Below are 57,671 nucleotides of genomic sequence, written 5' to 3'. Positions count from 1 at the left end.
CAGGAGGGGGCTCTCGCTCAGGTACAGGAGTTGCTCCCGCAGTGCCGCGTCACTCAGGTCTCCCATGTCCGAACCGCCTATGCGGATGCTTCCGCGATGATCGGGGAAGAACCCGGCGACGGCCTTCAACGCGGTGCTCTTTCCACGGCCGTTGGGGCCGGTCAGCCTCACGGTCGCCTCTTGCCCGGCCCGGAGACCGAAACCTTCCAGGGTCGGCCGGATCGCAGCAGGGTAGGTGACGCCCAGGCCGCGCACGTCGATCTCGCCCGCACTCGAGCGGTGGCCCCCGCTTCCGGATCTGCCCAACCCGGGGTCCTCGCTCTGGTTCATCACGTCCCGGTACCTGCCCACCGCGGCGGAGACGTGCTGGATGGCGATCTGCAGGGCGGCTATGGAATCGACCGAAGCCAGGAAGTACCCGGCCAGGGCGACGGAAGAAAAGAGCTGCCCAAAAGTGAGAGTGCCGGCGACGCCTTGGTGGAGACAGACCCAGGCGACGAGGATCGTGGTCAGCCCGAGGTTGACGGTCTTGGCCACCGCGTTCGTGTTGCCGAGCCGCCCCAGGCACGTTTCCGCCTCGATCCTTCGCTCGAGGCGGTCGAGTACCCGGGACGCCGCGAAATCCCGGGCCGCGAATGCCACTACCTGCTCGTAATTGCGCAGGACATTGAACAGTTCGGCTTTGAGACCGGCATCGTGCTGCAGTGCCTCCTCCGCCGCCGTCCTGATCGGAGGGAACAGCAACCAGGAGCTGATGACGTTCACGACCGCCGATACGGAGAGCACACCGAGCACGAGGGGGTTGCTCCAGGCGAGATACCCGCCCACACTGACGACGATGCCCACGTCGATGGCCGACCGAACCGTCGTGGAAGCCACCATCGTCTGGATCTCGTGCACGTCGTCGATCCTGCTCACCAAGTCGCCGGTGCGTCGACTGTGGTGGAACAGGACCGGCAGTCGCAGCAACTTACGGATGTAGCGTTCGGAAAGCTGGCGTTGAAGCGACTGTCCCAGTGAGACGGCCATCCTGCCCCGCACATAGTGCGCGACCGCGGCGGCCATGACGGCGCAGGCGAAGACAGCGACCATCGCGTCGACCGAGTCCGTGGAGCCCTCGCTCAGCACCCGGTCCATCGCGATCTGCAGGAAGATCCCGGTCAGCAGCGCGGCGAGCGAAACCACGGCGGTGAGCAGCAGGATCCCGGCGAGGGCCGGCCAGCGGGCCTTCATGAGCGGCCACAGAACCCGTTGTGATCGCAGCCCCGAGAGGCGCGAGCGGAGCGACATCCCCGCGGTGGCCGGGCCGGTGACGAGGGCATGCCCGGAGAACACGTCCGCGAGGTCGCACGCGTCCATGACGACAGGCCGGGAGAACAGCGGATCGCTCACGATGAACTGTCCGCTCCGCGTGGCGTGTACCACGATGAAGTGCGGCCGGCTCACGTGAACACAGATGATGGCGGGGCCGGCCACACCGACCGCTTCTTCGAGCTGTCCGGCGTCGAGCCGCAGGAGTTCGGAGTCGACCCCGTAGTCGGCCAGAACCCGCTGGAGGCCGAGCAGCGTCGAACCTCTGTGGCCAAGTCCCACGGACTCCCGTAGAACGGCGGCGTCGACCAGTCGGCCATGGCGCCTCAGAACAGTCCGGACACAGGCCGGCCCACAGTCGGTGTCGCCGGTCTGGGGCGTGTGATAGCGCCGGAATTTCACTGCGTGTCTTTCTCGTACGGCAGCCCCGGCCCGCACGGTCTGCGGGCCGGGGCCTCGGATTCAGTGCTTCTTCTTGCACTCTCGGTTGTAGATGTCCATGTAGTTCTGCGGAGAGCCTCCGCAGGAGATGACCGCACTGCTGAAGCTGAGCGTCTTGATGTAGGCGCACTGCTTTGCGTCCATGCCCTCACCCGTGGCTTCTGCCGCCTCGGACATCTCGAGCGGGGGGAAACCCATGGAACGCAGCTTCGCGAGACTCATGCCTCATTTTTCCTCTCACATATGCGAACACCGGGTGCTCGCTCTTGAAATGTTTCAACCGCGCCGCGCGTGCAGGGAAGGCAGCCGGAAAGCCCATGAGCGCACATCAGCGATATCCGAGATATCGATCGATGTCACAGCTCGGCGTGCATGGAAGCAGCACGCTGATCACCGCTGCGGTCTCTTCGGCGGGGCCCATCGCTGCGCACACCTTTCGGCCCTTCGAGTCTCGCCTCGCCCTGGGCATGGAATCCATCCGCCAAGAGGAGGTGATCGGCCGACCGGTCGGTGGGGCGACATCCCCGCCTTGTGGTCCGGCACGTACGAAGGAGGGTGGCCCGACGGGGGGCTCTGCTTCGGCCCGGCCACGAACTCGGCACGGGGGGATGTCCATATCTGTGGGTTGTACGGCCGTATAGCCATGGCACGGCGATCTGGTGAACCGGAGACTGGAGGTGTTGCCGGAGGGACCGGCGGACCGAGGGACCAGGTGGTAGCGATGACAGACGACTTCTCTGTACCGGCCGGGGTGCGTGTGCCGGACTCGAAGCTCGCGCGGGAGGCGACCGAGCTCGTACGGGACAACACCAGTGAACTGATCTACCACCACTCACGCCGTGTGTACTTCTTCGGCAGCCTCCAGGGGTTCAACCGGGACCTCAGCTTCGACCCCGAGCTGCTCTACGTCGCGGCCATGTTCCACGACCTGGGCCTGAGCGAACCGTTCCACGGCAGTGGGCAACGCTTCGAGGTGGACAGTGCCGATGAAGCCCGGCGCTTCCTGCAGGCACGTCAGGTACCGGAGGACAGTATCCGACGGGTATGGACCGCCATCGCCCTGCACACCACCCCGGGCATCCCCGAATTCATGGAGCCGGAGGTGGCGTTGGTCACCGCAGGCGTGGAGTACGACGTCCTCGGCATCGGCTACCACGACCTCGACGAGGCGGACCGTGCAGCGGTCGTCGCCGCTCACCCGCGCCCAGGCTTCAAGCAGCGCATTCTGGAAGCCTTCACCGACGGGATCCGGCCCAAGCCGCAGACCACGTTCGGCAACGTCAAGGCCGACGTGCTCGCGCACTACGTGCCCGGCTTCGAGCGCGGGGACTTCGTGCGCACCATCCTGGACTCCCCATGGGCCGAGTAGCCACCCGCACACCGGCGAGCCGAGTGGTCGTGGTGGCCGCCTTCGACGGCGTGCAGTTGCTGGACGTCACCGGCCCCGTCGAGGTCTTCACCACGGCCAACGCCTTCGGCGCCCGCTACGACGTACGGATCGTCTCCCCGACCGGCACCGACGTGCGCACCTCCTCGGGCGTGCGCATCGGCGTCGACGCCACGCTGACGAGTCTGCCCGCGCGGCTCGACACGGTCGTCGTGCCCGGCCGGCGCGACTGGCAGCGTGCCGTCACCGACCAGAGGCTGCTCTCCCTGGTCACGGAACTCGTCAGCCGCACACGGCGGATCACCTCGGTGTGCGCCGGAGCCTTTGTCCTGGCGCAGACGGACGCACTGAACGGGCGGCGCGCCGCCACACACTGGCAGCTCGCCACGCAGCTGGCGACCGCCTATCCCCAGGTGAACGTCGAGACGGACCCGGTCTTCGTCAAGGACGGCAACGTCATCACCTCCGCCGGTGTCACCGCGGGCATCGACCTCGCCCTGTGCCTGGTCGAGGACGACCATGGTGCCGACGTCGCGCGGGATGTGGCACGCGAGCTGGTCGTCTTCATGGCCCGCCCCGGAGGGCAGTCCCAGTTCAGTGCCCGCCTGGCACCGCGTGAGGCGAAGCATCCGGTGGTGCGGCAGGTGATGGACAGCGTCGGAGCCGACCCGGCTACCCCTCACAGCCTGGAGTCCCTGGCGCGTGATGCCGGCGTCAGCGCCCGCCACCTCGGCAGGCTTTTCCGCAGGGAGACCGGGATGACGCCCGGCCGGTATCTGGAATCCGTACGGCTGGAGGCCGCCCAAGCCCTCCTCGAAGCGGGCAACGACTCCGTCGACACGGTGGCCCAGGAGTCCGGCCTCGGCTCCTCGGAAACCATGCGCCGCGTCTTCCAGCACACCTTGGGGATCACCCCGACCGCCTACCGTGCACGCTTTCGCACCACCGCAGACGTCACCCGCACGGGAGCAGGGGGCTGAGCGCTGTAGTCGACCAGGGCGGAGCATCGGTCTGCTCGGCGGGCTCTGCCGGTGTCATCTATCGCGACCAGTCACATACCGGTCCGTTGGCCGGTGTGCCGATGCGGCAGGGTGCAGTCGAGGATGTTCATGCGGTGGAGGGCGCCGGCGCGGGCGGCCGGGTGCTTCCGCCGGATGTTTGAGAGCCTTGCCCGAGTCGGGCTCGCCCCGCTCCTGCTCGGGCGGGGCGGGTGGCTTGCGCCAAGTGGCGAAGGTGAGTTGGGCGGCGTAGGCGTAGGTGTACAGCAGCCGCCCTGCGCCGTACGATCCGTGCGCGGCAAGGCTGCAGGTACCACTGGCGGCCGTACTGGGCGTGAACGGACGTCGTCAGGACGAGCCCGAGGGTGGTGTCGGCGGTGTGGTCGGGGTGGGCAGCGAGGACGGCGCCCAGAACGGCATGGTCGGTTCCGAACCACCAGGTAGGCGGCCATGGTGATCACCGCGGCGATGGCGTGGGAGTGCCGGGCCGGGGGCTGAGCCGACGGTCGGGAGTGAAGGCCCTGGGCGCGACCGTCGTCCCGTCGTCGCCTTCGGCGTGGGGCCTGCCGCAGCGCAGACACTGTGCGGGACTGGCTTTCGGGGGCATGACGACATCCGGCCCGATACCCCGGCCGCCCGAGCCCTGCTTCGCAGTATGGGAGCGGGAGGAGATCTGGCCGCATCGTCTGCACCGGGTCGCGGAGGGCAACGCTGAGTGGAGCGTTGGCGGGTGGTGGGGCGGGACATGGTCGTCTTCCCGGACGGATGGGCTTCGCCGACGGACGGCGGAATGCGCTGAGTGTTCGACCGAGTCCCTCCGGGGGGGGGAGGGCTCCGTGCCTGTCCCGCGGAAGGCGGAAACCCGTCGGCAGGGTGCGGGTAGATGCCGAGTTGATCGGCTGTCGATCCCCGGGCGGTTGGCTGCTGTCCGTCCGCCCGGCCGACGACATCGCAGGGCCGGCGGTCCTGCCCCACCCGACTGGTGCCAGCGCTTGTCACAGGCCTCCCGGCATCGCGACGTAAGGAACTCCGCATGCTCAGAAGCACAGCCGTCCGCCGCACGCTCGTCACCGCCCTGACGGCGGCAGCACTCGGCGCGACGGGTCTCCTCACCGCCGGCACCGCTTCGGCGGTCGACGGCAGCCAGATAGTGAACAGGGGATCCGGCAAGTGCCTCGACGTCCGTAACGGCGGCACTGCGGACGGCACCCCCGTCCAGCTCTACACCTGCAACGGCACCGGCTCACAGCGCTGGGTGATCCTCACCAGCGCCAACGGCGACCGGAACTTCCTCTACAACCGGCAGTCCAAGAAGTGTCTGGACGTCTCCAACTCCGGAACCGACAACGGCACGCCCGTGCAGATCTGGACCTGCAACGGAGGCCGTGCCCAGTCCTGGGGGATCACCACCCGCGGCCTGCTCAACAAGAACGCCGGCCGAGTACTGGACGTCCCCAACAGCAACTTCAGCGACGGACAGAGCCTCCAGATCTGGGACATAAACGACTCCGGCGCCCAGCAATGGGACGGCGGCGAGTACCAGCCCGAGCCCCCGGCCGGCTGCACGCCCGGAGGCTCCATGGCGGCCGGCTGCATCGAACGGTAACCACAGCGGTTCATCTTCCCGATCTGTCCCGATTGATCGTTTCTGGACGCAATCCCGCTCGTTGAACGGTGGGGCCGCGCCTCAGGCGGCGGCCGTCGTGACGAAAGGAGAAGCGTTGTGCGTCGGGTGAGTACGGCTCTGGCCGCGGTGGCAGTAGCGGTCGGTTGCGGGATGGGGATGACGACCACGGTCGCGCAGGCGGCCTCCACCTCGCCCCGGGAGGATCAACCGCCCTTCCCGTACGCGGATTGCCTCAAGGCCGCCCAGCAGCACAAGGAGACCCCGGCCCACTCCAAGTGGCACTGCGACGAGTTGGTGAAGAAGGGGTGGGTCCGGAAGCCGCCGGTCGAGGAGCCGCCTGCTGAAAAGCATGTCGAGAAGCCGCGCCCGGAGAAGCACATCGAGAAGCCGCACGCCAAGCACCACGTCGGGAAACATGCCGGGAAGCACGCTGGGAAGCACGCCGGGCGGCCGCATATCGGGAAACCGCACGCCGCTTCGTCCCCCGGGCGGCCGAAGCGCTGAGCGCTCCGCGGGAAGCGCGGTCCGGCCGGCTGGGGCCTGTACGGGCCGACCGCGCCGTTCCCCGCGCCTCTGCCGGGGTGCCCCATCAGCTTCCGGAGCGCGCCGCCCGCCTGTGCGGTGTGCCCCCGCCGGAGGCGCACGGGCAGGCCAGTCGCATCTGGGCAGTGAGTCGACGACACCGCCCTCCTCGAAATGAGACTTCGGCGAAGCTCGCGCAACACCCGCTCAGGTGCTACGCCACGGTTCGCTGCGGCGACAAACGCAAACAGGGGCCGCCGAAGCCTTGGCAGGCATCGGCGGCCCCGAGTGACGTCACGCCATTACACGTCGGTGCCCGCGCGGTTCACAGCGTCGACCAGGCTCTTGGGCCGCTGATCGGTCCAGTGCTCTTCGATGTAGGCGAGGCAGGACTGGCGGGATCCTTCCGGGTGGACGATGCTCCAGCCGACGGGGGTCTCGGCGAAAGCGGGCCACAGGGAGTGCTGTCCTTCCTCGTTGGCGAGGACGACGTAGGTGCCGTTTTCGTTGTCGAAGGGGTTGTTCATGGTTCAGCTCCTGGGGGTGGAAGAGTTCTGGGTGGTCTGGTCGAGCGCTGCACGCAGAATCGGACCGATGTGGCTCAGGGACTGCGGTCGCATCAGATGGTGGTGTTCGCCGACGATCGGGTGCGCGGTGACCGTGCCGGCCACGTACGGCTCCCAGTCCTTCGCGGAGACGGTCGGACCCGTGTCGGACGTTGCCGCGGTGAACAGCAGCAGATCACCGTCGAACCGCTCCGGTGTGAACTTCCGCTGCAGGCCGATGTTGTGGCTGTAGGCGTCGATCATGGCGGTCAGGGCATTGTCCTCCAGGATCTCCGGGGGGAGGAGGTTCGTCCGGCGCAGGAGGTCCGCCACGACGTCGCGGGTGAGGTCCTTCCCCTCGAGGTCTTCGGGGCGATAACCAGCCGCGTCGAGCAGGAGTCCGAAGATCTGCTGCTCGCCGCCCTCGGGCACTCCCTGCACGGACTGCTCGGCGCTGACATAGGTGTCGAGCATGACCAGCAGCGCCACCTCCTCCCCTTCCTCCCGGAGCCGGGTGGCCATGGCGTGCGCCACCATGCCGCCGAAGGACCAGCCGAGCAGGTGGTAGGGGCCGGACGGCTGGACGGTGCGCAGATGGTCCACGTAGTCGGCCGCCATCTCCTCCAGGGTCGCGGGGAGAGCCTGCGGGTCCATCAGTCTCCGTGCCTGCAAGGCGTACAGCGGGCGGTCCTGGCCGAGATGGCTCAGCAGTCCCGCGTAGGGCCAGCTGATCCCGCTGGCCGGATGTACGCAGAACAGCGGGGGGCGACTGCCGCGCTCGCGCAGGGGCAGCAGGGTGTCCAGTGCGGGGCGTGCTTCCTGGGTCTGGTTGAGTTCCTTGGAGAGTTGGGCCGGTGTGGGGGCCTGGAAGAGGGTGCGCAGTTGAAGTTCCGCTCCCAGGGTGGTGCGGATCCGGGAGATCAGCCGGGTGGCCAGCAGCGAGTGCCCGCCGAGGTCGAAGAAGTCGTCCTCGGCACCGACCGCGAGGACGCCCAGGACCTGTGCGTACAGGTCGCAGAGGACTTGTTCACCGGGGGTGAGCGGAGGCCGTGAGGTACCGGCCGCCGGTTCGGGGGCGGGCAACGCCCGTCGGTCGAGCTTTCCACTGACAGTCACGGGCAGTTCGGGAAGTACCACCACGGCCGCCGGGACCATGTGCTGAGGCAGCCGCTCGGCGGCGAAGTCGCGCGCCGAAGCCGCCAGGGCCGCCAACTGCTGTGTGGCCGAGGGGTGGTTGGTGAGGGCGGCCCCGGTGACGACCGTCGGCTGGTATGCCTCGACGTGCGTCCCGTCGGCCGGGCTGTCGGGATCGAGGAACACCACATCGAAGTGGTCGGCTTCGGCGGACCAGGTCGTGATGGTGCGGTAGCCGAGTTCTTCACCCAGCTGGTGCAGTGCCTCGGGATCGACGCTTCCCGGATGCTCGGGGCTGTTGAGTTCGCGCTGTGCGTCCGCCACCGGATGAGCGGCGTGGACCGCGCGCCATGCGGCTGCTTCACCGGCGATCCGCGCATTGGGGATGGCGGATATGCGCAGTCCGGAACGGCGCCGGGTTGCCAGGTACCCCTTCAGCTCCTCTGTGCTGCCCATCTCTCCGCCCCAGGGCAGGCATGTGATGGGCTCCTGGTCCGGGATGGCGGAGGCCGGGCTTGCGGGGCTCTTGTGGAGGATGGCGTCGTAGCGGTGCCGGGTGAGTTCGTTGTGGTTCCGGCCCCGCTTGAGACGGATGTCCACGGCAGCGACAGCGGGCAGCTGTGAGCGCAGGCTGGTGAAGAACTCCGGCGCGATGAGCAGTTCCTTCTCGAAGAGCAGATCGTGCTCGGCCGCCCGGCGCACTTCGGCCGGCTGCGCGGCGGCACCGGCCCGGTGGAGTTGTACCGCGGTGCGAAGGTAGCGGGCCAGCCGCAGATTGCGTACGTCGCCGACGAAGATCCGGCCGCCCGGGGCGAGGAGTTCGATCGCCGAGCCCAGTACCTCGGCCAGATAGTCGGCGTGCGGGAAGTACTGGATAACCGAGTTCACGACGATCGTGTCGAAGAAGCCTGTGGGCAGGCCACTGAAGTCGTCGGCAGCCCGGCAGTGCAGGTGTACCCGGTCGGCCAGCTCGGGCCGGCCGGCGATCTGCCGGCCGAGGCGCTCGATCACCGCGGCCGATATGTCCGTACCCCAGTAGGTCTCGCAGTGCGGTGCCAGGTGGGCGAAGAGCAGCCCGCTGCCGATGCCGATCTCCAGAATCCGCTGCGGCTCGAGTGCGCTGATGCGCTCAATGGTGCCCTGTCTCCACTCGCGCATGTGGTCCAGCGGGATGGACCCGCCGTCATAGCTGCTGTTCCATCCGGAGAAGTCCTCCCCCAGAGGGACGGCATCGGGTTCCTGGCCGTAGACCGAGTTGTAGATGTCCCGCCACTCGTCGACGTGTTCCGTGCTGTGCGGGTTGTCGGCGTCCGTTGTGGGTGCGGTGGGGGTGATGTAGCCGACGAGTCGGTGGTTGCCGGGCTGGTCTTCGCGTACGACGACCGCGGCCTGTGCGACGCCCGGGTGGGCGGCGAGGGTGGATTCGATCTCACCGGGTTCAATACGGAAGCCACGAATCTTGACCTGGTCGTCGGTACGGCCGAGGTACTCGAGCTGGCCGTCGTCGCGCCAGCGGGCCATGTCACCAGTGCGGTACATGCGCTCACCACGAGCACCGAAGGGATTGGCGACGAAACGCTGGGCGGTCAGGCCGGGACGGCCGAGGTACCCGCGCGCGAGCCCGGGTCCGGCGATGTAGAGCTCGCCTGCCGCCCCAGGGGGTACGGGCTGGAGACCCGAATCCAGGAGGTAGACGCGGGTGTTGGGGTTGGGACGGCCGATCGCGGGCGTACCGGAACCGGGGACGAGAAGGTCGGATATGGTCGCGGACACGGTGGCCTCGGTGGGCCCGTAGGCGTTGATCATCCTGTGGCCCGGTGCCCAGGCGTCGACCAGACCGGCCGGGCACGCCTCGGCACCGACGACCAGCGCGGTCCCTGCCGGGAGGCTGCCCGGTGTCACCGCTGCCAGTGAGCTCGGCGTCAACATGGCGTGGGTGATGCCGAACGCGCAACAGGTGTCCGCGAGCGGCTCCCCCGGCAGCAGCCGGTCACGGGAGGCCAGAACCAGGCTCGCACCGGACAGCAGCACCAGGAGTTCCCACACGGCGGCGTCGAAGCTGGTGGAGGCGAACTGCAGTACCCGGCTCCCGGGCCCCACTCCCCAGCGTTCGATCTCTGCGGTGGCGAGGTGGGGCAGTCCGGCATGGGTGACCACGACGCCCTTGGGGGTACCGGTCGAGCCGGAGGTGTAGATCACGTAGGCAGGGTGCGCGGACAGCAGGGGCGCCAACCGCTCCTCGTCCGTCACCACAGCATCGGACAGGTCGGCCAGCCGTTTGACAGTCAGCGGGTCGTCCAGCACCACCCGATGAACGTCGAACTCGGGGAGCCTGCCGCTCAGTTCGTCGACGGTCAGGAGGAGGGCGGGCCGGGCGTCATCGACCATGAAGGTGAGCCGCTCGGCCGGGTAGTCCACATCCAGCGGCAGATAGGCCGCCCCCGCCTTCAGCACGGCCAGGATCGCGATCACCAGCTCGGGCGTACGTGGCAGGGCCAGCGCCACCAAGCGGTCCGGCCCCACGCCGTGCTCCGTCAGCAACCTGGCCAGACGATTGGCAGCAGCATCCAGCTCGGCATACGTCAACGACTCCTCGCCGCACACCACCGCAACAGCCGAACCATCCCGCAGAACCTGCGCCTCGAACAACTCCGGCAGCATCGCCTGCGGCACGTCACGCACCACACCCGTACCGGCAGACAACACCCCCTTCCTTTCCTCGGCACTGAGCACATCAACCCCGCCCACAGAGCGGTCGGGATCGGCCACGGCCGCCTCGAGCAGCAACCGCAGGCGGTCCGTCAGTGCCTCGACGGTGGCCGCGTCGAAGATATCGGTGCTGAATTCGACGAAGCCCTCGATACCTGACGGCACACGGTCGTCGGTGTGCTGCTCGGTCAGGTGGAAGGAGAGGTCGACCTTGGCCGTACCGGTGAACACCGGCCTGACCGTGGTCTCCAGACCGGGCAGGGCCAGGTCTCCCTGGGGCACGTTCTGCCAGGCGAGTGCGACTTGGAACAGCGGTTGGTGGGAGAGGGTGCGAGCAGGGTTGAGGACATCGACCAGGCTCTCGAAGGGGATGTCCTGGTGTGCGTAGGCCTGAAGGCTCTTCTCCCGCACCCGTCCCACCAGTTCCCGGAAGCTGGGCCAGCCGGAGGTGTCCACGCGCAGGACCAGGGTGTTGACGAAGAACCCCACCAGGCTCTCCGCGGCCTGGTCCAGGCGGCCGGCGATACCGATGCCCACGGGGATGTCGGAGCCCGCTCCCATCCGGGAGAGCAGCGCCGCCAATGCGGCCTGGACAACCATGAATTCACTGGCCCGGCAGGAATGGGCCAGCTCCTTCAGAGCTGTGTGGAGGTCGGCATCCCAGTGGAAGGAGACCGCCTGCCCGCGGTAGGAGGCTTGCGCCGGGCGAGGGCGATCGGTCGGCAATTCGATACGTTCCGGCAGGTCCGCCAGGGCCTCCTTCCAGTAGGCCACCTGCTTCGTCCAGAGGCCGTCCGGATCCGCGGCATCCCCGAGCAGTCCGCGCTGCCACAGTGTGTAGTCCGCGTACTGCACCGGCAGCGGAGCCCAGTCGGGAGTCCGGCCGTCACGGCGGGCGGCGTACGCAGCGGACAGGTCACGCCACAGCGGGCGCATCGACCAGCCGTCGGCGGCTATGTGGTGGACCACCAGCATCAGGACGTGATCGTCGCCGTCCAGCGTGAACAGCGTTGCCCGTATCGGCGACTCGTCGGCGAGATCGAAGGGGTGAACCGCTGCGGCGGCCACCGCACTGTCGAGTTCCGCTTCGCTCAGATGCACCTCGGTCAGCGGCGGGACGGCATCCGCGCCCTCGAGAATGCGCTGGCAGGGTTCGCCACCCATCTCGGTGAAGACGGTGCGCAGGGCTTCGTGGCGTTCGACCACGTCCGCGAGCGCCGCACGGAGCGCGTCGACGTCCAGTTTGCCGGAGAGCCGGGCGGCCAGCGGAATGTTGTAGGTGGCCGACGGGCCTTCCAGCTTGTGCAGGAACCACAACCGCTGTTGCGCGAAAGACAGCGGCAACTGCGACGGGCGCTCCTGCGGCACCAGTGCGGGGCGTGCTTCGTGGGTCCGGTCGAGTTCCTTGGCGAGCTGGGCCGGTGTGGGGGCCTGGAAGAGGGTGCGCAGCTGTAGTTCCGCTCCCAGGGTGGTGCGGATCCGGGAGATCAGCCGGGTGGCCAGCAGCGAGTGCCCGCCCAGGGCGAAGAAGTCGTCCTCGGCACCGACCGCGGGGATGCCCAGGACCTGTGCGTAGAGATCGCACAGGACTTGTTCGGCGCGAGTGAGCGGAGGCCGTGAGGTACCGGCCGCCGGTTCGGGGGCGGGCAGGGCACGGCGGTCGAGCTTTCCGCTGCCGGTCACGGGCAGTTCGGGGAGCACGACAACCGCCGCCGGGACCATGTGCTGAGGCAGCCGCTCGGTGGCGAAGTCACGCACCGAAGCCGCCAGGTCGGTCGTGGGTGTGGTGGGGGTGATGTAGCCGACGAGTCGGTGGTTGCCGGGCTGGTCCTCGCGTACGACGACCGCGGACTGTGCGACGCCCGGGTGGGCGGCGAGGACGGATTCGATCTCACCGGGCTCGATACGGAAACCGCGGATCTTGACCTGGTCGTCGGTACGGCCGAGGTACTCGAGCTGACCGTCGTCCCGCCAGCGGGCCATGTCACCAGTGCGGTACATACGCTCACCACGAGCACCGAAGGGATTGGCAACGAAACGCTGGGCGGTCAGGCCCGGACGGCCGAGGTACCCGCGCGCGAGTCCGGGCGCGGCCACGTACAGCTCGCCCGCCACGCCAGGAGGTACGGGCTGGAGGCTCGTGTCGAGGAGGTAGACGCGGGTGTTGGGGTTGGGACGGCCGATCGCAGGGGTGCCGGAACCCGGGGTCAGGGGGTCGGTCATGGTTGCGCACACGGTCGTCTCGGTCGGCCCGTAGGCGTTGACCATCCGGCGGCCCGGTGCCCACGCGTCGACCAGCGCGGCCGAGCACGCCTCGCCGGCCACGATCAGGGTGGTGACGGTGGGGAGGCTGCCCGGCGTTGTCGCTGCGAGGGAGCTCGGCGGAAACGTGGCGTGTGTGACGCCGAATGCGGTGCAGGTGTCCGCGAGCGGCTCCCCCGGCAACAGCCGGTCACGAGAGGCCAGAACCAGCCGCGCTCCCGAGAGCAGTGTCATGCATATCTCGGACACTGCGGCGTCGAAGCTGGTGGAGGCGAACTGGAGCACCCGGCTGTCGGCCTTCACGCCGAAGCGCTCGATCTGTGCGCCGGCGAGGTGGGGCAGTCCGGCGTGGGTGACCACGACGCCCTTGGGGGTGCCGGTCGAACCGGAGGTGTAGATCACGTAGGCAGGGTGTGCGGACAGCAGGGGCGCCAACCGCTCCTCGTCCGTCACCACAGCATCGGACAGGTCGGCCAGCCGCTTTCCGGTCAGCGGGTCGTCCAACACCACCTGGCGAACATCGAAATCAGGGAGCTTGTCGGCGAGTTCGTCGACGGTCAGGAGGAGAGCGGGCCGGGCGTCACCGACCATGAAGGTGAGCCGCTCGGCCGGGTAATCCACATCCAGCGGCAGATAAGCCGCCCCCGCCTTCAGCACGGCCAGGACCGCGACCACCAGCTCGGGCGTACGTGGCAGGGCCAGCGCCACCAAGCGGTCCGGCCCCACGCCGTGCTCCGTCAGCAACCTGGCCAGACGATTGGCAGCAGCATCCAGCTCGGCATACGTCAACGACTCCTCACCACACACCACCGCAACAGCCGAACCATCCCGCAACACCTGCGCCTCAAACAACCCCGGCAACACCCCCTGCGGCACATCACGCACCACACCCGTACCGACCGACAACACCCCCCGCCGCTCCTCGGCACTGAGCACATCAACCCCGCCCACGGGCAGGTCAGGGGTGCTGATGAGGCTCTCGATCAGCGCGCGCAACCGCCGGTAATGGTCGGCGAGTTCGCCATCGTCATACACATCGGGATTGGCGTCGAGCGTGATGTGGATGCCCCCGCCGTGGTCGAATATGTTGATGCCCAGGTCCTCGAACATCCCGGTCGACACGTTCCTGACGGTGGCCGGGTGCCCGGCGAAGTGCAGGTCGTAGGGGAAGGACATGAAGTTGACTTGCGGCCCGGTCAGTTCATGAGCTCCGCCGGGTCGGCCCAGGTCCCGGACCATGTCCTCGATCCGGTATTGCTGGTGCCGCAGAATGCGCCGGATTTCGCCTGCCGCCTCCTTCGCCAGATCCCGGAGCGTGGTGTGCGGACGCACCTCGAGGCGCAGAGGCAGCACATTGGAGGCCATACCGGGAATCCTGCGCAGAGCGCTGCCGGGCCGGGCCGACACGGGCAGGGCCAGCACGACCTCGGGCGCTCCGGTCAGGCGGTGTGTCAGGGCGGCTGCGGCAGCGATCATGACGGCTGCCATACGGACGCCGGCCTTGTCCGCCGCCTCGCGCAACCGCACTTCCGTCTCACGGGGCAGAACTGCCGAGTGGCGGATCCGGGCGGTTGCCGGGCGGATCGGGTGGTTGGCCAGGCGCGGCGGTTCAGGGTGGTCGGCCAGGCGCTCCATCCAGTACTGCCGGTCCTCGGCGTACTGTTCCGAGGCCCGGTACGCCGCGTCATGGTCCAGCAGTGCGCTCAGGGGGGCGAGGGGAGTTCCCGCGCTCCGGGATCCGTCGACGTGGGCGGTGTACGACTCGGCCACCCTCTGCGCGAAGAGCGCCAGGCTGAACCCGTCAGCAACGATGTGGTGATAGCCCTGATACCAGAGGAAATGCTGCGGGCCGACCTGAAGCAGGGCGAACGAGAACAGGGTGTCGCGCACCAGGTCCATCGGCCGTTCCGTCTCGGCCTGCATCCACGCCTCGGCGGCTGCGCGCGGATCCGCTTCGCCGCTGAGGTCCAGGACCGTGAAATGCCAGTCGGCGCGGGGCTCGACGACCTGTCGACTCTCCCCGTCTTCCTCGAGGAACCGCACGCGAAGGAACTCGGCCTCCTCGACAGCACCACGCAGGGCCTTCTCGAATAACGCCGTGTCGATCGCGCCAGCGATGTCCAGGTATTCCGCGATCCGGTAGCGCAGGCTTGTGGGCGCCAGTTGCTGCGCCAGCCACACTTCGCGTTGCGCCGCCGACAAGGGCAGGCGGGCAGCGCGCACGCCGGACGAAGTCATATCGAGCCTTTCTGGAAATCTCGCTCCGCGTCCGCGGCAGCGATTCAGTACGACGGCGTGAAGGCGCACCGCGCCTTGCGGCGCCCCATGGGAGCAGGCATCAGCGCCTGCGACTGTTCTCCACGCCGGTTCATGGAGGGGAAGGGGTTACACGGAGGCGTTCAGCCGCAAGGGGCCCGCCCGATGGCGGAGTCGACTTCCTGCGGTCTGCCTCACGGAGAGGTCGTTGTGTACGCGAACCCGCCCGGGGATCCATGGCGTTGGCGTTCTGATCCCTGACAGTCCTGCCCAGGCATCACGCAGCGCCCCCAGTGAACAAAGTCTCTCCCGCCCGGTCGTTCGATTCCCTCTCTGTACGCGCGCCGACGTTACAGCGAGTCACTCGTGATCAGAAGTCGGTAATCGGACAGGCGGGAAGGCTCAACAGGCCAAGAGCGCTTGGTAAGGCCGTCAAGACCGTGACTGCGCCGACGCCTCGCACGGCTCATGTCCGGGGTGTCCGGCGGCGGGTCCAGGCGCAGGCCGCGGTCAGGGGGACCGTCGTCAGCAGGGTCACGGCGGTCGCCCTGTGCCCTCCCTGGTGTCGGGTAGCAGCATTCCCGTGAGCAGCGAGAGGGCCATGATGTTCCCGGCGCGGGCCAGGCTCATGGCCCGGAGACTACGGCTGCGCGTGAACAGCCATGCGGGCCAAGACCCCTGGAGCATGAGGCTCCCCGTCCAGACCGCCGGACCTGCCATGGCCGACCGTCGTCGACCGGATCCGGCTCGGGCGCCGACCCAGGCACCGGAGGCATAGCCCGCCCCACCCAGTCGGCGGCGGGCGCGGTCTGGTCGCGGGCACCGTCGATGGTGGCTGTGCGACTCATCGCGGACTCTGGTCCACTCTCACTTATAAAGCCACGGCGGCGACGCCAGCCTCCAGGATCGGGGCGTACACGGCGCGGATCGCCTTCTCGGCCTCGGCAGTGGTGAGGCCGACGATGATGTGGTCCGGATGGGGGGGGTGTCCTGCACCGCGTGTCCCTCACGGAGGAACTCCGGGTTCCACACGACGTCGACGCGTTCGCCAGCGGGGGCCAAACGCCAGGCGAGGGCGGTGACCCGGCAGGCCTTGTGCAGCCAGTGCAGTGGCGGGATGCCGACCTCGATGCTGGTTCCGCATCCGGCTCCACGACGAACGGCAGGTAGTCCAGCAGGCCGGACAGATCGTCGGCGTAGGTCGGTCGCCGCACTGTTCCTTGACACGCATCCTGCTGGCCAGCGCGTTCCACGGGAGGTTCCGCGCGGCCCGGGTGAGGGTGCAGTCCTCGGAGCGGACCGTGACGTCGACCGGCGTGAACCCCTCGGGGGCATCCCGGCCGGCCCGTTCGTCCTGCGGGTGAGCGGGCGAACGGTGTGCCCGACGAGCGTGGCGTACAGGTCGCCGCGGGGTCACGAGCCGTCCTCGTCGCCGATGGGCTTCAATTCCCTGGCCAGTCTGGCGTTGTCTGCTGCGGCTTCCTCGGCGGGGCGCAGATCGGCAAGTTCGCCATACTGGTTGCGCTATCCGCGTCGACATGGCTCGAGTGGTCGACGCGATCCGCACCGCCGTCACTGCCGCTGATCCGCCCTCGTACGGTCAGGAGCCGACATGGTCCACATAGCCTTCATGAGTCCGGCCGCGTCCGGTCACATCAATCCCACCCTCCCGATCGTCCGGGAGCTGGTAAAGCGTGGGCACCGCGTCACCTACGCAACCGACGCGACGATGGCCGAGCGCATCCGCCCGACCGGCGCACAGATCATCCGCTACGAGCCCCGGCCTGCCGAGCCCATAGTGATCGACAGCATGGACGCAGCCGCGCGCGCCACTCTTGCCATGCTTCAGCAACTGGAGCATGCCCTGCCGCAGATCGAGACCGGCTACGCCGATGACCGGCCGGATCTGATCGTCAACGACTGGCTCGCCTGGGCGGGCCCGATGCTCGCTGCGAAGTGGCACGTCCCGCGGATCCAGTCCTGGAGCGCCCACGCCGCCAGTGAGGGGTACGACTTCGGGCAGTTCACCGTCGACATGTTCGCCGCGAGCCCGGTCAAGGCCGAGTTCGACGCCCTGCTCACCACCGTCCTCAAACGGCACGGCATCCCCAGGCTCGAGCTGCACGACTTCTACAGGCCCGCCGAGTTCAACCTCGTCTATCAGCCCAAGTCTTTCCATGTGCGCAATGAGACGTTCGACGACCGCTACGCGTTCGTCGGCCCCACCCGCCTGCCCGAACCCCGGGACTGGACGCCCCCGGGCACCCCCCTCGTCCTGGTCTCGCTGGGCACGATCATCAGCCGTCCGGACTTCTTCCACACATGCATCCAGGCGTTCGCCGCCGAGCCCTACCATGTCGTCCTGTCGGTGGGACACGGCATCGACCCTGCCTCCCTAGGACCGTTGCCCCCGAACATCGAGGCACACCAGCACCTACCGCAGCCGGCCGTGCTCGCGCACGCCGACGCCTTCGTCACCCACGCCGGGATGAACTCGACGATGGAGGCCCTGGCCGCGGCCGTACCCATGGTGGCGATCCCGCACACTCCAGAACAGGAGGTCACCGCCGACCGCATCACCGAACTGCGCCTGGGCCACAGGCTCTCGCCGACCGACACCACGGCCGAGCATCTGAGCGCCGCCGTCCGCAGCCTGCTGGACGATCCCGCCACCAAACAGCGGCTACGCGCCATGCAGCAAGACGTGCACGCAGCCGGCGGCGCGCCGCGGGCCGCCGATGCAATCGAGTCCCGGCTGACCGGCTGACCTCATCGGCCACCTGCCCGAGTAACTGTGCCTCGTTCGGACCGGTTCTGCGCTCACTGCCGCCGCGCGAACGTCCCGGCCATGACCGGGTGGGCCGCCCTTGGCGGTCGACATGACCTGGGTCGTCACGTTCGGCAGGGCGGCGGCATGGATCAGGTGCTTGATCTGGGCTGCCATCGCCTCCTTCGTCTACGACGGGAACCAACCGCACCGCGGCTCCTGGGAGGGGAGATGACCCGATACGTTCCACATACTCGGATGTGAAACAGCGTCAGGTGCACGAGATCATGTTCGTCGGCGGCCCGGTCCACGGAAAGCACAGCAGACGGCCAAACACCCGCAGGGCGGTTGTCGTGTTTGCGTCTGGAACCCGAAGGCCTCGGCACACAGAATGTGCCGAGGCCCGTGTCGTCCGGCCGGCGGCTGCCTCCAACCGGGGGGGCGTGTCAGAAGGCGACAGATCCCTGCCGCCAGTCGGAGGGGAGGGTGTGCTCGGCGGCTACTCCAGCTCAAAAAACGGCGCCCGGTTCGGCACGTACGCCAACTTCATCTGGCACGGCTGAGAAGCGGAGGCCCGTCATGTTCGACAAGATCTCCCACAAGTCCCGAGCAGCAAGAAGTCTCGCAACGGCCGCCTGCGGCCTGGCCGTCGGCCTCCTCGTCGCTGTTTCGGTGTCCTCGGCCACCGCGAACTCCACGGACTCCGCGGCTCACCGCGCCGCCGCCAAATCCACCTCGGCGTCATCCGGGCTCTGGGTGGTGACGGACTACTCCGGCAACTTCGTCCGCGGCAGCAACGTCGTCGGCATGACGAAGTTCGGCACCGGCCGATTCGAGGTCACGTTCAACCAGAGCGTGGCTTACTGCTCCTACGTGGCGACGGTGGGCGATCCGTCCAACAACCTCGTCTACAACCCGGGCCTGGTCTTCACCGCCGGCGGCCACAACAGCGGCAACGGTGTCTACGTGGAAACGAAGAACCTCGGCATGGGGCTGGAGGACCGCCCGTTCCACCTCCAGGTCGCCTGCTGATCTCGGACACGACACTTGGGGCGGTCCCGCATCCCGGGGCCGCCTCTCCCTGCGGAAACCCACTCGGAGAGCAGGTCATGGGCCATCTCGAAACTCCGGAGAATTCCCTCCACACCGACCGGCGGCTCTTCCTCACCAAGGCGTTCGGCGTGACGGCGGGGCTGGTCGCCGTCGTGGCGGCCGCCGAAGTCCCCGCCGCAGCAGCGGACCGGGCAAGACCCACGCCGGCCAAGCCCGCCCGTGTCAACGGTCAGAACAACTGGCGCTTCTGCGTGAAGTGTTACGTGATGTTCTACTACGGCTACCCGGACAACGGCCACTGCGCGGCCGGGGCGGACCACAGCATGGCGGGGTACGACTTCGACATCCCGCACGACGTACTCGAGACCTCGAACACACAAGCCAACTGGCGCTTCTGCACCCGCTGCTACACGATGTTCTTCTTCGGCTACCCCAGCGGCGGCTGGTGCCCGATGGGCGGGTCGCACAATGCCGCCGGGTTCAACTTCGTGCTCCCGCACGACATCGTCGAGACGCCGAACGCCCAGGCCTATTGGCGCTTCTGCACCAACTGCTACGCACTGTTCTTCTGGGGCTACCCGGAAAAGGGACGCTGCCCCGCCGGCAGCGGACACAACGCCGCCGGGTTCAACTTCGTCATCCCGCACTACTGAGTCGCTTGCTCATGAACAGGGCGATCTCGCCTTCGCTCTCCGTACCCCGGTAGAAGGTGGTGCCGAGCCCGCGCCCGAATCGATGCCGCAACCTCCGCGCACAACGGAGCACCGCCGTCCCCGGCCCCACGAGGGAGCTCCGACACCACGCCCGCGACGACTCCGCGGTGATACCTGGGATCAGCAGCCACCGACGGGAGAGATTCAGCTCTCCGGGTTGGGTGGCGTGAGGCCCGCCTCGTGGGCGAGGATTGCGGCCTGGACCCGGTTGGTTGCTTCGAGCTTGGCCAGGATGCGGCCGATGTGGGCTTTCACTGTGCCCGGCTCGATGCCGAGCTGCCCGGCGATCTGTGTGTTGGCCAGGCCCTGGCCGAGCATGGCGAGGACCTCGCGCTCCCGGTCCGTCAGGCGGGTGAGCCGCTGCCGGGCCCGGTCGGCGCGTGCGTTGCCCGTGCCGGTGGGGGCGGTGTCCCGTAGCCGGTCCAGCACGTGCCGGGTGACCTTGGGGGAAAGTACCGAGTCTCCGGCGGCCGCGGCTCGTACGCCCTGGATGAGTTCACCGGGTTCGCAGTCCTTCAGCAGGAAGCCCGAAGCCCCGGCGAGCAGTGCGCGGTTGACGTTGTCCTGGTCGTTGAACGTGGTCAGCATCACCACGGCGACCGGGAGGTCGAGCCCGGCCAGCTCCGCTGCGGCAGCGATGCCGTCGGTGCCGGGCATGCGCACGTCGACCAGCGCCACGTCCGGCCGGTGCGCCTGGGCCTGCTGTACCGCCTCGGCACCGTCGCCGGCCTCGGCGACCACCTCGATGTCCTCGGCGTGCCGCAGGATGAGCTGCACCCCGGCACGGACCAGTGCCTCGTCGTCGGCCAGCAGTACGCGGATGGTCATGGAGACTCCAGGGGGACGGTGAACCGCCTGATCTCCGTCAGGCGGTTGTCGGTGAAGCAGTAGCGGACCAGGTAGAGCCCGCCCTCCATATCGGTCGTCGCCTGGGGCGGGTAGATGCAGTCAGCGCCGGCGCGCCGGGGAGGCTCGCGGCCGGCGGCGGCCGCGCGGGCCAGGTCGTTGTCGTCGACGATGTGCTCGACCTCCTCGCGGTCCATGCCGAGCCGTGGTTCGGCAGGCGGTGGCACGGTCGCAGACGTGATCTCCCGGGCGGCCGCGGCGTCCCGGGCAGCCGTGGCGTACCGATTGGCCACGCTCAGCCCGGCGAGCAGCAGCGTGCCCACGCAGATCAAGCCCAGCAGCCCGGCCGCGAGCCGGGGCAACAGCCGCAGCCGCTCCCGTACCGGTACGGGCCCCGGCCGGGATGCCGGGCCCCGGTCCGTGGTGAGCGGGATACGGGCGGTGACCAGGAATCCGGTACCCGGTCCGGGGCCGCAGACCAGCTTGCCGCCCAGCACCTCCACCCGCTCCCGCAGTTGGAGCAGTCCGCGGCCGGTCCCCCGGGCGACGGGCGCAGGCTTGGCGGCGGGGAGGGCGTTGACAACCCGGACGGTGACGTCATCCGCGGCCGCGTCGACGCACACGGCGACCTCTGTGCCCGGTGCGTGCCGGTGGGCGTTGGTCAGCGCCTCGCGTACCACGCGGTGCACGGCGCGGCGCACCCGCGGCGGGGCTTCGGTCAGGTCGGGGCCGCTCCAGGCCAGGGTCACCGGCTGGGCGGCGGCCCGGGAGTCGGCGACCAGCGCCTCGATGTCGGCGCGGGTGCCGGTGGCGTCGGTGGGGCTGTCCTCGACGGGGCCGAGCACGCCGAGGATCTCGCGCAGTTCGTCCATGGCCGTGCCGACGATACGGCGCAGCTGGCCGGCCTCGTTCTGCAGCCCTGGGCTGTGCTTGGCGACGCCCAGTTCCAGCCCGCCGGCGTACAGGGAGATCAGGCTGAGCCGGTGGCCGAGCAGGTCGTGCATCTCGGCGGCGATGCGGGAGCGCTCGGTCAGGCGGGCATCGCTCTCGGTGGCATTGTTCTGCTCGCGCAGCGCCTCCACGAGACGTTCCTGCTGGCCGACCGTGGTGCCCACCAGGCCCGGACCGGCGATGGCGATCAGCCCCAGCATCAGCCCGGTGCCTGCCACGGTCAGTGCCCCGGCCGACTCCAGCCGCAGCCACGGGACGGCGGTCGCCATCGTGAGGGTGCAGGCAGCCACGAGGGCGGTCGGGCGCCAGGCCCCCGTCAGCCGTCGGCCCCCGTCGTATGCGACCACCGCGGTCAGCAGCGCCGCCTGCGGCACCACGCCCAGAATGGGAGCCAGGCCCAGCAGCGCCGGAACGGGCAGGCGGCGGCGCAGCACAAACAGGGCAATCGCCGGCGCGGCCAGCCACAGACCGTATGGCGAGAACGGGACGATCCCTGGCCGCAGTTCCCGTACCGTGATGGCTGTCACCCCGAGGAGCGCGAGGCCGGACACCGCGTCGAGCCCCAGTCGCAGCGCTGCTGTGCGCATGGGGGTGCCTCCGTGGGCCGTCAGCGCCACTCAGGGCGGGTATCAGTAGTCGGATAAATCAGTATCGGGCATGGCCGGGGGAAGGCGGACCTGTCGTTCCCGGACCGGCTTTCGGCCGCAGCAGGGCGCTGGGGAACGGCTCATGCCGACGGGTCACCGCTTGCCCGCCTCCGCCGGGGAGGCCACCTCGGCGGCCGGCGGGGGCGCGATGGCGGGGGCCTTGTCGAACCCGCTGTAGGACCAGGTCCGGCGAGGACCGTTCTCGCCGTTGGAGGCCGCGTGGAGGGAGATCGGCAGGTTCTTCTTGTCGATGCAGGCGTCGAGAAGAACCTCGTCCTTGAATCCGGCGGCCTTCAGATAGGTGGCGAAGGCGTCCCGCCGGGTGTCCGGGACCCCGGGCACGTCGGTCGTGGCGAGCTTCGACAGGCTGACGGTTCCCTTGTAGCTGGTGCCTTCACGTCGGCTCTCCCCGCTTCCACTCGCGCAGCCCGACGCGGCGATGTCAGTCCCCGTCGACAGCACCGCGAGCAGGGTGGCGGGCGGCACCGGGCCGGGGGCCGCACCGAGCACCCCCTTGCCGGGCCCCTCGCTCAGCGTCACCCAGCTCTTGCCCCTCACGCGCTCCGCCTCGCGCGCTGTCAGCTCGCGGTACTGGGTGCCCGCTGCGGACACGACGCGCCGCTTCTTGCCGCTGATGACGACGTCGTAGTCCTGCTTGCCCTCGGACCAGCGGACAGTCCCGGTCGAGCCGAGTTCTGCACCGGAGGGGGTCTGGCCACTCAGTTCGACCTTCGCGGAAGCGGATGCCGGCATCTGCCCGGCTGTCTTGCGGGCTCTGTCGGAAACGTTGTCGAACGCGCCGCAGCCGGTCAGCGCAAAGGTGACCAGGCCGACGCCCGCCGACACGGCGGCGATCGAGGAGCGGGTACGGGTGCGGGTCATGTCCTGATTCTTTCTCTTACGAGGACGAGGGCTGCGTGCGAGGCCGCACGGCCCGGGCCAGGGAGGCAGAGCCGGACGGGCCTGGTGCCGGCCCGCGCGGTCGGGTCAGCGGCGACGTGCGGGCAGGGCCCGGTCCCGGCGGCCGACGCCGGTCCGGCGCGGCTCGATCCTGGTGCAGTACAACCAGGCGAGGGCGGCGCCGAGTGCGGCACCGACGGTGTTCATCAGCCAGTCAGAGGAGTCGCATTCGCGGCCGATGCCGGTGAGTACGGCCTGGGTGGCCTCGATCAGCGCGGACAGAGCGGCACCGAAGCCGATGGCCGGCCACGGCCTGCGGGTGGCCAGCATGGCGGACAGGCCGAGTGGGACGAACAGCGCGATGTTCCCGGGCATGTCCGATGCCGTGAAGAATTCCAGGTCGATGCCGCGCACGACGCAGGAAGCCCCGGACTGTACATACCCTCCGGCCGGCCGGAGGGTGACGGCGAGGATGCCGATGACAGAGGCGGCGGTCAGTGCCCACCACAGCGCCCGCGGAGATCGCCGGCGCAGGGCGAAGCAGATCAGTGCACCGGAGCCGGCGGCGATCGCCGCTGCCTGCAGGACAAAGGCGACATTGCCACGGGCAAAGTCGGTGACGTAGCTGGCGAGCCCCACGGGCGCCCCCTCTCTCAGATGACGACGGCTTGTCGGAAAGACGCGCGGTGCCTCACGATCGCGGTGTCTGCGCCCGGAGCCGCGCCCCGTCGCCCGCGTCTCCCGGCCCTTCCAGCTTCGGCCACGCTCCAGCCCGTCCCCTCGTCCCCAAAGACGATTCGCAGGGTGGACCAAAGGCATAGAGATCCACGCGGCCGGCCGCCCGGGAAGGGGCCGGGCGCCCGGCCCCTGAGACCCGCACCCCTGCCCTCACGCGGCCGGGGCCTGTTCGTCCTCCAGCACGCTGAAGTCGACATCGAGACGGGTGTCGTAGGTGTCCGGGGTGATGCCGAGCTCGTGAGTGGAGCAGGCACCGAACCGGTTGATGTGCTCGGTCAAGTACGGCGAGATCTGGGCCAGGTCCAGGCCGATGTTGCAGTTCTGCGAGCCTGCGTGCGCCCATGCCCCTGCCGGGGCGCCCCACCGGCTTCCGGAGCGCCGCTCCCCCACGCGACACGTACCGGCCCCGCACAGGCAGGCCGACCACATCTGGGCAGCGATCAACCCCGACCTCGGCCACCACGATCCTGAAACGGATGCCGCTGCGGATGCTGCCGGAGGCCCTCTCAGTTCTTCCCGTGCCCGAGACAGCCGGTGAACCCGCCCTCGAGGACGGGCCCAAGGACGCACTTCATCAGCCGCTGACGCTGGAGGAACGCCTTGAGGACCAGCCGCCCGGTCGAGCCGGCCAGCCGACCCGCCGACAACCGCACAAGCCCCTCCCCAGCAGTGGCGTTCAGCCCGCCAGTTCCCCCAGCAGGTTCCAGGTGCGGTGCCGGTCGGCATCCCCTGCGATGTCCGTGCCCGAGAACACCACCTCTGTCGCCCCGGCGTCCCGGTAGCGTCGCACCTCGGCGGCTACCGTCTCCTCGTCGCCGATCACCGCCACATCTGCGGCCCGCTTGCCACCGGAGAGCTCGATGACCCGCGCATAGGACGGAATCTGCTCGTAGAACGCGAGTTGCTCGGCGAACTTCGCACGCACGGAGTCGACATCGTCGGTCACCACCCCGGGCACGAGCGCCACGATACGGGGAGCGGGGCGGCCCGCGGCGTTCGCCGCCGCGGTGAGGGCCGGGACAATGTGCTCGGCCAGGGCGCGAGGCCCGGCGAGATACGGCAGGATCCCGTCCGCCAACTCACCGCTGACGCGCAGCGCCTGCGGGCCCATCGCGGCGACGAGCAAGGGCACACCGGCCTCGGCACCCGGTACGCGCGCGGGGATCGGTGTGGTCGCGGTCAGTAGTTCGCCGTGAAAGTCGGCAGTGCCGGTCTCGGTCAACTGCCGCAGTGCGACGAGGAACTCACGCAAGCGGGCGATGGGCCGCTCGAACGTGATACCGAAGCCGGATTCGGTCAGGAGTCTGGTGCCGAGCGCGAGTCCGAGGTGGTAGCGGCCGTGCGTGGCTGCCTGTGCGGTCTGGGCCTGGCTGGAGACGATCAGCGGGTGGCGGCCGAAGACAGGGATCGCGGACGTGCCCACCTGCAGGTCCGGTACCTCGCGCCCGACGATGGCCGCGAGCTGAGGCGAGTCGGCGCCGAAATTCTGCCCGAACCAGGCGGACCGCAACCCCGCGGTCGCGGCTTCCTTGGCGAGCCGCACGGTGGCGTCGATCTGGTTACCGGCACCGGTCGCGGCGAGTGCAACTCCAACAGTCATGTCGCCACGAACCACCGGTAGGCAGCCGCGCATTCCAGTGCATGCGTGACAGTCTTGTGTCAGCCGTGTGTACGCGGCAGCCACAGACCTCCGACGGGCGGCGGAGCCCGTCCCCCCGTCAGCCGCCCGAGCCCGGGAGCACGTGCGCCCTTGGTTCGTGAACGTGCGGCAACTCTGGCGATGAGCCGAACACCGGGACCCGCGAGGCATTCTTGGCCTGGGCATTTCCGCTACCGCACATCGCTTGCTGATACAAGGTCGATAGCGCGTCGTCGATGGGGTGGTGCTGCGGCTTCCCCGAAGAGTCCGGCTTGTTCCACCTCACGAGGTTCATCGCGACGGACATCTGTCGCTTGCCGTCGGCGCGGGTCAGGGACATCGTTCCGGCCCCCCAGACCGTGCCGTCGTGGCCCCAGAAGGTGCCGCAACCCGGGATGCTGACTTTGTGCAGGCCGAGGCCGTACTCGATCGTCGATCCGTCCAGGGCACGGACCGGGACCGTGCGCTGCATCTGCGCCAGCGACGACTGGTTGACGATCCTGCCGTCGAGCAGCTTGCCGTAGAAACGGTTGAGGTCCTCCATGGTCGATACCAGAGCAGCCCCCGTCCCCGTCCAGGACATGTTGTAGACGCTGTAGTCGCGCGGCGGGTCGATCAAGCCGTACAGGGCCTCGTACATCCGCGAGTGCGGTCCCTCGATACGCGGCCCGGTCGGAAACCCGGTGTACCGGAGCCCGGCACGCTCGATGACGTTCCGGGTGATGTACTCCTCGGCCGTGGTACCGGTCACCTTCTCCAGGAGCTGGCCGAGGAGCAGGTAGTTGGTGTTGGAGTACACCCCTGTCGGGCCTCCGGGCTCGCCGGTGGGAGGCGCTGTGAGTCCCATCTTGATCAGCTCAGCCGGGCGGAACTGCCTGAAACGGTTGTCGTCCAGGCTCTTGGGCGAGGCGTCCGGCCGGGAAGGGAGCCCCTGGAGGGACGGGAATGCATAGGGGACGTAATCAGGGATGCCGCTGGTGTGGTTGAGCAGCATCCGAACCGTGATCTTATTGCCGCGCTCCCCCGGCACCAGCCGCGGCAGATAGTCGCCGATCGGTGCATCGAGCCGGATCCGGCTCTGCTCGACCTGCTGCATGATTGCGGCGGCGGTGAAGGTCTTGGTGACGCTGCCGACGCGCTGCCGCATGCCGGGCGTCACGGGACGGCCGGTCCTGACGTCGGCGACCCCGGAAGCGCCGCGCCATGTCCGGCCGGTATCGCGCACCTCTGCGTACACTCCCGGCATCCCCGCGCGGTGGACACCGTCCATGGCGGACTTCAGCGCGGACTTCAGCTCCGCGGGATCGAAGCCGGTCGACAGGCTTGTGCTGCCGGCCGGCACAGCCCTTGTCCCGTTGGGCCCGGGAACTGCCGCCACCGTGCCCGCACAAACGCTCAGCACGGCCGCGCTTCCACATATCACCAGTCGGATCTTCAAGGTATCCGTCCCTTCATGATCAATTTCGGCGGGGACTTTCCCCGTGCTTTTCGACATGCACGGCTCACTCGGCCAGGGCGCGGCGCAGGACTGCGGAGTTTTCGGCGGACAGGATGGCCTGGGATCCGTGGAAGGTGCCGGGCCATTGGTGAAGTTCGACCGCTACTCCTGCCTGTAGCAGGCGCAGCGCGTAGTGGATGTCTTCGTCGCGGTTGGGGCAGTATTCCGCGGTGGCGATGTAGGCGGGTGGCAGGCCGGAGAGGTCGGTGGCCCGTGCGGGGGCGGCGGGGAAGGGGTGTTCGGGGGCCAGGCGGTAGCCGACCGAGATCACCACGGCGCCGGAGCCGTCGGCGATCCGGGTGGCCCACGGGTGTTCGGTGTCCAGGCCGCCCATGACGAATCCGCCGCCGTGCAGCCAGACGACGGCGCCCTGTGCCGGGTGCGGGCGGTAGATCCGCACCGGCACGTCCGGACGGGCGGGCACCGTACGGTCCTCGACCTCCAGGCCCGCGATGTCCGGTGCGGGCACCGCGGCGGCCAGCCCGGCGAACTTCTCACGCGCGGCGACCGGGTCGGTCATGTCGGCCCGGGGGAACAGCGGGATGAATGCTTCGAGTTCGGGATCCATACCGGCCATCGTCACGCCCGCCACCACCCGGGGTCAGCCGCCAACCGTCGCACATCCCACCCCGATCACGCACCGGCCGGCGCCCATGGCCCAGGCCGGAAGCCGTCCCAGTCAGAGCGCGCTGCGCATCACCAGACGCACCGTGTACCGGCCGTGGTTGTAACGGACCGTCTTGTCCCAGCCCCATGTGACCGACCCCGGATCCGGGCCTTGCTCAGCCCCGAAAACTGCCACTTCACGGCGGGCCGTTCGGTAACCGGGGTCAGGGCGAAGTCACCGCGTCCGCACCCGCTCCACGTACAGCTCGTCCCAGTGGGCCGATGCTTGTTCACTGAGCCTCCGCCAACCTGAAGTAGCAGGTCAGAGGGATGGTGTGACCGGTGCTCGTGCTGGTCGTGAGCGGCAGTCCGTGGAGTAGATCATCTGCCGCTACGATCCGGTGCATGCTGGATCCCGAGCTGCTGGAACGGATCACTGCGCGGCGTGCTGAACTGGACGAACTCGAGGAACAGCTGGTCAAGCAGCTGGCGGAGGTGCGGGCCGAGCGGGACGAGCTCGTCGTCGCCGAACGGGTCCTTGAGCGGGTGAGCGAGCAGCTCGCCGACGAGCGTGCCGCAGCCGCGCCGATGCCCGGGCAGGTGGGCGGTCAGGCGGTAATGCTGATCCCGCACCGCACGCCGGACGTGGAGGAGACCATGCTCCCGCCGGACTACCAGCGCATCCTGGCCGCCGTGCGGCAGGCTGCCGGACCGGTCATGGCCCGGCAGGTCGGCGAAGTGCTGGGAGTGGACGTCAGCGTGCGGGCCAAGCTGGAGCCGCTGCGCGGGAGGCTGGTCAGGCTGGCCGACCGCAGCTGGCTGCGGAAACTGCCCGACGGCCGGTTCACTACCCGCCTGTGAGCAGTCGACGACGTCGCCCGGATCGGTGCGGTGCGGGCGTGACCGGTGCCGGTTTTTGCGGCAAGCCTCTGGGAAGCAGGCCACCCGACGCTGGAAGTGACATCACACCCGTCGACGTTCCCTGCCGCTCAAGACCTCAGCCGGCCTCGACGAGGTCCTGTCCCCCGGCCTGGCCGACCACAACCCCGTCCCGGGCGCCGCCTCGGGCATCGACGGCATGCGCATCCTGGTCGCCGCCGTCCGCGACGGATTCACCGGCACCCGCCATGAAGTGATCTACCAGGCGGAGACCGGGGACGGCTGAGTGGTCAGCCACTGGCGCATGACCGCCACCCACACCGGCGACTGGTTCGGCACCCCCGCCACCGGACGCCCCGTGTCCTTCACCGGCACCGACCTCATGCGCGTGAGCGACGGCCAGATCACCGAGATCCGGCACGTCGAAGAACTCCTCCAGCTCCACCACCAGCTCACCACCGCCTAATTCGTTTTCAGAGATCACGTGACGTCCGAGAGGGCGTCACCGGGTTGTTCGAGTGCCGGGGCCATGACACCTCTGATGAGCCGGGCCTGTGACGCCTGCCCATAGACCGCGTGGGCGGCCCCGGCACTCGTGGTGGTGACGGTCGCGTGGGCGCCGGACGGATGCCCTACCACCGCCCGGCGTCTGGGACTTCGAAGGAGATCTGGCGATGGCCGAAGCCGCAAAGGATGTGCGTTTTACAGCCCCCGCCATGAAGACGCCTCGGGGTCATGTCTTGGTGAGGGCAGGAGTGGCGTCGGCGTGCTGCGGCTGCTCCGCTTCCGGGGCGGGCTCTGGGGTTCGGGTGTGCAGGACGCGGTTGACGCGCGCGGTGTCCAGGACGCGTTCCCAGCGGGCGACGACGAGTGTGGCGACGCTGTTGCCCGCGAGGTTGGTCAGGGCGCGGCATTCGGACATGAACTTGTCGATGCCGAAGATGAGCATGATGCCTGCGGCGGGGACGGTGCCGACGGTGGAGAGGGTGGCGGCCAGGGCGATGAAGCCGGCGCCGGTGACGCCTCCGGAGCCTTTGGAAGTCAGGATCATGACGGCGAGCAGGCCGAGTTGCCGGCCGATGGTGAGGGGGGTGTCGGTGGCCTGGGCGATGTAGACGGCGGCCAGGGAGAGGTAGATGGAGCTGCCGTCGAGGTTGAAGGAGTATCCGGTCGGCACGGTCAGGCCGACGATGTCGCGTCGGATGCCCAGTCCTTCGAGTTTGGTCATGACACGGGGCAGGACGCTCTCGGAGGACGAGGTGCCCAGGACGATGAGGAATTCCTCGCGCAGGTAGCGCAGCAGTCGGAAGACGTTGATCCTCAGCAGGGCGAGGACGCCGCCGAGGATGACCACGACGAAGAACAGGGACGTGCCGTAGAAGAGGCCGATGAGCCGGCCGAGGCTGGTGAGGGTCGAGATGCCGTAGGTGCCGATGGTGTAGGCCATGGCGCCGAAGGCACCGACCGGGGCGGCGAGCATGATGTAGTGAAGGATCTTGAAGACGACCGTGCTCAGCCGGTTGATGCCGTCGACGAGAGGCGCGCCCACAGGCCCCACGGCTTTGAGCGCGGCGCCGAACAGGACTGCGAAGAAGATGACTTGGAGGATGCTGCCCTCGGCGAACGCTCCGACTGCGCTGGAGGGCACGATGTCGGTGAGGAGGTGCCACCAGCTCTGGTTCTCGCCGTCCTTGACGTACTGAGCGGCGTTGCCGGACAACTGGAGGTCGCCGGGGTGGGCGTGGACCCCGGCACCGGGCTGGAAAAGGTTGACCGCGATCAGTCCGACAGCGAGCGCGGCCAGAGTCCCTGCCTGAAAGTAGACGAGGGATTTCAGGCCGACCCTGCCGACGCGGCGCAGACTGTCGGCACCGCCGATGCCGGCGACGATCGTCAGGAAGACGATCGGCGTGATCAGCATTTTGATGGCGGAGACGAAGGTGGTGCCGACCGGTTCGAGGGCAGCGCCCACGGAGGGCCGGAGCCAGCCGGTCAGGATGCCGGCGACGATCGCGGTCAGGACCCAGAAGTACAGCTGTTTGTGCCAGGGCTTGGACGGCGGTGCGGCAGGAGACGTGCTGTGGGTGGCGGACGCGATTGCTGCCATGGCGTTCTCCTCGTCGAGGACCGTGGATGCAGCCGGGACGCGATGCGGCCTGCCGGAGCGGCGGCCGGTGGGGAGGCGCGGCTGGGCGGCGGAACAGATACGGGGTCCTGTGCGGGACGGCCGTTCTGCGGTGGGCGGCCGGGGCGGGGTCGTCCGTGCCGCCCCGGCCGTGCGCGGTGTCAGAGCAGTTCGAGGAGCTTCTCGGTGAACTCGGTCGTGGTGGCGTTGCCGCCGAGGTCGGGGGTGCGCAGGTCGGTCTTGGCGAGCACCCTGGCGATGGCGTCGGTGACGTCCTTGGCCGCCTCGCTGTGGCCGAGGTGGTCGAGCATCATGGCGGCCGACCAGATCGCCCCTAGGGGATTGGCGATGCCGCGGCCCGCGATGTCGGGGGCCGAGCCGTGGACCGGCTCGAACATCGAGGGGAATTCGCGCTCCGGGTTGAGGTTGGCGGCCGGGGCGATCCCGATGGAGCCGGCCACGGCGGCGGCCAGATCGCTGAGGATGTCGCCGAAGAGGTTGGAGGCGACCACCACGTCGAAGCGGGCCGGGTCGAGGACGAACTTGGCGGCCAGCGCGTCGATGTGTTCCTGGTCCCAGGTCACCTGTGGGTGGTCCGCGCCGCGCTCGGCGACCAGTTCGTCCCAGAATGGCAGGGTGTGCATGATGCCGTTGGACTTGGTGGCCGAGGTGAGCCTTCCGCCGCGCTGCGCGGCCAGCTCGAAAGCGTAGTCGAGGACGCGGGTCACTCCGGCGCGGGTGAACACGGCTTCCTGCACGGCCATCTCCTCCGGAAAGCCCCGGTTCAGCCGGCCGCCGATCTCGCTGTACTCGCCCTCGACGTTCTCGCGGACGACGACGAAGTCGACTTCTTGCGGTGCGGCAGCCCGCAGCGGGCTGTCGACCCCCTCGAAGACACGGATCGGGCGGAGGCTGACGTATTGGCGAAAGCTCCGCCGGATCGGAATCAGCAGTCCCCACAGGGAGACGTGGTCGGGCACTCCCGGGTAGCCGACCGCGCCGAGCAGGATGGCCTCCTTGTCCCGTAGCTGGTCGAGACCGTCCTCGGGCATCATCGCGCCCTCGCGGACATACCGCTCGCACGACCAGTCGTAGGAGGTGTAGGAGAAGCCGAAGCCGTGGCGGGCGCCGACGGCGTCGAGAACCTGCCGGGCGGGCGGCAGGACCTCGGCTCCGATGCCGTCTCCGGGGATGAGAGCGATGGGGTGGCGGGTCATGTCCTGATTGCAGCAATCAGGACACGGAGCCGTCCAAGACGCGTCGCTGATCTGCCTTATAAGCCGTGCCTATGAGCCCTCGACGGCGGCAAGCGCGCAGTCCAGGAAGGCCCGAGCGGCCGGCGACTGCTCGGCGCGCCGGCTGACCAGGGCGATCTGCAGCGTCGTTTTCGGCTCGATGTCCAGGACCAGCGCGCCGGCGCGCTCGGCCATCGTGCGCCAGGACTCCGTGACCACGGCCAGCCCGACCCCCGCGAGCACCAGGGGCAGGATCGCCACCCGGTGTTCGGTCTCCGCCGCGATGGTGAAGCCGATGCCCCGCTCGCGCAGCCCGTCCACGTACGCACGCATCCCGGTACCCCGCTGCCCCACGATCAGCCGCTGTCCGGCCAGTTCCTCACAGGAAACCGCCCGGTCCCCCGGGAACGGCCCACTGGGAGGAGTGATCAGCACGAAACGCTGCTCGCCCGCGGTATGCGAGATCACCTCCTTGTCGGCAACGGGACCGGACGTCGCGAGGAGACCCAGCTCGGCAGCACCGGTACGCACCATGTCGATGACACCGCGCGAGGTGAAGGCGGCCCTGATGTTCACCGACACGCCGGGGTACCGGCCGCTGAAACTGCGGATCATCGTGGTCAGCGGCTCTACCGCCTGAGACGGCATGGCGCCGATGTCCAGTCGCCCCTCACGGAGTTCGTGCACGGCGGCGACACTGGCGCGGGCCGTCTCCAGACTCCGCACGGCCGCCCGCGCAGGTTCGATCAACGCCGTACCTGCCTCGGTCAGCACGACCCGGCGGCCGATCCGGTGGAACAGGCTGCTGCCCAGATCCCGCTCCAACGCCTGCACAGCCTGGGACAGTGAAGGCTGCGACAGGTAGAGGGCCGACGCCGCCCGGTTGAAACCACCGTGATCCACAATCGCGAGGAAATACTCCAGCTGACGAACATCCATGCCCTCATCCTCGCGCCGGCACGGCTCTGAACAGCCGGGCCGTGGTCAGAGCCCCGTCGCGGCCCCGAGGAATGCCTCGAGCTCGGCGGGGATGTCGGGTCCGCTGGGCTGGTAGATCAGTTCGGTCACGCCTGCTTCGGCGACCTCGGCAAGACGCCGCCGAACCTCTTCGCGGGTTCCCGTGAACGTCGTGCGCGGAACCGCCTCCCAGCTTCCGGCGTGCCAGGCGGCGCGGTCGGCCTCGTTCAGCCCGACCAAGTGCTGTTCGTGGATGGCCAGGTGACTGTCTTGCGAAGCAGTGCGCTCGATCGACTTCAGCCACTGCTCGCCGCCTGGCAGGTTGCGCACGTCCTGGCGGGCTTCGTGAAGGAAGTGGTAGGCCAGCGCGTTCCCCGGGCCCGCCGCGGCCATGACGTGCGGCGAGTTCAGCGCCTCGCCCTCGGCCAGTACCGTGCCGTGAATGGTCAGCGCCGCCCAGGAGAAGTCCCTGGCGCCCGACGTTTCCTCGTTGACGGAGAAGAGCCCGTCGCCCAGCTCACGGGCGATGGCGAGCCCCTTGGGTCCCGTGGCCGAGATGGCGACCGGGATGTCGATCGGGCGCTCGGGGGCATGGCCGGACGGATGCATCATGCGGAGGCGGGTGCCTTGCCATTCCACGGTCTCCCCCGCGAGCAGGCCTCGGAACGCGGTGATGTATTCGCGGAGATATGCCCACGTGGCGGGCTTGGCTCCCATGGCGCGTGCACTGGTGAAACCGGTTCCGAAGGCGACAGCGGCCCTTCCCGGGGCGAGGGCGGCCAGACCGGCGGCCCCGGCCGCGTTGACCATGGGGTGGCGGAGAGTCGGTACCAGCACTCCTGGCCCGAGGCCGATGCGCTCGGTGCGTTCGGCGGCGAGAGCCAGCAGCATCCACACATCGGGGCTCTGGTGGGGAGTGTCGTAGAGCCACGCACGCTCGTAGCCGAGCCGCTCGGCGACAGCGATGTGAGCGGGTGCGTCCAAGGAAGAGGCAAATGCACTGGAGATCTTCACGGTACTCCTCTGACGATGTGCGGCCTGATCGACGACGTCGGCCCGCCGTGCGGGGCGCTCATACCGGCACGGCAGCGGCACTGGATCACCGGCCGGTCATGGTTGCCGGGCGATCATGTCCTTGATCACGGTGTCGAATCCCAGTGGGGGGCGACCAAGAAGTTCGGCGACATCGTTCGTCGCCCGGTCGTATCGGTTCTCGCCATGCAGCCTGGCCATCGTGGCGATGTGCTCGAACACGTGGTCCGGCAGGCCTTGGTTCTTGAGGTGGTGCTCCAGCCACTCCCGGTAGGGCACATCGACGTAGGTCACGTCGCGGCCCAGGGCAGCGGAGAACTCGGCCGCGATGGCTGTCATGTCGCGGGATTGAGCCCCGGTCAGTTCGTAGACGCGGTGGGTTCGAGGGGCAGGGTCGAGCAGGAGTGTTGTGATGACCTCGGCCACGTCGGCGGCGGCGACCGGTGAGGTTCGGGCCGGGCCGAAGGGGAGGCGGATCGTGCCGTCCTGTCGGATCGAAGCGGCCGCCACCCTGGCGAAGAGCGGATTCTCCATGAACACGGTGGGCCGGACGTGGACGACCGGTGCCCCGGACCAGTCGAGGATGTGCTCGGCGAGGTAGTGCAGTCGCTGCTGCCGGGACTCGGCGTCGCTGGTGAGGTCCATCTGCGAGACGGTCATCTGCGAGATGCTCACCAGCAGTTCCAGGCCGGCGCTCTCCCGGGCGGCGGCCGCCACCGTCGCCGCGGCCTCCAGGTAGGCGGGCGACACGCTCATTCCGAAGTAGGCCCGGTGGCAGCCGGCCAGCGCCTTGACCACGTCCGCACCACGGGTGAGGTCACCGACCATCACCTCCACGCCGCCCATCGTCCTCAGTTCCGAGGCGCGTTCATCGTCGTGGTGCACGAGAGCCCTGACGGGCACGTTCTGTGCCCGCAACCGTTCCAGGATCCTTCGTCCGACTCCGCCGACGCCGCCGCTGGCGCCGGTGACAAGGACAGGTTCGACGGGCACGGCGATTACCTCCTGCCTGCATGACCGGGACATCCGGTCCGTTGCGAACGCTCCCGCGCCGGGGAAGGTTCCACGGGTTCTCGACGCCGGGAAGGATCAGTTCGGTCTCATGAAAGTGGTCACCTTCTGTTGAATGACGGCAGAAATCTACTCGGACACCCCGGTATGCGCGAGGACTTCAGCCGATCGGGTCACGCAGCCGACCAGCCGTCGTTCGGGGATCACGCGCAGTGCGGGGCAGTGGCCCGGCGGGGAGCCGCAAGGAGTGCGGTCGCCCCGGCGACCGCCGTAGAGGCATGGTCGCCAAGGTCTGGTCATTGTTGCGCTCCGCCTCACCGAAAAGTCCCCGCAGCCAGGACATCATCCGCGGCCTCGGCTCCACCTGCCCGAATCGACCCGCGAATCGCGCCACGAACTCACCGATCAGAACTGGCCACTCGTCACATATCTCTTCTGCCACTACGCACTCAACGACCCCACACGTGTTACGGAGTGTCATTGCAGTACTCGACACCGTTCTACAGCCATGGGATAGTCGTTTTAGATGTATCTTGTTGAACAGAAGCAGACCGTTATCGCGGGATTGTTGGTTTACAAACGCGTCCCCTGGCGTTAAGGAGCGCGAGTTGCTCATTTCCAGGCGCTTAATCTCGCCCGAGGGGCGCATCTGGGAGACAGACGAAATCATGTCCCGCGTATTCGGTGCCACCGAACTTCTTGCACACCGCGGCATCGAACCAGGTTCGCGGGTGATGATGAGCGGGGCCAATTCCCCGGAATGGGTCGTCGATTTGCTCGCGCTCATTCACCTCGACGCTTCGGTGGTCTTGGCCGATCATCGAGCCACCCCGTCACAGCGATCGCAGATCCGCGCTCAGGCGCGTGTGGTGCTCGAAATCAGCGACGGTACGGGTGACACCGCGGCGCCGCGGCCCGCTGCGAACACGACGGCCGTGCCCGATGTGGCGACCTGGGCACGGCGTCAGGACGCCGCGATCTCGTGGTCGTCGGGTACGACAGGCAGCCCCAAAGGCATTGTCCGCTCCGGCCGTTCGATTCTGGACAACCTCGTACTGAGCTCGGAACGAATGGGGTACCGGCCTGACGACGTCTTCCTGCCCGTCCTGCCGTACTCCCACCAATACGGTCTGTCGCTGGTCCTCTGCTGGTGGCTGGGCGGAGGCACGCTCGTGGTCTACGGGCCAACCACGCGCCTGGACCGTGCACTTGCGGTGGGCGTGGACCACGGCCTCTCCATCGTGGACGGGGCTCCGTCGACCTATTACAGCCTGCTCAACTTGCTCGACCGTCGTCCCGCTCTCGCGAACGCGCTGGAGATGGTACGGGCCTGGTGCGTGGGCGGTGCGCCGCTGGGGCGCAACCTGGCGGCCCGGTTCCACGCCCGCACAGGCCGGCACCTGCTCGACGGCTACGGGGCGACCGAGGTGGGAAACATCGCGCTGGCGTCCCCTGCCGATCCAGTCGGGTGCGGCACGCCGCTGCCCGGCGTGGTCGTCGAAGTCCACGACGACCACGGCAGGCCGCTGCCCAACGGCCGGCTCGGCGAGCTCGTCGTACGCAGTGACGGCCTGATGACCGGTCATCTGGGCGATGACGGTGAGATCATTCCGGTTTCGGATCCGGTTCACCGCACCGGCGACATCGGCCTGCTCGACGACGCCGGCCGTGTCTTCCCGGTCGGGCGCAAGCACGCCGTGCACCGCGACGGTCACACGCTCTATCCCGACCACCTTGCCGAGCGGGCCGAGTCGGTCGGCGCACGGACGGAGGTCGTCGCCGTCCCCGACGAGCGTCTGGGCTGTCGTCTGGTGTTCGTGATCGCGGACCCGGACGATCACGAACCTGCGCACTGGAAACGGGTACTGCGCTCCGCGCTCGCCCGCTACGAGCAGCCCGACCACATTGTCGTGCTTCCCACGTTGCCTCTCACGAGCACGGGAAAGCCCAACCTGGCCGTTCTGGAGAAGATCGCCATGACCTCGCTGCCCGCGTTGCACAACACGGCCACCGACGCAACCGCATCCGGCTCGACTGTCAGCACGACCGACTACCGCGTCCCCTTCGCCGACCGTGCCGATGCGCTGCGCGCAGTGCGCCGGTATGTGGCTGACAACGAAGACGTGGTGATGAGGATTCTCATCGAAATCTCGCCCCACCACACCGCCGAAGCGGAGATTCGTTCGTTCCTCGCCACCCTCGACGGAGCAGAGGAGGAGATCCACCGGGTCCGGCCCGGCTGCGTGCCCCGGACCGCGGTCTTCATGCCCTCCAACATCCCGCTCTATTCCTACGCGCTTTACATGCTCGTGGCGTCCCTCTACAGCGAAACAATCACCTTTCGGCCATCCAGCGCGATCAAAAGTCAGATGCAACGCTTGCACGCCCTGCTGGCACCGGTTCACGGCTTACCCATCAAACTTTTCGAACTCAGCCAGCGCAAGTTCGTGACGGGACCGGTACGCGAGGCGGACCTCATCGTCTTCACCGGCAATTACTCCAATGCCGAGACTGTTCGCGAAGGGCTGGCGGAAGACCAACTCTTCCTCTTCTTCGGTCACGGCATCAACCCCTTCGTGATCGCACCCGACGCCGATCTTGCGCACGCCGCACATGACGTCACGAAAATCCGGCTCCACAATTCGGGCCAAGACTGCTTCGGTCCCGACGTCGTGTTCGCGCCGCAGGGCCGCACCGAGGAATTCATCGACCTGCTGTCCGCCAAACTGACTTCGCTGCGTTTCGGGCAGAACAGCGATCCTGCCGTCGACTACGGTCCGATCTTCTACGACTCGGCGCTGGTGAATTGCTCGGACTACCTGGTGCGTCATGTGAGTCGCATCCGGCACGGCGGGCGCATCGATCTGCCGTCCCGCAGGATCGAACCGACCGTGCTGCTGTGGGACTTCGACGACAAGATCCCCCTTGACGAAATGTTCGCCCCGGTGTTCAACGTCGTGGCCTATCCCAGTGCGAGGCGGTTGCGTGAACGGTTGGCAAGCCCCTACTTCAGCGAACGCGCGCTGGGAGCGATGGTCTACGGGAACGATCCGGAGACGGTAAAAATTCTGACCGAGCGTCACCAAACCTGTGTCAACCACACGCTGCTCGACGCCGAGGACGGCAACCGCCCGTTCGGCGGACTCGGGATGAGGGCGAACTACATCTCCTACGGCGGCGAGCGGCACGCCGAACCACTGCTCATCTCGCAGGCCGTGGCGCAGAACCTCCCGACGGCCGCCCCTGTCGCGGTGGGCGGGAAGTGACCCGGGCGAGCAAACGGTACGCCGACGCGTGGTCCGCAATCGTCGACCTGCTGGTGGCGAACGGGGTGGACATCTGTTTCGGGCTGCCCGGCGATGATCTGGAGTTGCTTCGCGCCCTCGACGCCGCCGGCCTGGACCTCGTACCGTGCCGTGACCAGCGCAACGCGATGTACATGGCGACCGGCTACGCGCTGCAGTCAGGCCGGCTCGGCGTATGCGCACTGGGCAAAGGGCCGGCTGTCACGCACGCGGCCACGGGGCTGCTCGAGGCGAGGGAGTCCGGTGCGCCGGTCCTCGTGCTCGCCGCCGGCGTGCCCGAACGGCGCCGGGGCAGCGGCGGATTCCAGGAACTCGACCAGGTCGCCGTGGCAGCGCCCCTCGTGCGGTGGGCGCACCGGGTGGGGCATCCCGACCGGGTCGTCCCCGCGACGGTGACGGCGCTGACCCGAGCCATGGGGCCGCCGCCCGGACCCGTGTACCTGGAGATACCCGATGACGTCCGCACGGCGGAGATCCTCGTCACCGGACCGCGGCCAACGCTGCCTGAATCACTGGTCCTTGAGTCCGTTCCCGTGATACCGGGGTCGGCGCTGGCGGCGATCCGCGCGAGCCGGCGTCCGGTGGTGCTGGTGGGCGGCGGAATGCGGCACCGCAACGACGACGGTGTGGTCGAGCGCTTCGCCGAACGCCTCGGCGCCGCGCTCTTCACCACCGCGTCCGGCCGCGGTGCCGTCGACGAGCGCCACCCGTTGTTCTGCGGCGTGGCAGGCCTCTACGCCGCGGCCCCCGCCCGTGAACTGTGGTCATCCTGCGACCTGGTGGTGTCGCTCGCCGGGCGACTCGAGGAGACAGTCGTCGAAGGCGGAACGCCATGGCCCCCGGTCGCGGTGGTGCAGGTCAACGTCGATCCGGGCGGGCTGTCGGCCGAGTTCCCGGGCCCGCGCGTGCTCGGAGACGCCCGGCACGCCGTGCTCGGCTGGTCACGGGCGCTGGATGAAGACCGCAAGGCCGAACGCGCAGACGCGACCGAGGCGTGGGCCAACAAGATCGCCGTCGTCCGTAAGGCCATGTCGCTAGAGGTGGAAGCGGAATTGGCCCGCGCGGCGACGCTGCCGGGGATCCACATCGCCGAGCTGCTCGCCGCGCTCGACGCCACCGCCGGCGAGCCCCGCGTGCTGGTCCAGGAGAACGGGCTGCAGGACATGTGGTCCTACTGCTTCCCCTTCCGCGTCGGTGGCGGGTCCATCGTGCCGTCGGAGCAAACCCCCTTGGGCTTCGGGGCGGCCGCGGCCATCGGGGTCAAGCGGGCCGCCCCGGACCACGAGGTCATCGCGTTCATCGGGGACGGGGCGTTCCTCGCCGCCCGTGCGGACATCGCCGTCGCCGCTCCGGCCTACGGCGGCGTTCTGTACGTGGTGCTGTGCAACGGCGGTTACGGCTGGCTGGACGCCCAACGCGCCCGCCTCGGCCTCGACGCCGAACGCTACCCCTTCACCCGCCCGGACGCGCCGCCACCTGTGGTGGACGGGCCGGACATCCACTACCGAGTGCTGCGCGACAAGGCCGCGCTGACCGACGAGATTCTCGCCGCGCGGCGGTTCTGCTCCCGGGGAGGCACGGCCGTGCTCATGGTGCCGGTCGCCCCCGACGACATCGCCCCGCCCCTCCGCGACGCCGGGGTGGTTCCCCAGTGACAGACGCGCGAGAGCAAGGTGACGCCAGGCGCAGGGTGATGGTCACCGGGTACGGGGCGGTGACGCCGTTGGGCCACAGTGTCGACGAGACATGGGCGGCGATGCTGGCCGGGCGCAGCGGCATCGACATCGTGGACGCGATCGACGTGACCGGTCTCGGAGTCCGGATCGGCGGCCAGGTCCGCGGATTCGCGCCCGGCCGCTATATGCCCCCGATGGTCAGTCGTCGCGCCGACCCGTACGCGCAGTACGCCCTCGCCGCGGCGCTGGAGGCTTGCGAGCACGCCGGACTCGTCGTCGACGAGTGTCTGGCGCCGCGGGTCGCCGTGGTCATCGGCAGTGGCTACGGCCCGGTGGGGTCGATCTACCGGGCCGCGAACACGCTGCGCGACAAAGGGCCGCGGGCCATCAGCCCGTTCACCCAGGTCACGACCGCCATGGACAGTGCTGTCGGCGAGATCAGCATGCGTCTGGGCACGCAGGGGCCCAGCCGTGCCCAGAGCACGGCGTGCGCCAGTGGCGCGGACGCGGTGGGTGCGGGGATGCGCATGATCAGCCATGGGGAGGCCGACATCGTCCTCGTCGGCGGTGCCGATGCCTGCGTCACCGCCGTCGACCTCGCGGGCAGCGGCAACGCCCGCGCGCTGTCCAGGCGCAACGACGACCCGACTGCGGCGTGCCGGCCGTTCGATGTGCACCGCGACGGGTTCGTGATGAGTGAGGGAGCCGCCGTGGTGGTGCTGGAGGCCGCCGAGGTGGCCGACAGACGAGGAGCGACGGCCTTGGCCGAACTCACGGGGTACGGGGCGAGTTCCGACGCTCATCACTGGACCGCCCCGCATCCGGAGGGGCGGGGCGCGTGCCTTGCCGTCGAGGCGGCGCTGCGCGACGCGGGGATAGCGGGGGCGGACGTGGACTACGTCAACGCGCACGGCACCGGAACGCTGCTGAACGACGCCACCGAGACGGCCGTCCTGCGCAAGGTGCTGGGTGATCATGTCACCCGGATCCCGGTCAGCTCCACGAAGTCGATGACCGGGCACATGATCGGTGCCGCTGGAGCGGTCGAGCTCGTGGCCTCGATCCAGGTTCTCCGTACGGGTGATGTCCCGCCGACCATCAACTGCGACGAGCCGATTGACCCGGACATCAACTTCGTGCCGCACCGGGCGCAGCACCACGAGCGTATGCGGATCGCTCTCAGCAACTCGTTCGGCTTCGGCGGCCACAATGCCGTTCTCGTGGTCCGAGCGGTATGAGGTCCCGGCCGTGAATCACCTTCCGGAACCGGCCCCGAGCCCTGCCACTGTCACCCGCAGCGGGCCGCTGACCTGGGTCCAGCAGTGGCACTGGTTCGAACGCACCATTCCCTCACCGCGGCGGGTGAACCCGACGCCGCTCGCCGACCATTGCCACGTCCCGCCCTCGGCAACTGTCACCGACGTCCACGTGGCGCTCGCGTCTCTCACCGCCCGCCACGAAGCGCTGCGCACCACTGTCGACCCGCTCCGCCCGGTACAACACGTCCACCACGCGGACTGGGCCCCGCTGCCGGTCGACCACCTCGACGTCCCCGCCGTCGATGCCGGCACCCTGGAGGCCGCCACAGCGGCGCTGGCCGCCCGCCCGATCGATCCCGAGCGGAATCCGCCCTGGCTCGCCAGGGTGCTGCTCGAGGCGGGAAAGCCGCGTGCGGTCCTGGTGGCCGCCCACCACGTGGTGATCGACGGATGGGGGCTGGCGGTACTGATCGACCAACTGCACGGTCAACTGCGCGGCGACGACGTACCGGTGGAGGCATCCGTGCACCCGCTCGACACGGTCGCCGCCCAGCCTCCGGAACGCGCCCGCGCGGCGGAGCGTGAGTGGCTCGTGCGTCTCGCGGGCAACCCGACCGGCGTGCTGGCCCCGTTCGGCGGGACCGGCGACGGCGGCGGGCGCCATCGTCTCCAGCACCGTTCGGTGGGCGCGTACGACGACCTCGACCGGGTCGCCCGGCGTTATCGGGTCAGCCCGGAGGTCGTCGTGCTCGCGGCGCTGGCCCACGACGTCGCCACCCGCACCGGCGAACACCGGTTCCTCGCCTCGGTGGTGGTCTCCAACCGGGCCCGGGCCGTTCTGCGGAGCAGCATCGGTGTCCGGGCCCTGACGGTTCCGGTACAGATCGATCTCCGCCCGGGCGCGGCGTTCGGCGAGGTGGTCGCCTCGGTCGCCGCCGCCTCCGCCGCGGCCTACCGGCACGGTCAGTGGCGCCCCGCGGAGCTGGTCGCCGCCCAGGCGCGCATGGACCGTCGCCGCGGTGTCGTGACCGTGCCCACCATCGAGTACAACTGCTACTCGTGGCCACGCGATTACCTGGTCCCCGCGCGGAACACTCCACCGGGCGGGTCCGCCACTTGGATCAGCAGCGCGCCCGACGAGCCCTGCGACACGCTCTACGTCGATCTCAGCCGCGACGCGGGGGTCGTCACCCTCGATGTCACCGTCGGGGATCACCTGCTCGACGCCGGGCAGGCCGTGGCGTTGCCCGTCCGTTTGTGTGGACTCCTGCGCGCGCTGGCCGACGGTGCCGAGTGCCCGGTTCCGGCACGCTCGCTCACCCCGGCCGCCTCCGGATGGTGGCGCGCCCCGCAGGGGTGGGTGTGCTTGGCCAAGGTCGAAGACGTGTTACGCGGCCATCCCGGAGTGCTCGATGTGACGGTGGTGCCCAGTGGGGACGCCGCGGGGGAAGGCGACGAACCGCACCTTGTCGCGCACGCCCGCATCGTCCCTGATGTCACCCCCGACGACTTGCACCGCCACGTCCTGGACCACCTCGGCGAAGTGCCCGGTGTCGTGGCCCCGGGCCGCTATGTCCTGTCCCCGGCCGGCCTCGGATCCGGCCGTCTGTCCGACCGGTCATGCACCGCCACCGGCGGCACGGGAACCCTAAGGGTCCCGTTGCGCCCGCCCGTGACGGACGCCGAACGGGCTCTGGCCGCCGCCGTGGCCGTGGCCGCTGTCGGCCCCGGCGGTCCGCCCGCCGGCTCCTTCGACGGCCCCGATGCCGTGGACATGAACCGTTGCCTCGCCGACCACGGAGTCACCCTGGTCGCCGTCCCTCGTCTGCTGGCGCTGCTTCACCGGTCCGGCTTCACCGGGATCGCGTCGGACGAGCTGGCCGGAACGGCCTCGCTCGGCCACCTTGCCACAGCCCTGGAGCCCTTGCCGCCCCGCGCCCATCGTGGAGGAGACACCTCACCATGACCGCGTCCCACGCCCCCGCGCCGTCCGTGGACCGTCTGGCCCCGTGGGCCTTCGCCGCTTTCGTCGAGGCGAACACTCACGACACGGCATACCGCCCGCCGGTGGTGGACGGTCCCGTCGGGCCGACCATCGTCCGCAACGGCCGCGAGCTGGTGAACTTCGCCAGTATCAGCTTCCTCGATCTGGAGCGCCATGTCCCGGTGCTACGTCATTTCGCGGAGGGGGCGCTCGCCCACGGCTTGAGCACCAGCGGATCCAGGATGACCCAGGGGATCTGCCGCCCGCACCAGGTGCTGGAGGAGACGATCGCCCGCCACACCGGCAAGGAGCGGGCCATCAGCTTCGCCACGGGGCTGCTGGCCAACATCGGGTTCGTCCACGCCATGAGCAGTTCCGCGCACTTCGACGCCGGGATCGAGGTGCGTAATCACGACACCGTCTTCGTCGTCGACCGTGACGTCCACTGGAGTATCTGGAAGGGCCTCGAGGGACTCGGCTACGGCCGCAAGGTCCACGCGTTCCGGCATAACGACGCCTCCGACCTGGCACGCATTCTGGACCGGGTCCGGGCCCGCAAGACCGTGGTGATCGCCGAGAGCATCTATTCGGCCGACGGCACCATGGGTCCGATCGTGGAGATTCTCGACGAGTGCGACCGGCACGGCGCCATCAGCATGATCGACGATGCGAACGGCTTCATGGTCTACGGGCCCGAGAACCGTCCGTACGCCCGGGAGGCGGCCGCGATCCGGGAGCGGGCCGACTTCGTCATGGTGTCACTGTCGAAAGCCATCGGTCTGGAAGGCGGCGCGATCGCCGGGCCGGCGGTGGCCGTCGACGCCTTCGAACTGCTCTCCGGCACCTCGATGTTCACGGCCGCCATCCAGCCGCCCACCGCCTACACCGCCGAGCGCACGATCGAGGCCCTCGCCGGCAATCCGGGGATCGTCGACGACTACTTGGCGCATGCCGCCCGCCTTCGCCGGCAGATACACGAGGCCGGCACCCCGACGACGCCGACCGAGTCGTACATGCTCTCGGTGCCGATCGGGAACGACGCCGCCGCCCTGCAGATGCGGGAGTGGTTCGTCGAGGACGGCTACCTCGTACCCGTCTTCTCCTACCCGGCCGTCTCACGCAACCAGGCGCTACTGCGCTTGTTCCCGCACGCGGGCCACACCGAGGAGCAGATGGACGGCTTCCTGCGCACCCTCCTCGCCTACCGACGGCGCCTCGGGCTCTGACGTCCCCACCGAGGTCCGCCACACCGACCCCAAGAAGGAGGAACCCGCGGTGAACAACACCGACATCCTCAACGCCCTTGCCAAGATTGTCGAAGAGGTCACCGGTGTCGACTCCGCCAAGGTGACCACCGAGAAGTCCTTCACCGACGATCTCGACATCGACTCCCTGTCGATGGTGGAGATCACCGTGGCGTTCGAAGACAGGTTCGAGATGAAGATCCCCGACGACCAGGTCGCGGAGTTGAGGACCGTCGGCGACGCGGTGAACTACATCGCCGACCACCGGTAACTGCCGCCGGAAGGCCTGGCCGTGGCACTGCTTGGCTCGTGCCGGTCGTCGTCGGCCGGTCACCACCGAACGAGACTCACTTCGGGAGATGTGCCGTGTACGGAATCGCTGCCCGTAGGGTCAGGCGGTCATGAGCGTCCTCGATCGCTTCCGGCTCGACGGTCGTGTCGCCGTGGTCACCGGCGCCTCCTCCGGGCTGGGTATCGCCTTCGCCACCGCGATGGCCGAGGCCGGCGCCGATGTCGTGCTCGGAGCGCGGCGCACCGAGAGGCTGGAGGCTGTGCGCACGGCCGTCGAGAAGCTCGGCCGTCGGGCCGTCGCCGTGCGTACCGACGTCGCCAAGCCGGAGGACTGCCGCGCGCTCGTCGACGCGGCTGTGCAGGTATTCGGGCGGGTGGACATTCTGGTCAACAACGCCGGGATCAGCGGTGAACGACCCGCGACGGAGGAGACACCGGAGCAGTTCCGCGAGGTCATCGACATCAATCTCAACGGCTCCTATTGGATGGCCCAGGCCGCGGGCGCGGTGATGCCGCCCGGCAGTGCCATCGTCAACGTCTCGAGCATCCTCGCGCTCGTCACGGGCGGTCTGCCGCAGGCCGCCTACTCGGCGTCGAAGGCCGGGCTCCTCGGGCTCACCCGCGATCTCGCTCAGCAGTGGACCCCCGGCAAGGGCATCCGCGTGAACGCCCTCGCGCCGGGCCTTTTCACCTCCGCGATGACCGACGGCTACGCCGAGGGCTACCTCGAGGCGATGATGCCGCGGGTGCTCTCGGGCCGCATCGGGCAGCCCGAGGAGCTCGCCGCGGCTCTGGTCTTCCTCGTCTCCGACGCGTCGTCCTACATCACCGGCACCACCCTGACGGTCGATGGGGGCACGCACATCGCGTAGTGAAGTGCTCACGATGATGCGGTCCTTGGAGGCACGCTCGTGACGTTGTCGACGTTCTCCTCGACCCAGGTCCGCAGGTGACGCAGCGGCACCGCCGCGCTGTGGCCGAGGGCGGTCAGGGCGTATTCCACGTGCAGGGGCACCACGGGGTAGACGGTGCGGTCGACAAGCCCCGTGTCCTCCAGGCGGCGCAGGGTCCGGGTGAGCACCTTGGGGCTGACGCCCTGCAGGAGTCGTTGCAGAGCCCCGAACCGCTGCGGCCCTTCTTCCAGGGCTCCGATGGCCAATGCCGACCACTTGTTCGCCAGCAGGTCCAGCATGGCGCGGCAGGGGCACTGGGCCGCGTAGACGTCGTGGTGGGCGTGCTGCCCGGTCCGGCAATCGGTGGTCATGGGAATGCTCCTCAACAGCATGCTTCCCATTGGGAAGTTGATTCCCTTGATGGTAACCACCCCCTTGTGGCTACGGTCGATCCCACTGGACCGGGGGCCGATAAGCGGCCTTTCGGCAGGTTTGTTTCAAGGGAGATGACCCATGTCCTCGATGCGCGCGGTGGTGCAGCACGTCTTCGGCGGCCCCGACGTCCTGCGGGTGGAGGAGGTGCCCCGGCCCGTGCCGCTGCCGACCGAGATCCTGGTGCGGGTGCACGCCGCCGGGATCAACCCGGTCGACTGGAAGACCCGGAGCGGCGGCGGCATGGCCGGGGTGCTCGGCGAACCGCCGTTCACCCTGGGCTGGGACGTCTCCGGTGTCGTGGAGGAGACCGGCTTCGGCGTGACCACCTTCAAGGCCGGTGACGAGGTCTACGGGATGCCGTGGTTCCCCCGCGCGGCCGGTGGTTACGCCGAGTACGTCACCGCCCCCGCCCGCCAGTTCGCCCACAAGCCGACGAGCATCAGCCACGAGCAGGCCGCCGCCGTACCGCTGGCAGCTCTCACCGCCTGGCAGGCCCTGGTGGACACCGCCGACGTACGCCCCGGCCGGCGGGTGCTGATCCACGCCGCCGCCGGAGGTGTCGGACACTTCGCCGTCCAGTTCGCCAAGCACCTGGGAGCCCACGTCACCGGCACCGCAAGCCGCCCCCGCCACGACTGGCTCACCGCACTCGGCGCCGATGAACTCATCGACTACACCGCCGTCCGCTTCGAGGACGCCGTCAAGGACATCGACGTGGTCATCGACCTTGTCGGCGACGCGCACGACAACACCGGCATCCGCTCGCTCGACGTGCTGCGCCCCGGCGGACTGATCGTCGCGATACCCGCCGGGGTCTCGCCCGAGCTCCTGCAGGCGGCCCGGTCGCGGGGGCTGCGCACCAGCGCCTTTCTGGTCGAGCCCGACGGCCCGGCCCTGACCCGCATCGCCGGACTCATCGACGCGGGCGAGGTGAGCGTGGAGGTCGAGGAGGTCTTCCCGCTGGAGCGGGCCGCCCAGGCGCACACCCGCGGCGAGAGCGACCGCACCCGCGGCAAGCTCGTTCTGCGCGTCACGCCCTGACGCCCATTCAGTCGCCGCCCGCGCGAGCACGACCATGCCGTGGCGAGAAGAGGCGAGAAGAGGTGACTCTCAGAGCAGGCTTCGCCCTCCCCTTGCGCCTCCTCACCTCGGAGTGGGTCACCTCTCGTCGGCGGACACCACCGTGTGCCAGCCGTGTTCGAGGAGGTCGAAGGCGCGCTCGACGGCCTGGCGGGGATCTGCCTGCCCCCTTGCCAGGCCGACCGCTTCCAGGGCGAAACGGGCGAGGGCCTCGCAGGCGGCATCGCCCTCGGGAGCGCCCGTGTCCTCGGCGATGGCCTGTGCCAGGGCTGCCTGGTGACGCATCCACATGCGGTGGGCGTACTCCCGCAGTGCCGGAGTGCCGTCCACGAGCTCGGCGAACCGTGCGAACCCGGGGTCGGTGGCGACGTCGATCTTCACGCGCAGGACATGTTCGCGCAGAGCGGCCGGGATCGACTGGCCGGCCGGGCGCTCGCGCACCGCGGCGACCAGGGCGGCCTCCTGGTCCGCGTCCTCGTCGAAGACCAGTGCCTCCTTGCCGGAGAAGTGCTTGAACAACGTCGTGGTGGACACATCCGCGGCATCCGCGACGTCCTTGATGCCGACCTGGTCGTAGCCCCGTTCGAGAAACAGCTCCAGGGCCGCGTCGGCCAGTGCCCGGCGGGTGGCCGCCTTCTTGCGCTCGCGGCGCCCCATCGTCTCGCTCATGAAGCCCACCCTACTCCTTGATTGACCAAATCAAAAAGTTAACTCATTGCACTTATTTGGTGAGTGTGCTTTTCTGGAGGCATCGAGCCGGCGGCAGCATCGCACGGGGACGGAACGGCCGTGTCCGCATTCGAGATTCGAGCCACCCACCGGCCCCGCTTCCGCCTCTCCCGGAACCAGAAAGGTAATCAGCCCATGAGCACCTCCCCCGCACCCCGTATCGCCATCATCGGCGCAGGCCCCGGCGGCCTGACCTGCGCTCGCGTCCTGCAGCGCCACGGCATCGGCGTCACCGTCTACGACCGCGACGCCTCCGTCGACGCCCGCAACCAGGGCGGCACCCTGGACCTGCACGCGGACTCGGGGCAGATCGCCCTGCAGGAGGCCGGACTTCTCGACGACTTCCACGCTCTGGCCCGGCCCGAAGGGCAGGCCAAGCGCATCCTCACCCGCCACGGCGAGGTCCTCGTCGACTACCGGCCCAGCACACATGAGGACGCCGCGCCCGAGATAGACCGCGGCCAGCTGCGCACTCTGCTGGCGAGCTCCCTCACCCCCGGCACCATTCAGTGGGGCCGCGCCCTCACCTCCGCCACCGCGAACGGGGACAGCACCCACCGCCTCACCTTCGACACCGGCTTCACCACCGACGTCGACCTCGTCATCGGCGCGGACGGCGCCTGGTCCCGCGTACGACCTCTGGTCAGTGACGCCACGCCCGTCTACACCGGAGTCACTTTCATCGAGGCCCACTTCGACAACGTCGACACCGACCATCCCGCCGTCGCTGAACTCGTCGGCGACGGACACGTCTTCGCCACCGGCGACCACAAGGGTCTGATCGCGCAGCGCAACAGCAACCAGCACGTGCGCGCCTACATCGCCATCACCGACGACGTGGACTGGTACCGCACCGCCGGCGTCGGCCTCGACGACACCGCGGCCGTACGCGCCACCCTGCTCCAGGCATTCACAGGATGGAACGAGCAACTCCTCACCCTGATCACCGACAACGACGGCCCGTACGTCAACCGGCCCCTGTTCGTCATTCCCGCCCCGCACACCTGGCCCCGCACCCCGGGCGTCACCCTGCTCGGGGACGCCGCCCACCTGATGTCCCCCTTCGGCGGCAACGGTGCCAACTTCGCCATGCTCGACGGCTGCGAACTCGCCCTCGCCATCGCCCGCCACGACACCCTCGACGAGGCCGTCACCGCCTACGAACAGACCATGCTGCCCCGTGCCGCCCAAGCCGGCGACGGTACAGCAGCCCTGGCACGCAACTTCGGACCGGGCGACCGCGACCGTGCCGACATCCCCGACTTCGCCGAGGCCGGAGAGCGGTACAAGCAGGGAGCCGCCGCGTACCGTAACCGGTGACCGCACCGCCCACCGGTACCGACCGGATCGTGAGCCAACGGCCCACGGTCAACGGCGGTGTCAGGCCCGCACTATGACGGTCAAAGGCCGCGAGACGCTCCACTCACCGGAGGCGTGGCCGATGAGGTAGCTGACCCGCGCCGTACAGGGCGGCAACCGCGGTATGGCGAAGAGCGTGCTCGTGCCGATTGCGGCGGCACTGATCATCCGGGTTTCGATCTGCGAGGTGCGCATGACGCCGGTGTCCCAGCGCAGTTGCACCTCATCTCCCTCGGTCATCCCCGCATACGGTTCGACTCGCACCACGAGCCGCGGCGAGCCGCCGTTCACCGTGACCGTACCGTTCGCCGCGCCGTCGACCGAGGGCACGGCCAACGGCTCCGCGGACGCCTCACCCATATCCCCATCCCCATACGGACCGGCACTCGGTCACCGGGCGGTGACAGCAACCGGATCCTCGCATCCATCGTCCCCGGCATCACCGATTCCATACATGGCGCATTCACCTCCCATGCATGCGGCGTTCGCAGTCGGGGGGCGTGTGGCCGCTCAGCACAAGCGCCGTACGTAGATGTCGGTGACACGCTCCGGGTGTCGGGGAACGAGGTTCGTCGCCTCCGATTCGAAGGCCACCAGGCATCCGCCCCGCGCGGGCGCGGGATCTTCTGCCGGGTGATCCGGATAGCCGCCGTCCACGGCGACGCTGATCCTGCGGGTCGCGGCACGCCCGTGCCGCCGCAAGTCGCGCAGGTAGAGCGCGTAGCCGCAGTGCGGCTCGGCGGTGGCGCACGATCCTGTGGCGTAGCCGACGTACCGGCCGTCGGGACTGATCCGCGGTGCCCGCGCGGCCTTGTCGAGCGGCCCGCCGTCGGGAGCCGTACTGGCGAGGACGGTGCGTCCGGTGCGCAGGTCGTGCACGAACACCTCCCACAGCGCGGTCGGGTTCCGCGCGGACTTCCCGTCGCGGTTGGTCACGTACGCGACGAAACGGCCGTCCGCGCTGAGGGAGGGCCGGCCGTACCAATGGCTGACCGGCCGCGGGTCACCGGGCGTGTGGTCGACGACGTCCAGCCGGCCGGTTCGGCGGTCCCGGACGTAGACGGCGTTCTTCTCGTTCACCCTGGCGTCGTCGTACGCGCTGAAGGCCACGTAACGCCCGTCCGCGCTGATCGAGGCGTCGTTCAGCAGGGGCAACTCCGGAGCGACGGCCTCACTGATCAGCTCGGTGGTACCGCGCTCGCGGTCGCGTAGGTAGAGGGCGCTCTTGACGAAGGGCGGCCTGTTGATCGCCACGTCACCGAAGAACGCGACGTAACGGCCGTCGGCGCTGAGGGCCCCGGGTCTGGCCTGCCGGAAGGGCACGCCGTCCGGGCCGATACCGATCGCCTCGGTGTGCCGGGTGCGCAGATCGCGCACGTACACGTAGGTGCCGCCGGGCGGCCGTCGGCCTGGGGCGAGGGTGGGGTCGCTCGACGTGAAGCCGACGAGGCGGCCGTTCCCGCTCAACGTCACGTTCCAGGTACCGTCTTGGGCTTGTCGGCCGTCATCGGCGACCCCGGCGCGGATCAGGGTGCCGGCACGCAGGTCCCGTACGAAGACGTCCCCGTTGCCGTTGGTGCCGCCGGGCACCAGGTTGGATGCTTCGGATTCGAAGGCCACATACCGGCCGTCACTGCTGACCATGGGCGCGATGGACCGTCTGTCGCCGCGGGTCCCGTCCGAGGCCACACTGACGATCTCCGTACGCGGCACGTGCGACCGCGCGGCGGAGGGCGATGCGAAGCTCAGGGCGGGCAAGGTCACGGTCGCGGCCAGCGTCATGCGTGTCATGACTGCCGTGACAGCGCGCAGGCGAATGGCCATGCTGTCTCCGTCGATGCCGTCGGGGAACCCCGCACCTACGGCGCGGGGCCGAGCCGTATCCCTGGAAACAACCGTATGTGCGGCGGGCTTGCAAGAGTGCTCCGGCAAGTCGCTGGGGGGACTCCGGAAACAGCGGCGAGGAGAAGGGCCCCTGCCCCCACTGGCTGGATCGTGGCGCGAGGTCCCGGAGACCGGCGGGCTGCAACTCCACGACGCGTACCCGCTCTTCCGGGATCGGCTCCGCTTGGCGGGCCAGCTGCGACAGCTCGGCCGGATCCTGCGTGACGACACCGCTCTCACGTCCGAGGGGACCTTGCCCCACCTCCGGAGCAACTGTCCTTGCCTGAATCGACCTGCACCCGGCCCGGCTGATGGCCGGCCCACCCAGCAGCGCGGGTTCTAGAAGAAGTTGAACCGTACGGCGTTGGGGCGGACAGAACCCCAGGACATTCCGGTGTTGGGTGGGAGCCTGTCCAGGGCGGCGCCGCTGCAGTTCGTGTTCTCGTAGACGCTCGCCGTGACGTCCGTCTCGTTGTCCGCACCGGTCGCGGGGAGACCGAAGCTGATGCACTCGCCGTTCGGCGGGTCGACCAAGGTGTGGTCCACTCCGTCGATGTCGGTGTAAGTGAAGTTGCCAGTGGCGGTGTGGGCCTCGGTGGAGACGCCGGTCGCCAGCGCGAACGCGACGCAGGCGGCCAGAGCGAGTCGGCCTGCGTTTCCAAGGACGGTCATGGGACGCCTCACCATCATTCGAGTAGGGCCGTGACCGCCAGGATCAGCCTTTCCCAAGATTTGACGAGTTTCTTGCCCTTTTCACTCGATAGGCTCACTTACCGAAGGGCCGTCCCGTAACTGCTGGTTGCGGTGACATATGGGTGAGGGTTGGGGCGCCAGAGAAAGTCGAGTCGGGCAGTGAAGCCCCGCTCCACGCCGACAGGACATAGATCGATTGAGCTTGCGATTCCATGGGTGTACGCATTCGAAATCCCCCGCCTCCATCACCCTCGGAAAGTTCACCGAAGACCCAAGACACAGCATGCACGCCACCGCAAACCCCCAGGTGAACAAGCGCAACCGTGATTTCAACAGGCGCAGTTGTTTTGCCGGGTTGCGTTCCGCTTCCCAGCACGCCGTAGCCAAGCCTTACCTCATCGGGTTTTCATGCTTATCGGCCGGGACGCCCATGGCGAAAGGAAGCCCATGACGACACCAGCAGAACAACAACAGGCCGAACAACAAGCACAGTTGAGCCTCAGCACAGCGGCCGCCCGCAATCTGGCGACAACCACCAAGTCCATACCGCAGATGCAAGGCATCAGCTCACGCTGGGTGATCCGCATGCTGCCCTGGAACGAAGTCACCGCCGGTACATACCGGGTCAACCGACGGCTGACCTACGCCGTGGGGCGAGGGCGGGTGAGTTTCATCAAGACCGGCGCGGAAGTCCGCGTCGTGGCGTCCACGCTCACCGAGGTTCCTCCACTGCGCGGCTTCCAGGAGGAGAGCCTCCTGACGGAACTCGCCTCGCGTTTCACCCAGCGGGACTTCGAACAGGGCGATGTGCTCGCCGAGACCGGGCAGCCGATCGAAGAGGTCTTCCTCGTCGCCCACGGCAAACTCAGCAAGGTCGGCACCGGAAAGTACGGCCAACCCACGGTGCTCGGCATCGTCGCCGACGGCGACCACCTCGGCGAAGAGGCCCTCCGGCAGGACGAGCCGGTCTGGGAACACACGATCAAGGCCACCACCAACGGCACTGTCCTCGCGCTGCCCTGGGTGGCCTTCCAACAACTTCTCCGCCGCTCCGAGGCACTGCGCGGCCAGATCGACAGCTACCTCACCACCCACCAGCAGTCGGTCAACAAGAAGGGTGAGGCCGACGTCGAACTGGCCTCCGGCCACGTGGGCGAGCCCGAGCTCCCCGGCACCTTCGTCAACTACGACCTCACGCCCCGCGAGTTCGAGCTGAGCGTCGCGCAGACCGTACTACGCGTACACAGCAGGGTCGCCGACCTCTACAACGACCCGATGAACCAGGTCGAACAGCAACTACGGCTCACCGTCGAGGCGCTCCGTGAGCGCCAGGAGCACGAGCTCGTCAACAACCGCGAGTTCGGACTGCTCCACAACGCCGACTACAGCCAGCGCATCTCCACCCGCTCCGGCCCGCCCACACCCGACGACCTCGACGAACTGCTGTGCATGCGCCGCAGCACCCGGATGATGTTCGCCCACCCGCGCGCCATCGCCGCCTTCGGCCGCGAGTGCAACAAGCGCGGGATCTACCCCGACAGCGTCCACGTCAACGGACACCTGCTGCCCGCCTGGCGGGGCGTGCCGATCTTCCCCTGCGGCAAGATCCCCATCAACGGCGGAGGCCACAACATCTCCTCCATCCTCGCCCTGCGCACCGGCGAGGAGGACCAGGGCGTCATCGGCCTCCGCAAGACCGGGCTCCCCGACGAGTACGAACCCGGTCTCAACGTACGGTTCATGGGCATCAACGACCAGGCCGTCATCTCCTACCTCGTCAGCACCTACTACTCGGCAGCCGTCCTGGTCCCCGATGCCATCGGTCTGCTCGAGAACGTCGAGGTCTCCCGTCACCGCGACTGAAGCGTCCGGCGCCTCGCCGTTCCGGCGAGCGGGAACGTAAGGAGACCCGGTTGTCACTGCTGTCCCGCGCCTTCTCCACCGCGGCCACCCACGAGCTTGCCGGCCTGGTGACCGCGCTGCTGGCCCACCATGGGAACGTCACCCCCACCCTGCCGCCCCCATCACCCCGCCGAGTACCGGTCGGCTTCCCCACCGGTCCCACCGGGCTGGGGACGTCCGCCGCCCGGATAGCACCGGCGGCCGGGCCGCCCCGGACGGAGCCCGTACGTCCGGCGGCGAGCGGGTCGGTACCCCCGCTGTACTGCCCACCCGCCATCCGCGACGACCCCGCCCTCGCGAAGGAGGTGAACGACCGCCTGGTCTCCTGGGCCGCCGGTGTGGGCATCTATCCGGACCGGTCGGAGGAGTTGCGAGCCACCGACTTCGGGCGTCTGCTGATGCTCACCCACCCCGACACCGACGATCCCGACCGGCTGCTGGCCGCCGCCAAGTGCGGGCTCGCGGAATGGGCGGCCGACGACCACTACTGCGACGACGAATCCGCCGGAGCCGATCCGCGGGTGCTCGGCCCCCGGCTGTGTGTCGCCAACGCCGCCATGGACCCCGCCCACCTCCCGCTCCGCTACGCCCCGGAACTGGAACGCGCCATGCGCGGCGATCCCGTCCTGACCGCCCTGCGCTCGGCCCTCGACCACATCGCCCACTATGCCGCCCCCGCCCAGCTCGGACGGCTCGCCCACGAGATAGCCGGCCTCTTCGCCGGCTTCAACGCCGAGGCCGGCTGGCGCACCGTCGAACGTGTGCCCCCGGTCTGGGAGTACCTCGTCAACCGCCAGTGCAACAGCTTTCTGCCGATGGTCGCCCTCGTCGACGCCGTCGGCGGCTACGAGGTCCCCGCCGCCGAGTACTACGCCCCCCGGGTGCGCCGCGCCTTCAGCATGGCCTGCACCGCCGCCACACTCGTCAACGACCTCTACTCGATGGCACGCGAGAGCGACGGCCCCGGCCTGGAGTTCAACCTCCCGACGGTGATCGCCGCCGAGGAGAAGTGCGCGCTCGAAGAGGCCGTGCACCGCAGCGTCCTCGTCCATGACGAGCTCGTCCACACCTTCGAGGCCGAGGCTGCCGTCCTCGCCGCCGACGGCTCGCCCGCGCTGCGCCGCTTCCTGGCCGGCACCTGGGCCTGGCTCGGCGGCAACCGCGAATGGCACAGCACCACCCCGCGCTACAACGCGGCATGATCGCCGCGCAGAACAGAGGAGTTCCTCATGACCTCGATGGTCGAACACACCGCCAAGGTCCTCCGCACCTCCTACCAGAAGTCGGTCGCGGCGTACTGGGACAGTGAGCAGGCCCCCGTCAACCTCCGTCTCGGCGAGGTCGACGGCCTCTACCACCACCACTACGGCCTCGGGGACTACGACCCGTCCGTGCTCGAAGGCCCCGAGAGCACCCGGGACCGGCGCGTCATCGAGGAACTCCACCGGCTGGAGACCGCCCAGGCCGAGGTCCTGCTCGACCACCTCGGCGGCATCACGGCCCAGGACCGGCTCCTCGACGCCGGGTCCGGCCGCGGCGGCACCAGCTTCATGGCACACCAGCGCTTCGGCTGCACGGTGGACGGCGTGACGATCTCCGAGCACCAGGTCGGCTTCGCCAACTCCCAGGCCGAGGAACGGGGAGTGGCCGACCGGGTCCGCTTCCACTTCCGCAATATGCTCGACACCGGCCTCGGCACCGGCTCCCGCCGTGCCATCTGGACCAACGAGACCACGATGTACGTCGATCTCACCGAGCTCTTCGGCGAGTTCTCCCGCCTGCTGGAGTACGGCGGCCGGTACGTCTGCATCACCGGCTGCTACAACGACGTCACCGGCGGCCGCTCCAAGGCCGTCAGCCGCATCGACGAGCACTACACCTGCAACGTCCACCCCCGCAGCACCTACTTCAAGGCCCTCGCCGCCAACGGCCTCGTCCCCATCGACGTCGTCGATCTGACCGCCCAGACCATTCCGTACTGGGAGCTACGGGCGCAGTCCTCGGTGGCGACCGGAATCGAGGATCCCTTCCTGACGGCGTACAAGGAGGGCAGCTTCCATTACCTCCTGATCGCGGCGGACCGCACCTGACCTCCTTCCCACGAGGCCTCGCTACCGGACTTCCGGCGAATTCGAGGGGTCGCCGCAACACTGTTGGTCAGCCGGCCAGGTCCGGTAGCCCGGCGAAGCGCTCGGCTGGGGTTTCCCAGCCGAGCGTTTTGCGTGGAAGGCTGTTAAGTCCGACGGCGACGGCATCAGCGCATGCCCTGGGCTGCCTTCTTCCGCACCTGCGGCAGAAGGTCGTGCATCTTCTGGCCGGGGCATGCTGTCACATTGACGTCCTGGTGGCCGGTGATGACGTCCACGTTGAGCACCGTGCCCGGCGGGTGGGGGTTGGTTCCGCCGCCGCCCGCGGAGGTGAGGTCCACCTTGCCCTTCGGGTCGAGGCCGTACTGGCCGAGCTTCCAGGCGAGGAGGTCGACCAGGCTGTCGCGCATCTTCTTGGTCGGCTTCGGATTGGGTCCGGTGTCCTCGCCGCCCTCGCTGTTGTGAGGTTCGAAGTTACCGAGGGCGGCCACTCCGAAGGTATTGGTGTTGAAACCCTGGGCATGGCCACCGAGGATGCCGGGGATATCGGTGTCGGGCCGCATCGCGACGGAGCCCTTACGGCCTTCCCAGATGTCGCCGAACCGGTCGACGATGAAGTGGTAGGGGAAGTCGCCGTACCCCAGTTGCGTGATGTGGTGGACGTAGATCCCGTTGATGATCCTCGGGACGTCCTCACGCGAGTAGCTGTTGTTCCCGGTCACCGTGTGGTGGACCATTGCCGCCTTGATCGAGCTCTGGGTCTTGTAACCCGGGTCGGCCAGATCCTCGTCCGCTCCCCAGTCGGCACGCGACTTGACGTCCGGCTCCTGCGCCTGGGCGGCCCGCGGCTGGCGCTTCATGGCCGACGCGGACTCCCCGGGCTCCACCATGGCGAGCCGGAGGTCCTGCGGCAGGCCGCCGCGCGGTGTGGTGACCTTGAACTCGACGCCGTCGGCGTCGCCGGAGAAGTAGGCCGGAGCCCCGGCTCGCTTCGCCTCGCTGTTCACCGCCTCGTCCAGCTCCAGCGGTATCTGCCGCCATTCGCTCCACTCGCCATCCTTGTGGAACCGCGCGGTGGCCGAGGTTCCCGGCGTCACGGGTGAGTCCTTCTTCCAGCTCAGCCCGACCGTGGAGAAGCTCTTGCCCGTCAGCCGGCCCGTCGAGACGGTCCGCTCGCCAGCTCCCTTCCCCTGGGACACGACCTTGTCGGCCGGCTTCCCCGAGCTGTCTGTCAGTGCGACCTGCTCGACATCCGCTGCACTCCGGCCGCGGGAATCCGTGGAGGCTGAACTCGTTGGAGCGGTTGCCGTGACGACGACGGCCAGGGACACGATGCCCAGTGCCGCCGTCGATATCCTGGTGCGGGTCTTCACGCTCTTGCTCTCTCTGCCGTCGGACGATTCCGTTCCGTGGCAATGCCCGCAGGACACGCCGCGGATTTACCTTTACTTTAGGCGAGTTGGTGCCCTCGATCCGCGACGGAGGTATACAGGCTGTCACCCTTTTGTGATTGCGTGGCCGTTCGCAGAAGAATGCTCCACGATGGCGCTGTTCACGGTCCGAACGATTTCGAGCCCGGCTCCGGAATGCCGCGAGTCCGGAAAACTTCCCGACGGTCTCGCCGTCAACTTTCGCCTATGAGGGTCATCATCCGTTCCGCCGGGAGGGGGACGCGGTGAACCTAGTGTCATGCGCACCCGAACAGATTGGAGGAGCACTATGAACAGCAAGAAGGTCATCGGTGCCCTTATGGTCGCCTTCCCTCTCGCGCTCCTTGCAGCAGCCCCCAGTCACGCAGCGGAACGGAACAGTGCCGACAGCAACAACAACGGCACCACTGGCCACGTGATTTGCCACAACGGTCAGTGCTGGGATCTCGGTGACATCGGCAGCGAATGCTGCCCCTTCAGCGACCGCACCATCAAGGACGGAGTGGTCCCGGTCGACTGGACCCGCCGGTGAAGTCGTTGTTCCGCCGACCCCCGCGCAAGCGGGGGTCGGCCCCCGCACCCGCCACCGACGCCGACGCGTCGTCCACCCGGGGTCTCGGCCAGGTCCCCG

At 68.8% G+C, this 57,671-nt stretch carries 48 protein-coding genes (1 of these 48 running past the window's edge); 22 read left to right on the top strand and 26 right to left on the bottom strand.

The features are described 5' to 3' along the window. On the bottom strand, window positions 1-1,713 hold the 5' portion of the coding sequence (locus tag ACWD4A_RS20085; RefSeq protein WP_451195599.1) for a peptidase domain-containing ABC transporter. It extends 396 nt beyond the left edge of the window; the window shows 1,713 of its 2,109 coding nt (coding positions 1-1,713); its start codon is at window positions 1,711-1,713; its stop codon lies off the left edge, out of view. 60 nt (window positions 1,714-1,773) lie between these two features. Next, window positions 1,774-1,950 (bottom strand): hypothetical protein, encoded by a 177-nt coding sequence (locus tag ACWD4A_RS20080; protein WP_451195598.1) that lies wholly within the window; start codon window positions 1,948-1,950, stop codon window positions 1,774-1,776. Between the two features lie 523 nt (window positions 1,951-2,473). Between ACWD4A_RS20080 and ACWD4A_RS20075 the strand changes: the two genes are divergently transcribed. The 4 genes from ACWD4A_RS20075 to ACWD4A_RS20060 all read left to right on the top strand — a co-directional run bounded on the left by ACWD4A_RS20075 (window position 2,474) and on the right by ACWD4A_RS20060 (window position 6,268). Beyond that, the gene (locus tag ACWD4A_RS20075; RefSeq protein ID WP_451195596.1) at window positions 2,474-3,121 is read left to right on the top strand and encodes an HD domain-containing protein; all 648 of its coding nucleotides are present in this window, start codon (window positions 2,474-2,476) and stop codon (window positions 3,119-3,121) included. After that, window positions 3,109-4,119: a GlxA family transcriptional regulator gene (locus ACWD4A_RS20070; RefSeq protein ID WP_451195594.1), complete on the top strand. Its 1,011-nt coding sequence runs from the start codon at window positions 3,109-3,111 to the stop codon at window positions 4,117-4,119. The genes ACWD4A_RS20075 and ACWD4A_RS20070 overlap by 13 nt, the downstream gene beginning before the upstream one ends. 1,051 nt (window positions 4,120-5,170) lie before the next feature. Then, on the top strand, window positions 5,171-5,743 hold the full coding sequence (locus ACWD4A_RS20065; RefSeq protein WP_451195592.1) for an RICIN domain-containing protein: 573 nt from the start codon (window positions 5,171-5,173) through the stop codon (window positions 5,741-5,743). 177 nt (window positions 5,744-5,920) lie between these two features. Beyond that, entirely contained in the window at window positions 5,921-6,268 is a 348-nt protein-coding gene (locus tag ACWD4A_RS20060) for a hypothetical protein (RefSeq protein ID WP_451195590.1), read from the top strand. A gap of 320 nt (window positions 6,269-6,588) precedes the next feature. Here the strand turns inward: ACWD4A_RS20060 and ACWD4A_RS20055 are convergent, their stop codons facing one another. Both ACWD4A_RS20055 and ACWD4A_RS20050 read right to left on the bottom strand, forming a co-directional pair. Continuing rightward, complete coding sequence (locus tag ACWD4A_RS20055; RefSeq protein WP_451195588.1) at window positions 6,589-6,813, bottom strand: MbtH family protein; 225 nt, start codon at window positions 6,811-6,813, stop codon at window positions 6,589-6,591. A gap of 3 nt (window positions 6,814-6,816) precedes the next feature. Then, window positions 6,817-15,159: an amino acid adenylation domain-containing protein gene (locus ACWD4A_RS20050; protein ID WP_451195586.1), complete on the bottom strand. Its 8,343-nt coding sequence runs from the start codon at window positions 15,157-15,159 to the stop codon at window positions 6,817-6,819. Between the two features lie 1,645 nt (window positions 15,160-16,804). On the opposite strand from ACWD4A_RS20050, the gene ACWD4A_RS20045 reads away from it, so the two are divergent. Continuing rightward, window positions 16,805-17,959: a macrolide family glycosyltransferase gene (locus ACWD4A_RS20045; protein ID WP_451195585.1), complete on the top strand. Its 1,155-nt coding sequence runs from the start codon at window positions 16,805-16,807 to the stop codon at window positions 17,957-17,959. Here the strand turns inward: ACWD4A_RS20045 and ACWD4A_RS20040 are convergent. Next, window positions 17,876-18,136 carry a hypothetical protein gene (locus ACWD4A_RS20040; RefSeq protein WP_451195583.1) on the bottom strand — a complete coding sequence of 87 codons (261 nt, stop codon included), beginning with the start codon at window positions 18,134-18,136 and terminating at the stop codon, window positions 17,876-17,878. The genes ACWD4A_RS20045 and ACWD4A_RS20040 overlap by 84 nt on opposite strands. A 402-nt stretch (window positions 18,137-18,538) precedes the next feature. Here ACWD4A_RS20040 and ACWD4A_RS20035 point away from each other — a divergent pair, with 402 nt between their 5' ends. Continuing rightward, window positions 18,539-18,991: a hypothetical protein gene (locus ACWD4A_RS20035; protein ID WP_451195581.1), complete on the top strand. Its 453-nt coding sequence runs from the start codon at window positions 18,539-18,541 to the stop codon at window positions 18,989-18,991. 77 nt (window positions 18,992-19,068) lie between these two features. Continuing rightward, complete coding sequence (locus ACWD4A_RS20030) at window positions 19,069-19,665, top strand: hypothetical protein (protein ID WP_451195579.1); 597 nt, start codon at window positions 19,069-19,071, stop codon at window positions 19,663-19,665. Window positions 19,666-19,869: 204 nt separating this feature from the next. Here the strand turns inward: ACWD4A_RS20030 and ACWD4A_RS20025 are convergent, their stop codons facing one another. From ACWD4A_RS20025 to ACWD4A_RS19985, 9 genes are all read right to left on the bottom strand, one after another. Beyond that, a complete protein-coding gene (locus tag ACWD4A_RS20025; RefSeq protein WP_451195577.1) occupies window positions 19,870-20,553 on the bottom strand; it encodes a response regulator in 684 nt (227 codons plus the stop codon). Beyond that, window positions 20,550-22,109, bottom strand: coding sequence for a sensor histidine kinase (locus ACWD4A_RS20020; RefSeq protein ID WP_451195575.1), 1,560 nt, complete (start codon window positions 22,107-22,109; stop codon window positions 20,550-20,552). The genes ACWD4A_RS20025 and ACWD4A_RS20020 overlap by 4 nt, the downstream gene beginning before the upstream one ends. 153 nt (window positions 22,110-22,262) lie before the next feature. After that, window positions 22,263-23,051 (bottom strand): hypothetical protein, encoded by a 789-nt coding sequence (locus ACWD4A_RS20015; RefSeq protein ID WP_451195573.1) that lies wholly within the window; start codon window positions 23,049-23,051, stop codon window positions 22,263-22,265. A gap of 105 nt (window positions 23,052-23,156) precedes the next feature. Then, window positions 23,157-23,708, bottom strand: a complete 552-nt coding sequence (locus tag ACWD4A_RS20010; RefSeq protein WP_451195571.1) for a VanZ family protein — start codon at window positions 23,706-23,708, stop codon at window positions 23,157-23,159. Between the two features lie 249 nt (window positions 23,709-23,957). Further along, the gene (locus ACWD4A_RS20005) at window positions 23,958-24,197 is read right to left on the bottom strand and encodes a hypothetical protein (protein WP_451195569.1); all 240 of its coding nucleotides are present in this window, start codon (window positions 24,195-24,197) and stop codon (window positions 23,958-23,960) included. Window positions 24,198-24,313: 116 nt separating this feature from the next. Continuing rightward, complete coding sequence (locus tag ACWD4A_RS20000) at window positions 24,314-24,460, bottom strand: hypothetical protein (protein ID WP_451195567.1); 147 nt, start codon at window positions 24,458-24,460, stop codon at window positions 24,314-24,316. Window positions 24,461-24,483: 23 nt separating this feature from the next. After that, on the bottom strand, window positions 24,484-25,407 hold the full coding sequence (locus tag ACWD4A_RS19995; protein ID WP_451195565.1) for an LLM class F420-dependent oxidoreductase: 924 nt from the start codon (window positions 25,405-25,407) through the stop codon (window positions 24,484-24,486). A 118-nt stretch (window positions 25,408-25,525) separates the two neighbouring features. Further along, a complete protein-coding gene (locus tag ACWD4A_RS19990; RefSeq protein WP_451195563.1) occupies window positions 25,526-26,941 on the bottom strand; it encodes a serine hydrolase domain-containing protein in 1,416 nt (471 codons plus the stop codon). A 7-nt stretch (window positions 26,942-26,948) separates the two neighbouring features. After that, window positions 26,949-27,512, bottom strand: a complete 564-nt coding sequence (locus tag ACWD4A_RS19985; protein WP_451195561.1) for an alpha/beta hydrolase — start codon at window positions 27,510-27,512, stop codon at window positions 26,949-26,951. 443 nt (window positions 27,513-27,955) lie between these two features. On the opposite strand from ACWD4A_RS19985, the gene ACWD4A_RS19980 reads away from it, so the two are divergent. Continuing rightward, on the top strand, window positions 27,956-28,411 hold the full coding sequence (locus ACWD4A_RS19980; protein ID WP_451195559.1) for a hypothetical protein: 456 nt from the start codon (window positions 27,956-27,958) through the stop codon (window positions 28,409-28,411). Window positions 28,412-28,547: 136 nt separating this feature from the next. On the opposite strand, the gene ACWD4A_RS19975 is transcribed toward ACWD4A_RS19980, so the two are convergent. After that, window positions 28,548-28,727 (bottom strand): hypothetical protein, encoded by a 180-nt coding sequence (locus ACWD4A_RS19975; RefSeq protein WP_451195557.1) that lies wholly within the window; start codon window positions 28,725-28,727, stop codon window positions 28,548-28,550. Window positions 28,728-28,733: 6 nt separating this feature from the next. Here ACWD4A_RS19975 and ACWD4A_RS19970 point away from each other — a divergent pair, with 6 nt between their 5' ends. Beyond that, entirely contained in the window at window positions 28,734-28,895 is a 162-nt protein-coding gene (locus ACWD4A_RS19970; RefSeq protein ID WP_451195555.1) for an ester cyclase, read from the top strand. Window positions 28,896-29,162: 267 nt separating this feature from the next. On the opposite strand, the gene dctA is transcribed toward ACWD4A_RS19970, so the two are convergent. The 5 genes from dctA to ACWD4A_RS19945 form a co-directional block, all read right to left on the bottom strand. Beyond that, on the bottom strand, window positions 29,163-30,536 hold the full coding sequence (gene dctA / locus ACWD4A_RS19965; protein ID WP_451195553.1) for a C4-dicarboxylate transporter DctA: 1,374 nt from the start codon (window positions 30,534-30,536) through the stop codon (window positions 29,163-29,165). A gap of 179 nt (window positions 30,537-30,715) precedes the next feature. Continuing rightward, window positions 30,716-31,771, bottom strand: coding sequence for a tartrate dehydrogenase (locus tag ACWD4A_RS19960; protein ID WP_451195551.1), 1,056 nt, complete (start codon window positions 31,769-31,771; stop codon window positions 30,716-30,718). Between the two features lie 69 nt (window positions 31,772-31,840). Continuing rightward, window positions 31,841-32,728, bottom strand: a complete 888-nt coding sequence (locus ACWD4A_RS19955; protein WP_451195549.1) for a LysR family transcriptional regulator — start codon at window positions 32,726-32,728, stop codon at window positions 31,841-31,843. A 45-nt stretch (window positions 32,729-32,773) separates the two neighbouring features. Then, window positions 32,774-33,730, bottom strand: a complete 957-nt coding sequence (locus ACWD4A_RS19950) for an LLM class flavin-dependent oxidoreductase (protein ID WP_451195547.1) — start codon at window positions 33,728-33,730, stop codon at window positions 32,774-32,776. Between the two features lie 126 nt (window positions 33,731-33,856). Beyond that, window positions 33,857-34,771: an NmrA family NAD(P)-binding protein gene (locus ACWD4A_RS19945; protein ID WP_451195546.1), complete on the bottom strand. Its 915-nt coding sequence runs from the start codon at window positions 34,769-34,771 to the stop codon at window positions 33,857-33,859. 626 nt (window positions 34,772-35,397) lie between these two features. Between ACWD4A_RS19945 and ACWD4A_RS19940 the strand changes: the two genes are divergently transcribed. The 7 genes from ACWD4A_RS19940 to ACWD4A_RS19910 all read left to right on the top strand — a co-directional run bounded on the left by ACWD4A_RS19940 (window position 35,398) and on the right by ACWD4A_RS19910 (window position 45,420). Further along, complete coding sequence (locus ACWD4A_RS19940) at window positions 35,398-38,055, top strand: aldehyde dehydrogenase family protein (protein WP_451195544.1); 2,658 nt, start codon at window positions 35,398-35,400, stop codon at window positions 38,053-38,055. After that, entirely contained in the window at window positions 38,052-39,749 is a 1,698-nt protein-coding gene (locus ACWD4A_RS19935; protein WP_451195542.1) for a thiamine pyrophosphate-binding protein, read from the top strand. The genes ACWD4A_RS19940 and ACWD4A_RS19935 overlap by 4 nt, the downstream gene beginning before the upstream one ends. Beyond that, the gene (gene fabF / locus ACWD4A_RS19930; RefSeq protein ID WP_451195540.1) at window positions 39,746-41,008 is read left to right on the top strand and encodes a beta-ketoacyl-ACP synthase II; all 1,263 of its coding nucleotides are present in this window, start codon (window positions 39,746-39,748) and stop codon (window positions 41,006-41,008) included. The genes ACWD4A_RS19935 and fabF overlap by 4 nt, the downstream gene beginning before the upstream one ends. A gap of 10 nt (window positions 41,009-41,018) precedes the next feature. Beyond that, a complete protein-coding gene (locus ACWD4A_RS19925; protein ID WP_451195539.1) occupies window positions 41,019-42,995 on the top strand; it encodes a condensation domain-containing protein in 1,977 nt (658 codons plus the stop codon). Beyond that, complete coding sequence (locus ACWD4A_RS19920) at window positions 42,992-44,239, top strand: aminotransferase class I/II-fold pyridoxal phosphate-dependent enzyme (RefSeq protein WP_451195537.1); 1,248 nt, start codon at window positions 42,992-42,994, stop codon at window positions 44,237-44,239. The genes ACWD4A_RS19925 and ACWD4A_RS19920 overlap by 4 nt, the downstream gene beginning before the upstream one ends. A 49-nt stretch (window positions 44,240-44,288) precedes the next feature. Beyond that, a complete protein-coding gene (locus ACWD4A_RS19915; RefSeq protein ID WP_451195536.1) occupies window positions 44,289-44,528 on the top strand; it encodes an acyl carrier protein in 240 nt (79 codons plus the stop codon). Window positions 44,529-44,658: 130 nt separating this feature from the next. Then, entirely contained in the window at window positions 44,659-45,420 is a 762-nt protein-coding gene (locus ACWD4A_RS19910) for an SDR family NAD(P)-dependent oxidoreductase (protein ID WP_451195534.1), read from the top strand. Window positions 45,421-45,428: 8 nt separating this feature from the next. Here ACWD4A_RS19910 and ACWD4A_RS19905 read toward each other — a convergent pair whose 3' ends face one another. After that, window positions 45,429-45,812 carry a winged helix-turn-helix transcriptional regulator gene (locus ACWD4A_RS19905; protein WP_451195533.1) on the bottom strand — a complete coding sequence of 128 codons (384 nt, stop codon included), beginning with the start codon at window positions 45,810-45,812 and terminating at the stop codon, window positions 45,429-45,431. A gap of 151 nt (window positions 45,813-45,963) precedes the next feature. Here ACWD4A_RS19905 and ACWD4A_RS19900 point away from each other — a divergent pair, with 151 nt between their 5' ends. Beyond that, the gene (locus ACWD4A_RS19900; protein WP_451195608.1) at window positions 45,964-46,917 is read left to right on the top strand and encodes an NADP-dependent oxidoreductase; all 954 of its coding nucleotides are present in this window, start codon (window positions 45,964-45,966) and stop codon (window positions 46,915-46,917) included. Between the two features lie 117 nt (window positions 46,918-47,034). Here ACWD4A_RS19900 and ACWD4A_RS19895 read toward each other — a convergent pair whose 3' ends face one another. Then, window positions 47,035-47,625, bottom strand: coding sequence for a TetR/AcrR family transcriptional regulator (locus ACWD4A_RS19895; protein WP_451195531.1), 591 nt, complete (start codon window positions 47,623-47,625; stop codon window positions 47,035-47,037). Between the two features lie 195 nt (window positions 47,626-47,820). Here ACWD4A_RS19895 and ACWD4A_RS19890 point away from each other — a divergent pair, with 195 nt between their 5' ends. Continuing rightward, on the top strand, window positions 47,821-49,005 hold the full coding sequence (locus ACWD4A_RS19890; protein WP_451195530.1) for an FAD-dependent oxidoreductase: 1,185 nt from the start codon (window positions 47,821-47,823) through the stop codon (window positions 49,003-49,005). 60 nt (window positions 49,006-49,065) lie between these two features. On the opposite strand, the gene ACWD4A_RS19885 is transcribed toward ACWD4A_RS19890, so the two are convergent. From ACWD4A_RS19885 to ACWD4A_RS19875, 3 genes are all read right to left on the bottom strand, one after another. Beyond that, window positions 49,066-49,404 (bottom strand): hypothetical protein, encoded by a 339-nt coding sequence (locus tag ACWD4A_RS19885; protein ID WP_451195529.1) that lies wholly within the window; start codon window positions 49,402-49,404, stop codon window positions 49,066-49,068. A gap of 150 nt (window positions 49,405-49,554) precedes the next feature. Continuing rightward, window positions 49,555-50,835 (bottom strand): hypothetical protein, encoded by a 1,281-nt coding sequence (locus ACWD4A_RS19880; protein WP_451195527.1) that lies wholly within the window; start codon window positions 50,833-50,835, stop codon window positions 49,555-49,557. Window positions 50,836-51,267: 432 nt separating this feature from the next. Continuing rightward, a complete protein-coding gene (locus ACWD4A_RS19875; RefSeq protein WP_451195525.1) occupies window positions 51,268-51,600 on the bottom strand; it encodes a hypothetical protein in 333 nt (110 codons plus the stop codon). Between the two features lie 468 nt (window positions 51,601-52,068). Between ACWD4A_RS19875 and ACWD4A_RS19870 the strand changes: the two genes are divergently transcribed. Genes ACWD4A_RS19870 through ACWD4A_RS19860 form a run of 3 tightly spaced genes read left to right on the top strand, consistent with a single transcriptional unit; the run spans window position 52,069 to window position 55,613 of the window. After that, window positions 52,069-53,484, top strand: a complete 1,416-nt coding sequence (locus ACWD4A_RS19870; protein WP_451195524.1) for a family 2B encapsulin nanocompartment shell protein — start codon at window positions 52,069-52,071, stop codon at window positions 53,482-53,484. A 50-nt stretch (window positions 53,485-53,534) separates the two neighbouring features. Continuing rightward, window positions 53,535-54,725: a family 2 encapsulin nanocompartment cargo protein terpene cyclase gene (locus tag ACWD4A_RS19865; protein WP_451195522.1), complete on the top strand. Its 1,191-nt coding sequence runs from the start codon at window positions 53,535-53,537 to the stop codon at window positions 54,723-54,725. A 27-nt stretch (window positions 54,726-54,752) separates the two neighbouring features. Continuing rightward, window positions 54,753-55,613: a geranyl diphosphate 2-C-methyltransferase gene (locus tag ACWD4A_RS19860; protein ID WP_451195520.1), complete on the top strand. Its 861-nt coding sequence runs from the start codon at window positions 54,753-54,755 to the stop codon at window positions 55,611-55,613. A 164-nt stretch (window positions 55,614-55,777) separates the two neighbouring features. Here ACWD4A_RS19860 and ACWD4A_RS19855 read toward each other — a convergent pair whose 3' ends face one another. Beyond that, a complete protein-coding gene (locus ACWD4A_RS19855; protein ID WP_451195607.1) occupies window positions 55,778-56,470 on the bottom strand; it encodes an N-acetylmuramoyl-L-alanine amidase in 693 nt (230 codons plus the stop codon). Window positions 56,471-57,329: 859 nt separating this feature from the next. On the opposite strand from ACWD4A_RS19855, the gene ACWD4A_RS19850 reads away from it, so the two are divergent. After that, complete coding sequence (locus ACWD4A_RS19850) at window positions 57,330-57,572, top strand: hypothetical protein (protein WP_451195518.1); 243 nt, start codon at window positions 57,330-57,332, stop codon at window positions 57,570-57,572. Window positions 57,573-57,671 lie beyond the last annotated feature (99 nt).

It is taken from the genome of Streptomyces sp. NPDC002537, assembly GCF_053594975.1.
The sequence above is the reverse complement of the archived record's forward strand: the minus strand, read 5'-3'. Positions and strand labels throughout refer to the sequence as shown.

Bases quoted from the DNA above. Each gene is read 5' to 3' on its own strand.
- ACWD4A_RS20080 (WP_451195598.1), bottom strand. From the start codon at position 1,950: ATGGGTTTCCCCCCGCTCGAGATGTCCGAGGCGGCAGAAGCCACGGGT.
- ACWD4A_RS20075 (WP_451195596.1), top strand. From the start codon at position 2,474: ATGACAGACGACTTCTCTGTACCGGCCGGGGTGCGTGTGCCGGACTCG.
- ACWD4A_RS20070 (WP_451195594.1), top strand. From the start codon at position 3,109: ATGGGCCGAGTAGCCACCCGCACACCGGCGAGCCGAGTGGTCGTGGTG.
- ACWD4A_RS20065 (WP_451195592.1), top strand. From the start codon at position 5,171: ATGCTCAGAAGCACAGCCGTCCGCCGCACGCTCGTCACCGCCCTGACG.
- ACWD4A_RS20060 (WP_451195590.1), top strand. From the start codon at position 5,921: ATGACGACCACGGTCGCGCAGGCGGCCTCCACCTCGCCCCGGGAGGAT.
- ACWD4A_RS20055 (WP_451195588.1), bottom strand. From the start codon at position 6,813: ATGAACAACCCCTTCGACAACGAAAACGGCACCTACGTCGTCCTCGCC.
- ACWD4A_RS20045 (WP_451195585.1), top strand. From the start codon at position 16,805: ATGGTCCACATAGCCTTCATGAGTCCGGCCGCGTCCGGTCACATCAAT.
- ACWD4A_RS20040 (WP_451195583.1), bottom strand. From the start codon at position 18,136: ATGGCAGCCCAGATCAAGCACCTGATCCATGCCGCCGCCCTGCCGAAC.
- ACWD4A_RS20035 (WP_451195581.1), top strand. From the start codon at position 18,539: ATGTTCGACAAGATCTCCCACAAGTCCCGAGCAGCAAGAAGTCTCGCA.
- ACWD4A_RS20030 (WP_451195579.1), top strand. From the start codon at position 19,069: ATGGGCCATCTCGAAACTCCGGAGAATTCCCTCCACACCGACCGGCGG.
- ACWD4A_RS20025 (WP_451195577.1), bottom strand. From the start codon at position 20,553: ATGACCATCCGCGTACTGCTGGCCGACGACGAGGCACTGGTCCGTGCC.
- ACWD4A_RS20020 (WP_451195575.1), bottom strand. From the start codon at position 22,109: ATGCGCACAGCAGCGCTGCGACTGGGGCTCGACGCGGTGTCCGGCCTC.
- ACWD4A_RS20015 (WP_451195573.1), bottom strand. From the start codon at position 23,051: ATGACCCGCACCCGTACCCGCTCCTCGATCGCCGCCGTGTCGGCGGGC.
- ACWD4A_RS19995 (WP_451195565.1), bottom strand. From the start codon at position 25,407: ATGACTGTTGGAGTTGCACTCGCCGCGACCGGTGCCGGTAACCAGATC.
- ACWD4A_RS19990 (WP_451195563.1), bottom strand. From the start codon at position 26,941: ATGTCGAAAAGCACGGGGAAAGTCCCCGCCGAAATTGATCATGAAGGG.
- ACWD4A_RS19985 (WP_451195561.1), bottom strand. From the start codon at position 27,512: ATGGATCCCGAACTCGAAGCATTCATCCCGCTGTTCCCCCGGGCCGAC.
- ACWD4A_RS19980 (WP_451195559.1), top strand. From the start codon at position 27,956: ATGCTGGATCCCGAGCTGCTGGAACGGATCACTGCGCGGCGTGCTGAA.
- ACWD4A_RS19970 (WP_451195555.1), top strand. From the start codon at position 28,734: ATGACCGCCACCCACACCGGCGACTGGTTCGGCACCCCCGCCACCGGA.
- dctA (WP_451195553.1), bottom strand. From the start codon at position 30,536: ATGGCAGCAATCGCGTCCGCCACCCACAGCACGTCTCCTGCCGCACCG.
- ACWD4A_RS19960 (WP_451195551.1), bottom strand. From the start codon at position 31,771: ATGACCCGCCACCCCATCGCTCTCATCCCCGGAGACGGCATCGGAGCC.
- ACWD4A_RS19955 (WP_451195549.1), bottom strand. From the start codon at position 32,728: ATGGATGTTCGTCAGCTGGAGTATTTCCTCGCGATTGTGGATCACGGT.
- ACWD4A_RS19920 (WP_451195537.1), top strand. From the start codon at position 42,992: ATGACCGCGTCCCACGCCCCCGCGCCGTCCGTGGACCGTCTGGCCCCG.
- ACWD4A_RS19910 (WP_451195534.1), top strand. From the start codon at position 44,659: ATGAGCGTCCTCGATCGCTTCCGGCTCGACGGTCGTGTCGCCGTGGTC.
- ACWD4A_RS19905 (WP_451195533.1), bottom strand. From the start codon at position 45,812: ATGACCACCGATTGCCGGACCGGGCAGCACGCCCACCACGACGTCTAC.
- ACWD4A_RS19900 (WP_451195608.1), top strand. From the start codon at position 45,964: ATGCGCGCGGTGGTGCAGCACGTCTTCGGCGGCCCCGACGTCCTGCGG.
- ACWD4A_RS19895 (WP_451195531.1), bottom strand. From the start codon at position 47,625: ATGAGCGAGACGATGGGGCGCCGCGAGCGCAAGAAGGCGGCCACCCGC.
- ACWD4A_RS19890 (WP_451195530.1), top strand. From the start codon at position 47,821: ATGAGCACCTCCCCCGCACCCCGTATCGCCATCATCGGCGCAGGCCCC.
- ACWD4A_RS19885 (WP_451195529.1), bottom strand. From the start codon at position 49,404: ATGGGTGAGGCGTCCGCGGAGCCGTTGGCCGTGCCCTCGGTCGACGGC.
- ACWD4A_RS19880 (WP_451195527.1), bottom strand. From the start codon at position 50,835: ATGACACGCATGACGCTGGCCGCGACCGTGACCTTGCCCGCCCTGAGC.
- ACWD4A_RS19875 (WP_451195525.1), bottom strand. From the start codon at position 51,600: ATGACCGTCCTTGGAAACGCAGGCCGACTCGCTCTGGCCGCCTGCGTC.
- ACWD4A_RS19870 (WP_451195524.1), top strand. From the start codon at position 52,069: ATGACGACACCAGCAGAACAACAACAGGCCGAACAACAAGCACAGTTG.
- ACWD4A_RS19860 (WP_451195520.1), top strand. From the start codon at position 54,753: ATGACCTCGATGGTCGAACACACCGCCAAGGTCCTCCGCACCTCCTAC.
- ACWD4A_RS19855 (WP_451195607.1), bottom strand. From the start codon at position 56,470: ATGAAGCGCCAGCCGCGGGCCGCCCAGGCGCAGGAGCCGGACGTCAAG.
- ACWD4A_RS19850 (WP_451195518.1), top strand. From the start codon at position 57,330: ATGAACAGCAAGAAGGTCATCGGTGCCCTTATGGTCGCCTTCCCTCTC.